The organism is Serratia sp. OS31 (genome assembly GCF_014164835.1).
Lineage (GTDB): Bacteria > Pseudomonadota > Gammaproteobacteria > Enterobacterales > Enterobacteriaceae > Serratia > Serratia liquefaciens_A.
Genome location: NZ_JACJFQ010000021.1, coordinates 57,672 through 109,075, shown reverse-complemented (window position 1 = coordinate 109,075; position 51,404 = coordinate 57,672). Strand labels below are relative to the sequence as shown.

The following is a 51,404-nucleotide window of genomic DNA, read 5'->3' as shown; positions in this document are numbered from 1 at the left end:
TACAACAACGAACGCATCAAGGTAAAACTAAACGGTCTAAGCCCGGTACAGTACCGGACTCAGGCCATGTTAGCCGCCACGCAAAGTGTCCAATAAATGGGGTTCACTTCACTTGGGCGGTTGAACATCAGCACGAAGATTTACTTCAGCGCTTCCTGAATGGCATCGGCCAGCGGACCAACGTGCTTTTCGGCAGCCTTAAGCTGGAAGTCTACGCCGTTGCCGTCATTGGTGTCGGACAAGGTCGCCTTGATCAGCTCCAGCGCCGCTTGCACCGCTACCAACCTTTTATGCTGATCGTCCGTGATGGGTTTGGAACTCATGGTGGCCGGGTAATATTGCTCTAACATCGTTCTCTCCTTGTGATTACGCTAATAAGTAACTTAACAGAATTTAAAGTTTTATCTAATGAAGCGAACCACAGAATCCCCCATTGCCACTGAGGAAAAGTTGCCGGTAAATCAATCTGGCAGAAAATTACGCCCGTCGAAATGATTACCCAAACTCTACCCAACTGGCACCGGCATCGGCAGAACGCACGCAGTTTTCTACCCAACGCACGCCCATCGCTCCGGCATGCACGTCGGGGTACCAAAAGTCGGTCAGAAACGCCTCGTCGCGCCGGTCGGTAGCGTCCATCGCCAGCGCAAAACGCCTGTAAAGATTTGACCAGGCCTCGAACAGCCCTTCGCAATGACCGCCGCCGATGCGATCGTCCGCCAAGGCCATAGGATCAAGGTAGGACATGCCGCGCTCCAGGATTCGCACCGGTTCGCCCTGCACTTCAAAACGCAATTGGTTAGGCTGCTCGTCCCACCACTCCAGGCTGGCCTTTTCACCCACAATGCGCACCTTTTGGCCATGCATAGAGCCGCTGTTGACGGCCGAACACCACATTGAGCCAACCGCGCCGTTGTCGTACTCCATCAACACATAGGCATTGTCTTCCAGCGGCGCACGGGTTTTGACGAAGCTCTGGCGGCTGCACATTAGCCGTTTGATCTTCAACTGCGGCACCATGGTTTCCGCCAGGAACAGCGGATGGGTAGCCAAATCGCCCAGAACATAGCTGGGGCCGACAAATCGCGGATCCACCCGCCAGCGCGTGCTGGGATTGTCTTGTTCCACCGGCGCGGCGTGGAACCCGTGGGAAAACTGCATGTTGATGATGCGGATCTCACCCAGTTGGCCATCGGCAATCATCTGGCGCGCCTGGAGGATCAGTTGATGCCCGGCATAACCGTAGGTGACCCCGATAATTTTTTGCTGCTTTTGGCTCAGCTCCACCAGGGATTGCGCCTCCTGCGCGGTGAAGCACAGGGGTTTTTCGCACACCACGTGCAGACCGGCTGCCAGCGCCGCCTGGCAAAGAGCGAAATGGGTATTGTTTGGCGTAGCGATGGAAACCGCCTCTATGCCGTCCGCCCTGGCGGCCTCTTCACGGAATAACGTGGCGTAATCCGGATAACAGCGCTCCGCAGCCACGCCCAGGCTTTGCCCAAAGCTGCGCCCGCGCGATTCGTCAATGTCAAACGCGCCGGCCAGCAAGGTGAAAGCGCCGTCGCGCAATGCGGCCGAACGGTGGATATAACCGATTTGGCTGGTGCCGCCGCCGCCGACCATGCCCCAGCGAAGCGATCTTTCCAGAGGCTTAATACCGTTAATCATCTTGTTGCTCCTGATTAAAAACCGACGTTTCGTAAATAGGTGAGGCTTTCCGTTACGTCGCGCAGGCTGCCTTCCACCTGACGCGGATCCCGTTCCTGCTCAATGGTGATCCACCCCTGATAGCCTCGTGCAGCCAATAAATCGCGCACGGCTGGGTAATCAATCGCGCCCTTCCCCAGCGGGCACATAACCCCTTGCGCGCAGGCGCTAAAGAAATCCAGCCCGCGATCCAACAGATTGCGGAACACCTGCGGGTTAACGTCTTTGAAATGCAGATAATCAATCCGGGAGAAGTAGCGCTCGAGCCAGGTGACCGGATCCATGCCGGAGTAGTACAGATGTCCGGTATCCAGACACAATCCCGCAGTGTGGTGCGGGATTTGCGCGGCCAACAGTTCTAGTTCATCAGCGAATTCAATACAGCCCCCGGCGTGCGGGTGTACCACCGGCCGTACCCCATATTCCCGCCAGGCAATCTCGCTGACGGTAATGATATGGCCGATCATCCGGTTCCAATCGGCGGGCTCCAGCCGCGGTGCCTGCTTTGATTGCCCGGCAAATCTGGCCCGTTGCGGATTGCCGAAATCGATGATCACCAGATACGGCGGTGAGAAATAGCCTTCGTTAATGGGCTGCGCCTTGGGCGCCTGCGACAAACTGCGGCAAATGTTGTGAGTCAGCGCCAGGATATGCTCAAAGTTCTGTTCGCTGACCAGATCGTCAAATAGGGTGCCGGCCACCAGCGACAGCGAGTGCCGTTGCAACTCCGCGATCAAGGTCACAGCATCGGTGGGCAGATAGCTCCAGGGCCCCAATTCAATGCTGCGATAACCTGCTGCGCTCGCTTCCTGCAGCACTTTGCTATAAGGCGGTAGGTCAGGATTTTTGGGATCATCCACTCCCCAGCTGCAGGGAGCATTGGCAATAGGCAAGATCATTTTTCATTCCGTTTCGTGGTGGGCGTAGCGCCAGTATCAAACAAAAATTTCAAAATCAACAATGATGGAATTTTCATTTTTTGATGAAGATCGCGTTATTTTTGATAGATAAAATGATATTTTTCTATCAAACATAGGCAGGCCGTGACCTCACGGGAGTGCGGTATTTTTAGCAAGGGAATTGGCTCCCAGGCCGGGAGCCGATAATCAGATATTTTCTTTGGTGATCAGATCAAAACGGTTGATGCAGTGGATGAACCCGGAAACGTCGCCGCTGGCGGCGGAAATAAAGGTGTTGACGATCGAGGCAGCGAACTCCTGGATCCTGTGCCTCAACATCAGATCCAAAGTGCCCTCGATCAACGCCATCTCGCCCCCCTCAACCGGGCCATGACAAATCAGCATGATCTCATGCTGCCTGCCGCTCTCACGCAATGCGGCAATGATCCCCTCCACGCCGCCGCAGGGCGCATACAGGGCGACCAGGTTAGGATGCTGCTCCAGCAGGTCGTGAGTCACTTGCCTGGCACTTTCGGCCTGTTCATGGCCGCGGACCGGCTCAAGCACCCGATGCGTACTTAAATGCTCACGCAGATAGGAACGGAAGCTGCTTTCACAGGTTTCCTGACACTGAAAGCGGTTGTCACCGATGATCACCCCCACTTCGCCCTGCCGCCGGCACAGGCGCTCCACTGCCCAGGCGGCCGTACGGCCGGCCTGTTGATTGTCCAACCCGATATAACCGGCGCGGCAGTGTACCGACAGATCGGACAGCAGCGTGAACACCTTCACGCCCTGGCGAGTGGCTTCTTCAACCGCATAGCGGATCATCGGATTATCCAGCGCAAGCACCCCGATAACATCCACGCTCTGGCTTAACTGCGTAATGGCGGCGGCGGTATCGCTGACCGCGCTAATATCATGAAAAATAAACTGCGGCGGACTCTCGCGATCGTGATAAGGCATAGCCTGCTCCAGCAAGCTTTCCGCCAGCTGCGAGTAGAATGAATGCTCCTTTTTCAGCAGGATAAAACCCATTTTGAGGCGCACGGCAGGCTGTCTGGCGGCTTCAAACAGTCGGTGGGATTTCTCCAGCGCAAAACCCAGCTTTTGTGCCGCGGCTATGACTTTACGCTCCGTTTCCGGCCGCACCGGCGCGCGTTGGTTGATCACTCGATCAACCGTCGCGACACCGACGTGCGCCTCTCTGGCGATGGCTGCCAGCGTCGTTTTTTTGCCTGCCATAATCATTCCCATCACTATTTTGATAGAAACTATCATGGCAGGCAGGTTGAAAGAAAGCCGATGCGGAGTTTATGTGATCGGGCGCGTTAATCACCCAGCGCGGAGGGAAGCCTCAACGGTAAACGGAGAATTTCTTCGTCAGCGGCTTAAGTTGTTCGCTATCCCCGTACAGCGCCACCGCAACGAACTCCAGCTTGTCATACTCGGTATTGGCGGTGTCGGCAATTTGTTGCTCTGCGGAATGGGACAGCATGGTGGTGGTAAAGAAGTTGGCTAACACCCCTTCCTCCTTGCATTTGAGCATCAGATTGCTGAGCTGGCTGCTGTTTTTCGCCTGCAGGATCACGATCGGATAATGGCTCATATTGGCGCTTACGCCTTCGATAGCGCTGGGATAATGGTGGAACTCACGCTGTTCGATCAGATCGGTAATGCCGGCGGTTAAATGGCAGGAAGCGTTAAATAAGGTGGCCGGTTCGTGGTTGCGGTTCAGGATGATATAAAATTTTTTCTCGTTGTCGCTGTACATGTTCTCTCCTTGGATGTTGCCATCAGTGTTACCCAGAGTGGCATTGATGTTCAATGATAACGATCATTGCCAAAAGCCTTTACCGAGATGCCGGGCCGCCAAAGGATCCTGTAATAAGGTGGCAACGGTGGAAACAGGCCTCAGCAAGAAAGCTCGAAATATGCGGTTTCAGCGGCAAACAGAGCCATAATTGAACTGCCGCCCGTCGTGCCTGGGAGCATAGTCTGGTCTTTATCGTCGCTGGAGACCGCCATGTCCGCCATCAAACCTGAAACGCTGAACGCAACCCTCGATACCCCGACCACCCGGTGGCCGGCTATCGTCAATGTAGTGCTCGCCGGTATTGCCGTCGCCCTTCACGTGGGTAAAGCGACCATCGCCTTACCGGAATTGCAACGCGAATTCGGCCGTTCGCTGGAGTCGCTGAGCTGGATCATTTCGGCCTTTCCCTTTATCGGCGTGTTCGGTGGCATCGCCGCCGGCCTGCTGGTGCGCCGTTGGGGCGACCGGCGTTTGTTGGCGTTGGGGTTGGTGATCGTCAGCGCCGCCAGCTTCCTGGGTGCGGCACAGCACGACTTCACCGGTTTGATCGTCACCCGCGCGATTGAAGGGATAGGTTTCGTCATCGTCGTGGTCTCAGCGCCAACCGTGCTAACGCGCGTAGTTTCACCGCAAAAACGTAACCTGGTCTTCAGTATTTGGAGCACCTTTATGCCCGCGGGGATTGCCGTTTCGCTGTTTTTCGGTCCGCATTTCAGCGACTGGCAGCAAAGCTGGATCGCCGGCGGTATCCTCACCCTATTGGCAGCGCTGCTGCTACCGTTAACCACCCCACGAGCCGTTGTCACCACGTCTTCCGCTGTTGCCTTGAAACTGCGTCAGGCCTTTGGCAGCATCCTGCGCGCACGGCAGCCCCTGCTGCTGGCCTTGATATTTACCACCTATAACCTGCAGTTCTTTGCCGTGATGGCCTTTCTGCCGATTTTCCTGATGCAGCGCATCGGGCTGACGCTGGCTGCCGCCGGTGGGATCAGCGCAGCGGTGATAGCCGTCAATATCCTCGGCAATCTTACCGCTGGCATACTGCTTTCGCGCGGTGTGCGGGCCCGAACCCTGCTCGCCGTTGTCAGCCTGCTGATGGGGTTTGCCGGTGCCGGTGTTTTCCTGTCGGTTACGCCGAACGCTTTGCTTATCCCGCTGTGCTTAGTGTTTAGCGCCATTGGCGGCATGATGCCCGCCACCATCCTTGCGGCCACTCCGGCGGCGGCACCCGAGCCTACGCTGATCCCCCTGAGCCTGGGGTTGGTGATGCAAGGCATTTATCTCGGGCAGGTGCTCGGCCCCATCGTGTTGAGCAGCCTTGTCGCCTACGCCGGTTGGTCTGCGCCCGCAGGTATGGTACTGGCCGCCGCGGTACTGGGCAGCATGCTGGCACTGGCGCTAGCGTCGAAAACCAGATCCTAGGCAATGCCTGCCTGGCCAAGTTACCCAACCGACGTTTCATCAACTTAATATCCTCATACTATGAGGCACTATTATTAAGTTTTATTAACTGTTCGCCGATAAAATCCGCTACCTGTTAACCGTTTGTGATGATAGGGTTTATTCTTCAAGAAGTGTCAATGCCGGTGAATACCGAGATTCACCGGCAAAATCTATCATCTGAGGGACGGGTATGATGTCTAAAGGTATTTCAAAGGGATTCTTTCTTCTGATCCTTTTTATCGTTACCGCTGCTTTTATGGACGTCTTGGGTCCCTACTACTCATCTGTACTGTGGGCTATCATCTTGGCGGTGATTTTCCACCCTGTGAAACAAAAACTTAAACAGTATCTGGGCGATCGAAACGGCCTGGTTTCATTGATAACGCTCGCGGTGATCTGTTTGATCGTCTTTACGCCGTTGGCGATCATCGCTTCTTCATTGGCGATTGAACTGAATGTCGTTTACACCAAGCTGCAGACCAATAATACGCAGTTCCCGGTTATTGTTGCCGACACCCTGAAATTGCTCCCCGGATGGGCACGGCATTTTCTGGCGGAGCATAATCTGGACAGCGCCGCGGAAATACAGAAACAGCTTTCCGAAGTGGCACTCAAGGGCGGCCAATACCTGGCCGGCAGCGTCTTTTTGATTGGTAAAGGCACCTTCAACTTCGCCGTGGGTTTTGGCGTCATGCTGTATCTGCTGTTCTTCCTGCTCAAAGACGGCCCTTACCTGGTCAATCTGACGCTCGAAGCCCTGCCGTTATCCCAGCACGTTAAACACCATTTGTTTGTGAAATTCGCTGCCGTGTCACGCGCGACGGTGAAAGGCACGGTGGTGGTGGCCGTGGTGCAAGGTGCGCTTGGCGGTCTGGCGTTTTACTTCACCGGGATCGACGGCAGTCTGCTGTGGGGCGCGTTGATGGCATTCCTGTCCATCATCCCGGCAGTGGGTTCCGCCATTATCTGGGTACCGGCAGCCATCTATTTCTTCGCCACCGGCATGCTGTGGAAAGGCCTGTTCCTGGTCGGTTTCTTCGTGGTGATCATCGGGTTGGTCGACAATATTCTTCGCCCGCTGTTGGTCGGCAAAGACACCAAAATGCCGGACTACCTGATCCTGATATCAACCCTGGGTGGCATGGAGATTTACGGTATCAACGGCTTCGTTATCGGCCCATTGATCGCCGCTCTGTTCATCGCCTGCTGGAATATTCTTTCCGGCCGCGACAGTGCGGAAACCACCGATGAGATCGACGAAGATTTTATCGAGGAAGGCAAGAATCACCCTGACGCCACCAAGGCGGAGTGAATAATAAAAAGTCGTTTTTTGATAGGGCATTACGACTTAATGTAAAAAATACCCCGCATACTGCGGGGTATTTTACGATGGCATCATACCGGTGTAATCAGCCGTGTATAATTTGCCTGAACCGTTGGCCCCCATACACCATCACGTTGCCGCACAGAACCGCCAACGATATTCTGGAACCCGACGCACTCACCATGAACGCAGATGGTCGCACTGAGCAAGGTTCGTTCATTTAACCCATGAGACTGCATATAAATATCGGTTGGTAATGGCTTACCCGCTGCATCGATGGGAATTTCCAACATGCTCACGCTATAGTTACCAAACGATTCCCCCTCGTCGAATTTATATAGTTCAACGTAATTTTTCCAAACTTCCACACCATCAACTTTATAATGACTTTGTAATTCGCTCAGAGATGCTCCCGTATCATCTTCCATTGCAATAGTATCGAATCCAAACTCAACTTTTTGATTGTCCATTATTAATCTCTCTCTGACTTTCCATTTTAATTATCAGGCTACAAACCCGAACCATTGCCGGTACCGACGCAGTCAGTTTATGTAATCTATAGGACATAACGTACTGAATGCCGTTGTTTGGCCTATCAGTAAACATTGGCTTATCTTTGAATGTCCGGATTCTCTTGATGCAGGCCAGGCCCGAGAAATGCAGGCTCACAACCAAAACATCTAAATGAGGCTGGTAATATGGCTAAAATTTTTACGAAAACACTCGCGATAATATATAGGCAGGGCTGGATTGGGTCGTTATTGCCATTTAAATAGGAGAATTTTGTGGGGGGATGATAAAGATTGTAGTTTGCATAATAAAAAACGGGAACCATCAGGCTCCCGTCATCATTTAACGCTAAAACACCATTACATGTGTTTAACGATAGCGTCGCCAAACTCTGAACATTTCAGCAGCTTAGCGCCTTCCATCAGGCGTTCGAAGTCATAGGTCACGGTCTTGGCAGCAATGGCACCTTCCATGCCCTTAACAATCAGGTCAGCCGCTTCGAACCAGCCCATGTGGCGCAGCATCATTTCTGCAGACAGGATGATGGAACCTGGGTTCACTTTGTCCTGGCCGGCATACTTAGGTGCAGTACCGTGGGTGGCTTCGAACAGCGCGCAGTCTGAACCGATGTTGGCGCCAGGTGCGATACCGATACCACCAACCTGTGCGGCCAGGGCGTCGGAGATGTAGTCACCGTTCAGGTTCATACAGGCGATCACGTCGTATTCAGCCGGACGCAGCAGGATTTGCTGCAGGAAGGCATCGGCGATCACGTCTTTTACCACGATCTCTTTACCGGTGTTCGGGTTCTTGATTTTCAGCCATGGGCCGCCGTCGATCAGTTCGCCACCGAACTCTTCACGCGCCAGTTCGTAGCCCCAATCCTTGAAGGCACCTTCGGTGAACTTCATGATGTTGCCTTTGTGAACCAGGGTCACAGAGTCGCGGTCGTTGGTGATCGCGTATTCGATCGCCGCACGTACCAGACGTTTAGTCCCTTCTTCAGAACACGGCTTCACGCCGATACCACATTGCTCTGGGAAGCGGATTTTTTTCACGCCCATTTCGTCACGCAGGAACTTGATCACTTTGTCTGCTTCTGCAGAACCGGCTTTCCACTCGATACCTGCGTAGATGTCTTCGGCGTTTTCGCGGAAGATCACCATGTCGGTCAGCTCTGGTTGCTTAACCGGGCTTGGCGTGCCCTGGTAGTAACGCACCGGACGCAGACACACGTACAGGTCCAGTTGCTGGCGCAGGGCCACGTTCAGGGAGCGAATACCGCCACCGACTGGGGTAGTCAGCGGGCCTTTGATGGCAACGCGGTAGTCACGGATCAGATCCAGGGTTTCTTCCGGCAGCCACACGTCTTTCCCGTAAACGTGAGTGGATTTTTCGCCGGTATAGATTTCCATCCAGGAGATTTTACGTTCGCCGTGGTAGGCCTTTTTCACTGCTGCATCAACCACGTGAATCATAGCAGGGGTAACGTCAACGCCAATGCCGTCGCCTTCGATAAACGGAATGATCGGGTTATTCGGAACAACCAGTTTACCCTGGGCATCGACCGTAATCTTTTTACCTTCTGCCGGAACAACTACTTTGCTTTCCATCAACCTCTCCTTCAAGCGCAATTTTTGTTAATGCTTTGTAAGATGCGTGTAGATACTACTGGAATTTTCAGTCCGCGCCAATCCGAAACGGATTCGGTTATAATGCGCCTATCATCCGTAATCTCAACCGTTATGAAAAAATTCTCTGTTAAAAATCACAAAGTTAAACGATTCAGCAACCCTACCCCCGCCAAACCCGCTGTCGCACAGGGGCCGCGTCGCGTGGTGTTATTCAATAAGCCGTTCGATGTGCTGCCGCAATTTACCGATGAAGCCGGCCGCACCACGCTGAAAGAATTCATTCCGTTTCCCGATGTTTACGCCGCCGGGCGTCTGGATCGCGACAGTGAAGGTTTATTGGTGTTAACCAATGACGGCAAGCTGCAGGCACAGCTCACCCAGCCGGGCAAACGCACCGGCAAAGTCTATTACGTGCAGGTTGAAGGCGCTCCGCAGGAAAGCGACCTGGCGCCATTGCGCAGCGGAATCACGCTCAAAGACGGCCCGACGTTACCGGCAGGGATAGAGCTGGTCGCAGAACCGCAATGGCTGTGGCCGCGCAATCCGCCCATTCGCGAACGCAAGTCGATACCCACCGCCTGGCTGAAAGTCACCCTGTATGAAGGCCGAAATCGCCAGGTGCGTCGCATGACTGCACACATCGGCTTTCCTACCCTGCGGCTGATTCGCTACAGTATGGGTAATCTTTCATTGGGCGAATTGCAGCCCGGTGAATGGAAAACCCTGGACTCACTGTAACCAGCCCGAGGAGCAGCAACGATGAAAACATTAACCGCGCTACTGTTCACCGCCCTGCTTTCGGTTCCGGCCGTTCAGGCCGCCAGTTTTGACTGCGCCAAAGCCATCAGTGCCGACGAAAAGGCCATCTGTGCCAGCCGCACGCTGAGCGACAAAGACGTGGAAATGGCAACCAAGTACCAATTTTTACGGGGTCTGTTCGCCATGGGAGTGCGTGGTGAAATGCAGGACCAGCAGCAACGCTGGCTGGAGCAGCGAAAACTGTGCGGCAGCGACGCCAACTGCCTTGCCGGCAGCTATCAAACCCGCATCGCCGAGCTCGATGACATCTATCAGCACATCAACAAGCCGCTGTAAGGGGCCTTTATGTTTAAGCCGCACGTCACCGTTGCCTGCGTGGTTCACGCCGCCGGCAAATTTTTGATCGTCGAAGAGACAATTAATCACAAGGCGCTCTGGAATCAGCCTGCCGGCCACCTCGAAGCCGACGAAACGCTGGTGCAGGCCGCCGAGCGCGAGCTGTGGGAAGAAACCGGCATCCGCGCCACGCCTCAGTCGTTCCTCAAGCTGCACCAGTGGATCGCGCCGGACAAGACGCCGTTTCTGCGCTTCTGCTTTGTCATCGAACTCGAGCAGCAGTTGCCGACCGAACCGCACGACAGCGATATCGACCGCTGCCTGTGGCTGAGCGCCGACGAGATTTTGCAGGCCCCCAACCTGCGATCCGCACTGGTCGCGGAAAGCCTTCGTTGTTACCAACAGCCGGAGCGTTACCCGCTGTCGCTGGTCAGCAGCTATAACTGGCCGTTCTGAGTTGAATAAGTGCCGTGCGCCGGCGCAGGCAACGTGGTAAAATCCTGCGCTTGTTTTTTATCAGCACGGTTCGTGTTCAAGTTCGTGAGATCCCCATGTCAGACAACAGCCAGAAAAAAGTAATCGTCGGTATGTCCGGCGGCGTCGACTCTTCCGTTACTGCCTATCTGTTACAGCAACAGGGCTATCAGGTCGCTGGGCTGTTTATGAAAAACTGGGAAGAAGACGATGATGAGGAGTACTGCTCCGCAGCGACCGATTTGGCCGATGCGCAGGCGGTATGCGACAAACTCGGCATCGAACTGCATACGGTGAACTTCGCGGCAGAGTACTGGGACAACGTCTTTGAACTGTTCCTGGAAGAGTACAAGGCCGGCCGTACGCCGAACCCGGACATCCTGTGCAATAAAGAAATCAAATTCAAAGCCTTCCTGGAATTTGCCGCCGAAGATCTGGGGGCCGATTTTATCGCCACCGGCCACTACGTGCGCCGCCAGGATGTTGACGGCAAAAGCCGCCTGCTGCGCGGTGTCGACGGCAACAAAGACCAGAGCTATTTCCTCTACACCCTGAGCCACGAACAGGTTGCGCAAAGCCTGTTCCCGGTCGGCGAGCTGGAAAAACCGGAGGTGCGCCGCATCGCCGAACAGCTCGATCTGGTCACCGCCAAGAAAAAAGACTCTACCGGCATCTGCTTTATCGGCGAGCGCAAGTTCCGCGACTTCCTTGGCCGCTATCTGCCCGCGCAACCGGGCCCGATTGTCAGCGTTGACGGTCAGACCGTCGGTGAGCATCAGGGCCTGATGTACCACACCCTGGGCCAGCGTAAAGGGCTGGGCATCGGTGGTATGAAGGACAGCAGTGAAGATCCGTGGTACGTGGTGGACAAAGACGTGGCCAACAACGTGCTGGTGGTCGCCCAGGGGCATGAGCATCCGCGCCTGATGTCAGTCGGGCTGATCGCACAGCAGCTGCATTGGGTCGATCGCCTGCCGCTGAGCGGCCCCTTCCGCTGTACGGTGAAGACCCGTTATCGCCAACAGGACATTCCGTGCACCGTTACCCCGCTTGACGAACAACGCATTGAAGTGCGTTTCGACGAGCCGGTCGCCGCCGTGACGCCAGGCCAGTCTGCCGTGTTCTATCTGGATGAAATCTGCCTCGGTGGCGGCATTATCGAACAGCGTTTACAGGAGTAATCGTGGCGAAGAATTATTATGACATTACGCTGGCCATGGCTGGAATCAGCCAGGCAGCGCTTATGGTCCAGCAGTTGGCGCACGAAGGCCAATGCGATCGTGAAGCTTTCCATACTTCGCTCAATAGCCTGTTGCAGATGGACCCCTCTTCCACGCTGGCAGTGTTCGGCGGGGAAGAGCGCAATCTGAAGGTGGGCCTCGAGACGCTGATGAGCGTGCTCAATGCCAACAATAAAGGCTTGGGTGCCGAACTGACCCGCTACACCATCAGCCTGATGGTGCTGGAGCGCAAGCTCAACGCTAACAAACAGGCGATGAATCAGCTTGGCGAACGCCTCGGCCAGTTAGAGCGCCAACTGGCACATTTTGATCTGGAATCGGACACTATTATCAGTGCGCTGGCCGGCATTTATGTCGACGTGGTCAGCCCGCTCGGGCCGCGTATCCAGGTGACCGGCTCGCCGGCCATTCTGCAAAATCCGCAGGTACAGGCCAAGGTTCGCGCCACGCTGCTGGCCGGCATCCGTGCCGCCGTACTGTGGCAACAGGTTGGCGGCAGCCGCCTGCAGTTAATGTTTTCCCGTAATCGTCTGTTTAAACAGGCGCAAAATATCGTTGCTCATTGTTAATCGATCCCAGGAGTTGCTACCGATGGAATTATCCTCACTGACCGCCGTCTCACCCGTTGATGGACGCTACGGTGATAAAGTCAGCGCACTGCGCGCCATTTTCAGCGAATACGGTCTGCTGAAATTCCGCGTGCAGGTTGAAGTACGTTGGCTGCAAAAACTGGCCACCTGTGCAGAAATCAAAGAAGTTCCGGCTTTTGACGCCGACGCAAACGCTTTCCTCGACAAGATCGTCGCGGAATTCAGCGAAGAAGACGCGCAGCGCATCAAGACCATCGAACGCACCACCAACCACGACGTGAAAGCGGTTGAGTATTTCCTGAAAGAAAAAGTGGAGGCGATCCCTGCTCTGCAGGCGGTGTCCGAGTTTATCCACTTTGCCTGTACCTCAGAAGACATCAATAACCTTTCGCATGCGCTGATGCTGCAAACTGCGCGTCAGGATGTGGTGCTGCCGTACTGGCGCAAAATCATCGATTCTATCAAGGGCCTGGCGCTGGAATACCGCGATATTCCGCTGCTGTCCCGCACCCACGGTCAGCCGGCAACCCCGTCAACCGTCGGTAAAGAATTCGCCAACGTGGCCTACCGCATGGAACGTCAGTTCCGTCAGCTGGAGCGCGTGGAGATCATGGGTAAAATCAACGGTGCAGTCGGCAACTATAACGCCCACATCGTCGCTTACCCGGAAGTGGACTGGCATGCGTTCAGCGAAGACTTCGTGACTTCACTGGGCATTACCTGGAACCCGTACACCACCCAAATCGAACCGCACGACTACATTGCCGAGCTGTTTGACTGCGTGGCGCGTTTCAACACCATTCTGATCGACTTCGACCGTGATATCTGGGGTTACATCGCCCTGAATCATTTCAAGCAGAAGACCATCGCCGGTGAGATCGGCTCTTCCACCATGCCGCACAAGGTCAACCCAATCGACTTCGAAAACTCCGAAGGCAACCTGGGCCTGTCTAACGCGGTGTTGGGCCACCTGGCCAGCAAACTGCCGATATCGCGCTGGCAGCGTGACCTGACTGACTCCACCGTGCTGCGTAACCTGGGCGTGGGCCTGGGCTATGCGTTGATCGCCTATCAGGCGACCATGAAAGGCATCAGCAAGCTGGAAGTGAACCAGGCGCACCTGCTGGACGAGCTGGATCACAACTGGGAAGTGCTGGCCGAGCCGATCCAGACCGTGATGCGTCGTTACGGTATCGAAAAGCCTTATGAAAAGCTGAAAGAGCTGACCCGAGGCAAACGCGTGGATGCCGCCGGCATGCAGGCATTTATCGATGGTCTGGCACTGCCGGAAGAAGAGAAAACCCGTCTGAAAGCCATGACCCCGGCAAACTACATTGGCCGCGCGGCGACCATGGTCGATGAGCTGAAATAAGCGTTTTGTTCCGATAGCAAACAGGCGGCCTTTTGGCCGCCTCTTTTATTTTTGTGGCATGAAATCCTGCAGGCGTTTTATCTGCTGCCCTTGCGCATTGAAATTATCGGGACTCAACCACTGCTCGAACCCCGCCTTGATTGCCGGCCAACGGTCAGCGGTAATGGCAAACCAGTCGGTATCCCGGCTGCGGCCTTTGGTGATCACCGCATAGCGGAAAGTCCCCTCATGCAGGAAGCCAAATCTCGCCGCCGCCTGTTTGGAAGGCGCGTTGTGACTGTCGCACTTCCACTCGCACCGGCGATAGCCCAAATCCTCGAACAGGTGCCGCAACATCAGATAAATCGCCTCGGTGGCGCTGGAGCGCTGTTTCATCGCCGGTGACCAACTGACGTGACCAATCTCAGCCACGCCATTAGCTTCGTCGATACGCATATAGGCTACCGTCCCGACCGGTGCCTGGCTGACGTTGTCAAACACCGTCAGATTCACCAGCGTCGCGTTCGCCTGTAAGGTGTTCAGATGCTGCAACATCGCCGCAGGGCTCTCAGGCCGTTCTATCGATAAATAAGTCCAGTCCCGCCCGTCCACCGCCTGCTGGAAAGCGCTGAACAAAGCCGCATAATCCCGCTGCGGTTCAAGTTGCTTCAGACAGCAAAAGCGTCCGTTAAGCGTCTCGCCCGCAGGGCGCTTCGCCGCCTGCCAATCGGATAATGGCTCGCCTGTCGGCTGCCCGAATTGATTGATCACCCTAACCCCCTACAGCCTGCCGTTAACGGTTATAAACGATGAATGAGCTTCTCTGACCGATTTTGTCGTACAGCGACCGCGCCGGGGCGTTATATTCCTGCGTCATCCAATAAACTCTGTCGCTGCCCTTTTCATCCGCCAACTGATAGGCCTGTTCAAAGAGTTTTTCGGACACTTTCTTGCCGCGCCCCGCCGGCGAAACGTAAAGATCTTCAATATAACAATAACCGGCCGAGCTCCAGGTTGAAGGGTGGAAAATGAGATGCATGAACCCAAGCAGGTTGCCGTTTCTGTCTTCCGCCACCAGGCCGTAGACCTGTTGATCCTCGCACAAACGCTCAAAGGTATGATCGGTAACCTGCGCCGAAACATCCGCACGGTAAAAATGGAGATACCCCTGCCACAGTTCCAACCACTGCGGCTTATCGGCGTTTTGTATTTTACGTACTGCTAATTCATGACTTATTGGGAGCATAGTGCCTCACTGGTATTAATAAAATGGTATTCCCGCTGCCTTTCAAGCCACCTTAAAGGCGGGGGCGATCAAGGCGTCATCGGGGCTTTTTCTGAGAAAAAATAACGTAATACCAGCAGGATACCCGCACCATCGCGAACTGAATACAGACCAATTAATAACAGTGAACAGACCAATTTTGATGTGCAACCGCCGTCGGAACTAAGACGACAGCGCGCTGAAAATAGAAGATAACTTTTTGACGAATCTTACAATCTCGTCTGGGGAATAAGCGGCAAAACCCAGTACCAGCGCCCCCTCCGTGGGTTGCCCGGTATAAAAATCGATCAGGCCATAGACCTTCATCCCCTGGGCGGCGGCGGCCTGAATCAGGCGCCGTTCAGTTGCCGCGTCGGCCACCGGACAAACCAGTTGCAACCCGCCCTGCGGCAAACGCGGCTGAGTCCAGGCGCCAAGATGCTGATGAACCGCTGCATGCAAGATCTTCAGCCGGGCCTGATAGGTTTTGCGCATATTCCTTAAATGTTCGGTATGAAAATCTTCATGAATAAATTTGAATAGCGTCATTTGCGGCAGCGCGGAAGTATAACCATCCTGGAATTGCTTGGCGGCGACCATAGGCTTAATCAACTGCGGCGGAACGATAAGAAAACCGATGCGCAACCCCGGGAATAGCGTCTTGCTGAAAGTGCCGATATACAAAGTTCGTTGGTATTGATCCAACCCCTGCAGCGATGCCCTGGTCAGGCCGTCGTAATTGAACTCGGAATCGTAGTCGTCTTCAATAATCCAGGCTTTTTCACGGTGCGCCCAGGCCAACAGCTTTAACCTTCGGTCAATACTGAGCGAATGCCCCAACGGATAATGATGGGATGGCGTGATGTAAACGCCCCGCCCGCCCGCTTCTTCCCGAATCAATGCATCGATATCCAGACCGGATTGATCTACCCCAATCGGTTGGGCGAGTAAACCTGCCGACTGAACCAGTTTTTTGGCGCCCTGGTAGCCCGGCTCTTCCACGAACACCCGGTCGCCAGGATTAAACAACACCTGCGTACACAGCGAGAGCGCCTGCTGTGAACTGGTCACCACAATCACCTGCTCCGCGCTGGCCTTCACGCCCCTTTCGCGCCGTAAATAGTCAATGATCTCCTCCCGCAGTTCCACCAGCCCCTGAGGATCGGCGTACCCCAGCAGGCGCTCGGCCCCCTGTCGCACCGCCTGCCTTTCCAACTGCAACCAACTATCGATGGGAAACAGCCGTAAATCGGGCACGGAAGGCGTCAGCGAGTCGCTTCGACTGGTGTGCGGAGTATGGGCTGCCAGCAGCAAGGAACGGCCATGCACACTCAGTTCCGACTCAGCCAGTTGAGCGCTCCCGGCCGGGTTTTCAGCCAACAGTTCGCGGCCAATCAGGGTATTTTGCTGGTAGCTGACAAAACTGCCGCGCCCCACCGCGCGGGCAATATAGCCTTCGGCCTCCAGTTGGGCATAAGTCAGTTCAACCGTATCGCGCGAAACCGCCAGCCGGGCTGCCAGCACACGGCTGGGCGGCAGTTTTGCCAGATAGTCCAGCTCCCCCGCCGTCACCAGTTGCTTGATGGTCAGATGCAGCGCGGCTTTTCGCGTCATGCCTTGGCGTAAATGCCGATTGAAGGTGGCCTGGATCATATCCGGCCGGCTGTCACTGCTGTGCTTCATGCTGCTCCGGGTCGAAGGTCTGCCGCAGACAAACCCGCGGTATGTATGTTGATAAGTTGATCTAAATCAACTTAATTGTGAACAAAATGTTTTGAAACAGATCATCGATTGTTTCGTTCAGTTCGCCAGCCCTACACTGAAACAACCATACCAGTAGCCTGCTACTTATATGGCTATTTATGATTCATTTACCCTTCCCCGCCTGTTTACCGCTGCTGGAGAGCCGCGGCGTAGGCCGTTATTGCCTGCGCAGGCATTTATTGTGAAGCATGTTCAAGGTGGAATTATGTCACAACAGCACGACGCTACGCCGCCCCGGCGTAACTTTCTAAAAAAGACCCTGGCTTTAATCCCGCTGGCGGCCGCCGGCAGCAGCATTATGGCGCTGGAAGCCAAGGCGGCGCCTGCCCCCGGCGTATCGAGCCACTATGTCCCGGTCTATTTCAACGGTGACGAATGGCGTTTTCTGCTGGCCGCCTGCGACCGGCTGATCCCGACGGACGCTAACGGCCCCGGAGCTGTGGATCAGGGCGTACCAATATTTATCGACCGACAAATGGAAACGCCCTACGGCCACGGCGGACTGTGGTACATGCATCCGCCCTTCGTTCCTTCCCCACCGGAGCTGGGCTATCAGTCCAAGCTGACGCCGCGCGAGACTTACCGCATCGGTATCCGTGAAGTTAATGCGCACTGCCATCGGCAGTTTCAAAAGGTGTTTGCCGAACTCGGACACGCCGAGCAGGAACAGCTGCTGACGGCGCTGGAGCACGGCCAAATCGATTCGGAAGCCCTGCCCGGCAAGGCATTTTTCGACCAGTTGCTGACCAACACCAAAGAAGGCTATCTGGCCGATCCGGTGCATGGCGGCAACCAGACGTTAGCGTCCTGGAAGCTGATTGGTTTCCCCGGCGCACGCGCGGATTACACCGATTGGGTCAATCGCCCCAATCAGCCTTATCCCCTCGGCCCGGTCAGTATTTCAAGCAAAAGGAATGCCTAAATGAGCACAATTAAAAAACCACCGGTAGACGTGGTTATCGTCGGGTTTGGCTGGACCGGCGCCATAATGGGGATGGAATTGACCGAAAGCGGCCTGAGCGTGCTGGCGCTGGAGCGCGGTGAGCAGCGTGAAACCTACCCGGACTTTGCCTATCCGCGCATTGCCGACGAACTGACCTACGGCATTCGCCTGAAACTGGCACAGGAAATGGCGCATGAGACGGTGACGGTGCGCCACACCCCGGCAGAGTTTGCCGTACCCTACCGCCAGCTCGGGTCTTTTCTGCCCGGCAACGGCGTCGGCGGTGCCGGCGTGCACTGGAACGGCATGCACTGGCGAGCCTTGCCATCCGACTTAAAGCTGCACACCACCCTCAATGAAAAGTACGGGGCCAAATGGATCCCGGAAGGCATGACGCTGCAGGATTATCCGCTGAGTTATCAGGAGCTGGAGCCTTACTTCGACAAGTTCGAAAAAGTGTGCGGCACTTCCGGCCGAGCCGGCAACCTGCAGGGGAATATCATCAAGGGAGGCAATCCGTTTGAAGGGCCACGTGCCAGCGAATACCCGACGCCGGCGCTGAAACAGCTCTATTCAGGTTCGCTGTTCGGCAAGGCCGCCGAATCTCTGGGCTATCACCCGTTCGCCATCCCCGCCGCCAACTGCTCCGAGCCCTATACCAATCCTTACGGCGTGCAGCTTGGCCCCTGTAACTTTTGCGGTTACTGCGAGCGCTTCGGCTGCTTTATGTACTCCAAGGCTTCGCCGCAAACCACCATATTGCCGGTACTGACCCAGCGCAAAAACTTTGAGCTGCGCACCCAGTCGCAGGTGATCAAAGTGAATCTGGACAGCACCGGTAAGAAAGCCACCGGCGTCACCTACATCAACGCCCAGGGGCAAGAGGTGGAACAACCGGCCGATCTGGTGATCCTCAGCGCCTTCCAACTGCATAACGTTCGCCTGCTGCTGTTGTCCGGCATCGGCAAACCTTACGATCCGGTGACCGGTGAAGGCGTGGTCGGCAAGAACTACGCCTATCAGATGAACAGCGGTATCTCGTTGTTTTACGACCAGAATACGCACTTCAATCCGTTTATCGGCGCAGGCGCGGCCGGCACGGTGATCGACGATCTGAACGGTGAGAACTTCGATCATGCCGATTTGGGCTTTATCGGCGGTGCCTACATTTCTGCCACCCGCACCGGTGGCCGACCTATCCAGCAAATGATGCTGCCGCCGGGCTCGCCTGCCTGGGGCGGTGGCTGGAAACAGAGCATCAGGGACAACTACCCGCACTCGATGAGCATCGGCTCCGAAGGCTCAGTGATGCCGTACCGGGATTGCTATCTGGATCTGGACCCGACCTACAAGGACGGCTACGGCCTGCCGCTGCTGCGCATGACCTTTGACTGGAAAGACAATGAAATCAAAATGACACAGCACATCACCAGCAAAGTGGTGAATATCGCCAATGCCATGAACCCCAAACAGATAGCGGTATCGGTGAAAAAAACCGGCGATCATTACGATGTGCGCCCCTACCAGTCGACTCACACCACCGGCGGCGCCATTACCGGCGATAACCCGACCACCAGCGTGGTGAATAAATACCTGCAGTGTTGGGATGTCCCTAACGTGTTCGTCACCGGCGCCTGTGCCTTTCCGCAGAACCTGGCCTACAACCCCACCGGCATCGTCGGGGCGCTGGCCTATTATTCGGCCGAGGCGATCCGCACGCAGTATTTAAAAAACCCCGGTCCGCTGGTTCAGGCCTGATAGCATAAGGAGCTTCACATGAAAGGATTTACCCCCTCGCTGCTGGCGCTGTTGATGCTGGGCACCGCGACGGTACAGGCGGCCGACGACCCGCAATTGGCCGCCCGGCTCCTGCACGGGGAATACCTGGCTCGCGTCGGCGACTGCGCCGCCTGCCACACGGCCCCTGGCGGTGCGCCCTTTGCCGGCGGCCTGAAAATGACCACCCCGGTGGGCGCCATCTACTCCACCAACATCACCCCGGACCAACAGACCGGCATTGGCGAATACAGCCTGCAGGAGTTCAGCGACGCTTTGCGTAAAGGTGTCGCCCGCGACGGCACCCGACTCTACCCGGCGATGCCCTATCCCTCTTTTGCCAAAATCAGCGATGAGGATGTGCGCGATTTATACCTGTATTTCACCCATCAGGTTCAGCCCGTAGCTCAACAGAATAAAGACAGCGATATTCCCTGGCCGCTGAATATGCGTTGGCCTCTGGCAATGTGGGATCTGGTGTTCCGAGAGGACGGAACTTATCAGCCGGATGCCACCCAAAGCGCCGAATGGAACCGCGGTGCCTATCTGGTACAGGGGCTGGGCCACTGCGGAACCTGCCATACGCCGCGCGGTATTGGCTTCCAGGAAAAGGCGCTCAACCAAAGTGACAGCGCCTATCTGAGTGGCGGCACGCTGGAAGGCTGGCATGCTGCCAACCTGAGAGCGGATACGGTAAGCGGTTTGGGGAGCTGGAGTGAGCAGGACATCACCCGCTTCCTGAAGACCGGCCACAACAACCGATTTGCCGCTTTCGGCTCGATGGTGGACGTGGTTCAGGACAGCACGCAATACCTGAGTGATACCGACCTGCGTGCCATCGCCGGCTATCTGCAATCGTTAAGGGCGGATAATCAAGAGAAGCCGTTGCGGCAAAACGGCGCAACGGCTTCTCTGCTGGCAAACGGCGATGTCGGCCGCCCCGGCGCCCAAGCCTACCTGGATAACTGCGCCGCCTGCCACCGCAGCGACGGGCAGGGCTATCGCGACACCTTCCCGCAGTTGGCGCACAATCCGGCGCTGTTAAGCGATGACCCGTCCTCGCTAATCAGCATTATTCTCAACGGGTCCCGTACGCCAATCACCGTCGGCGCCCCCACCGGATTGACCATGCCGGACTTTGGCTGGCGGTTGAACGACGAGCAAATTGCCCAGCTTGCGACTTTCGTCCGCAGCAGCTGGGGCAATCGTGCGCCGCCGGTCACCGCCGCCGAGGTGCAGGAAATCCGCAAAAACAGCGCCAGTAAACCGCCCCGTCCTTAACATTCGCGGGCCCGCCAGCCGGGCCCCGAACCCGTTTCGCAGCCGCTTCCGTTTAAGTTTGGTTTAACTTTGCCTCCGCATTGTTTATCCTGCGTTTATTTGATGTTGCCGATAATAACGGCGAACAAAATTTCGATAGCGCTTATGCTCACCAGGCGCCGCGTACCTTGCGGTAAAAGCCGGTTATACCTACCATAACGTCAATATCACGATCGGATGGCCAAGGTTGACGCACGCTATCCCTCACACGCTGCTGAGCGTGTTACCTTTACTGCGTGGGTGACAGGATGTTCACCCGCCGATCCACAGGAGTTCGCCATGCGAGTACTGGTTGTTGAAGATAACGGTTTATTACGTCACCACCTCTCCGTCCAGATGCGTGAAATGGGTCACCAGGTTGATGCGGCGGAAGATGCCAAGGAAGCCGATTATTTCCTTCAGGAACATGCGCCGGATATCGCCATTGTCGATCTCGGCCTGCCGGGTGAAGACGGCCTGAGCCTGATCCGCCGCTGGCGCGCCCACCAAATGAAGCTGCCAATCCTGGTGCTGACCGCACGTGAAAGCTGGCAGGACAAAGTGGCGGTGCTGGAAGCCGGTGCCGACGACTATGTGACCAAGCCGTTCCATCTGGAAGAAGTGATTGCCCGCATGCAGGCACTGATGCGCCGTAACAGCGGCTTGGCCTCTCAGGTGATCGTATTGCCTCCGTTCCAAATCGACCTTTCGCGCCGCGAGCTGAGCGTCAACGAACAGCAGATCAAACTGACCGCGTTCGAATACACCATCATCGAAACCTTAATCCGCAACGCCGGCAAAGTGGTCAGCAAAGACTCGCTGATGTTGCAGCTGTACCCGGATGCCGAACTGCGTGAAAGCCACACTATCGACGTACTGATGGGGCGTTTGCGTAAAAAGTTGCAGGCCGAGTACCCACAGGAAGTGATCACCACGGTTCGTGGTCAGGGCTATCGTTTTGATGCGAAATGAACGCCATGTTCAACAAGGGTAAAAAACCGTTTTCGCTGCGCGCCCGCTTTTTGATGGCCACCGCCGGGGTGATCCTGGCGTTATCCCTGTCTTATGGTCTGGTGGCGGTGGTCGGTTATATTGTCAGCTTCGACAAAACCGCCTTCCGCCTGCTGCGCGGTGAGAGCAATCTGTTCTTCAGCCTGGCCCAATGGAAAGACAACAAGCTTACCATCGCCATTCCGCCCGATATCGATCTCAACTTCCCTACCCTGGTGTTTATTTACGACGATAAGGGCAAGCTGCTGTGGAGCCAGCGCCAGGTACCGGAGCTGGAAAAGCGCATCAATAAAGAGTGGCTGGAAGAGTCTGGCTTCTACGAAATTGATACCGATACCCGAATCAGTAGCGAAGTGCTGGGCAACAACCCCAAGGCACAGGATCAGCTCAAAGACTATGACGATAACGATCAAAATGCCCTGACCCACTCCGTGGCGGTCAACACCTACGCGGCCACCGCGCGGCTGCCGGCTTTGAGCATCGTGGTGGTCGACACCATTCCACAGGAATTACAGCGCTCCGACGTGGTATGGGAATGGTTCAGCTACGTGCTGCTGGCCAACCTGCTGTTGGTGGTCCCGTTGCTGTGGCTGGCGGCCTACTGGAGCCTGAGGCCCATCAAGGCGCTGGTGAGTCAGGTTGGTGAGTTGGAAAATGGCGAACGCGAACAACTCGACGAAAACCCGCCCAGCGAGCTGCGAGGGCTGGTGCGCAACCTGAATATTCTGGTGCGTAACGAGCGTCAGCGTTACACCAAATACCGCACCACGCTTTCCGATCTGACCCACAGTCTGAAAACGCCGCTGGCGGTGCTGCAAACTACGCTACGTTCATTGCGTACCGGCAAGCAGACCACCATCGAGGAAGTCGAACCGATCATGCTCGATCAGATCAGTCGTATTTCTCAGCAAATCGGTTACTACCTGCATCGGGCCAGCATCAATTCGGGGCAAACGGTGCTGACGCGCGAGATCCACTCGGTTCCGGCGCTGCTCGACAGCCTGAACGTGGCGCTGAACAAGGTATATCAACGCAAAGGCGTGGTGATCACGCTGGATATTTCACCGGAAGTGACCTTTATGGGGGAGAAAAACGACTTTATGGAAGTGATGGGCAACGTACTGGAAAATGCCTGTAAATACTGCCTGGAGTTCGTTGAAATCACCTCCCTCCACTCCGATAAATACCTTACTATCGTCATCGATGACGACGGCCCCGGGATCCCGGAAAGCAAGCGTGAATTGATCTTCCAACGCGGCCAGCGGGTAGACACACTGCGCCCTGGTCAGGGATTGGGATTGTCGGTGGCGGCGGAGATTATCGAACAGTATGACGGCTCCATCACCATCAGCGACAGTCCGCTTGGCGGCGCTCGCATGCAGGTCACTTTCGCCCGTCAGCACGATTCCCATCATCACGAGTAAATTCTGTCGCTCTGGCCCCGATCCACGGGGCCAAACTTCCGTTATAATCGCTCTCAGGCTCACTCCTCTATCCTGGAATAGAACATGGATTATCAATTAGATCTGGACTGGAACGACTTTTTGCAACGCTATTGGCAAAAGCGTCCGGTTATTCTGAAGCGCGGCTTCAAAAACTTTATCGATCCGATCTCCCCGGATGAGCTGGCCGGGCTGGCGATGGAGAACGAAGTGGACAGCCGTCTGGTCAGCCACCAGGACGGTCGCTGGCAGGTTGCGCACGGCCCTTTCGAGAGCTTTGATCACCTGAGCGAAAACAACTGGTCGCTGCTGGTACAGGCCGTGGATCACTGGCATGAACCTTCCAGTGCGCTGATGCTACCTTTCCGTAAGCTGCCGGACTGGCGGATGGACGATCTGATGATTTCCTTCTCGGTCCCGGGTGGCGGCGTTGGCCCGCACCTCGATCAGTATGACGTCTTTATCATTCAGGGTACCGGCCGCCGTCGCTGGCGCGTGGGCGAAAAAGTGCCGATGAAACAGCACTGTCCGCACCCGGACCTGCTGCAAGTTGAGCCTTTCGACGCCATCATCGATGAAGAAATGGAACCGGGCGATATTCTGTATATCCCACCGGGCTTCCCGCATGAAGGCTACGCGCTGGAAAATGCGCTGAATTACTCGGTAGGTTTCCGCGCCCCGAACGGCCGCGAGCTGGTCAGTGGCTTTGCCGACTACGTGCTGGCCCGCGAACTGGGCAGCAAACGCTACGGCGATCCCGATATTCAACTGCGTGAGCACCCGGCAGAAGTGCTGCCGCAGGAAGTCGATGCTCTGCGCCAGATGATGGTGGATTTGGTTCAGCAACCTGAACACTTCCAGCAGTGGTTCGGCGAGTTCATCTCCCAGACGCGTCATGAGCTGGATGCTGCGCCGCCGGAGCCGCCTTATCAGGCCGGAGAAATCTACGAACTGCTGCAGCAGGGCGAACCTTTGCAGCGCCTGGGTGGCCTTCGCGTTCTGCGCATTGGCGACCAGTGTTTTGCTAACGGTGAACTGATGGATACCGAACATCAGCAGGCTGCCGATGCGATGTGCCAGAATTTCAGCGTGGATGCCGCCATGTTGGGCGACGCTATCGAAGATCCCTCGTTCCTGGCGCTGCTGACCTCGTTGGTCAACAGCGGTTACTGGTACTTTAAAGACTGAAGCTCAGAATGAACGACCAGAGCCACCCGCTTATCGGCGGGTGGCTTTTTTTATGCCCGTAACGCCCTGGTCTGGTAATCCTCCAGTTCTGCATCCGACATGCCCGCCTGAGTTGCTGCCGCGCAAATCTGCTGCCAGGTGTTGGCGTCTATCGGGATCCCCTGCCGCAACCGCGCTTCACGGTTGGCGTCTTCCCACTCACCCGGCACTTCAATCGGCTGGCCGTCACTTGGCGGTGAAGCCTTCACCCAATCGATAAAGGCCTCGGCCTCGTTTTGCATCTCAGGCGCGTCGAAGGCCTCCGGATTGAGAATGATGGTGGTCATGCAGTTGAAAATGGCGTCGCTGTTGGATTTCACCGTCGCTGCATGGGTGGTGCGGCCACCGGACAACGCACCGCCGAGGATTTCGCATAACGTGGCCAACGCGTAACCCTTATGGGCACCGAAAGGCAGCAACGAGCCAAACGGCTGTTCGTGCATCACCTTGGGTTGCGTGGTGGGCTGACCCTGTTGGTCAATCAGATAACCCGGCGCGACATTCAGGCCTTTGTTGTAGGCGACGCGGGTTTTGCCAAACGCGATGCCGCTGGTGGCAAAATCCAGCAGCAGCGGTTTTTTGTCCTTACGGGGAAAAATGACGCAGAAGGGATTGGTGCCGAAACGGCGGTCGCTGCCGCCGAACGGTGCCACCATGGGATCGCCCACCACGTTGACGAAATGAATAGAGATAAAACCGGCACGCGCACACTGCTCGGCCCAGTGGCCAATGCGGCCAATGTGGTGTGAATTGTGCAGCGCCACCGCAGCCAGCCCCAACTGCCGGGCGCGCTCTATGCCTTTTTCCATCGCCTCACAGGCGACGACCTGGCCAAAACCCTGCCCCCCGTCCACCGTCAGCACCGCACCGGCATCGCGCACCACTTTGGCATGAACGTTAAGCTGTAAATGCCCCTGTGCCAGCGACGACATATAGCTGGGGATCATGCCTACGCCGTGAGAATCGTGCCCGGCCAGATTAGCCTGAACCAGGTGATCCGCCACCCTAGCGGCCTCCTGCTCGGTACTGCCGGCGTGGCGCCAAATAGCCTGCACAAACTGCTCAAGGCACTGGCGATGGATACGGTGCTCGGTACTGCTCATGATAAGGCTCCTTGTGCTGGAAATATAGCCTACACTAGGAGCAAATCATTGTTACGGCAAGCAATTATACTAAATGTTATCGGGGATTATTTGGCGCGTTCGGCGGTCAGCGCGGCAATGCGCATAATGACCGAAACCGCCTGTTCCATCCCTTCCAGCGAAACAAACTCATGCTTGCAGTGGTAGTTATAGCCGCCGGTGAACAGATTCGGGCAAGGCAAGCCGCGAAACGACAGCTGCGCGCCGTCGGTGCCGCCGCGTATCGGCTTCATGATCGGTTCGATATCACAATCACGCATTGCCTGCTGCGCCAACGCAATCACATGCGGGTGCTCTGCCACCTGTTCACGCATGTTGTAATAGTTGTCTTCAATCGTGACTTCGATATAGCAATCACGCGGTAGCCCTTTACCCACCTGCTGAGCGACCTCTATCATCCGGCGTTTACGGGCTTCAAAGCCCTCACGTTCAAAATCACGCAGGATATACTGCATTTCGGCGCGTTCGACGCTGCCCTTAAAGCTGCTGAGGTGGTAGAACCCCTGATAGCCGCAGGTGGTTTCCGGGGTTTCATCCGCCGGTAACGCCTGTTGAATGCGCGTCGCCAACGACAAGGCATTCACCATCACCCCTTTAGCGCTGCCCGGATGCACATTGTTACCGACAATCTTCACCGTCACCGACGCTGCGTTGAAGTTTTCGCACTCCAACTCCCCCACACCGCCACCGTCCACGGTATAGGCCCATTCAGCATCGAACTGTGCCACGTCGAACAACCGCGCCCCTTTCCCCACTTCTTCATCCGGCGTAAAGGCTACGCGGATATCGCCGTGTGGAATGTTGCGCTGTTGCAGCCGCACCATGGCAGTCAGGATTTCGGCGATTCCGGCCTTGTCATCGGCACCGAGCAGCGTTTTGCCGTCGGTGGTGATCAGCGTCTGCCCCAACATCTGGTGCAGGATCGGGAACATCACTGGCGACAGCACTTCATCACCAATGCCCAGGGCAATATCACCGCCGCGGTAATTTTCGACGATCTGCGGGTTCACATGCTTGCCGGTAAAATCCGGTGAAGTATCCAGGTGGGCGATAAATCCTATCGCCGGCACGGGCCAGGTAACGTTCCCCGGCAAGGTGCCCATCACACAGCCATGCTCACTGAGCGACACCCGTTCAAACCCCAGTTCAATCATTTCCTGCTGCAACGCACGCGCCAGCTTCAATTGCCCGTCGGTGCTCGGCACATGTTTGACGTTCGCTTTAGATTGCGTGTCGAATGAGACGTAGTTAAAAAAGCGATCAAGTAGTTTATCCATGGTATCCGCCCTCAGAATTTCGCGTTTCATTATGCGGAACCGATCAAGATCAAATATTGAGACAGGTCATTTTTACCCAGATTTAACGGAAATCATTAATTCTGGTGGTGTTTGATATTTCCCCCCTTCCCTGGGTGTACCGCCCATCCTGCATTTCGAAGCTCCCTTATGTGATCTTCTTCACGCCTGGTACCGGTTGTCAGTCATTGACCACCGGTACCTTTTTCCGGCGGCTGATTGCATCGCCAAATCATTCCACCTATAACTGGTTTAAGGCAGGGGTTGCCGCATCCAAAAACATTTTTATTTCGCCATACCAGGGAGTATTACCAGCAACGTCGTTATCCACTAAAATATAAAAAAGGAACTGCTATGAAAGATATTATTGATAATATCTTAAGCAAGCTGCAGATTTTCTCCAAAGCCATGATGGGGCCAATATTCTTTCTGCCGGTTATTGGTCTGATTCTGGCATTAAGTTCTATTCTCACCAACGCCACGCTGGTGAATGAAAACTCCGGCGTATTTCACATCGGTAAAATGATCGGTGATACCTTTTGGCCGCTGTTTGGTAATCTCGGGCTGATTTTTTGCATCGGTATTACCTACGGCCTGGCGAAGGATAAAAAAAGCGAAGCGGCGCTGGTTGCCGTGATGTGCTTTATTATGTTCCTTGGTGCCAACTCATCCTATCTGCAATTAAGTGGTCACGTAGCGCAGAAAATCAATGGGGAATATTACGGCACGGGGCAAACCGAACTGCTGGGCTTTACCGTGGTGGATATGGGCATTTTCCTCGGCCTGATCCTCGGTGTCACCATCGCCTGGGTGCACAACAGATTGTGTAACGTGGAGCTGAACGGCGTACTTTCCGTCTATGGCGGTTCCAAGCTGGTGCTAATCGCCATGACGCCGGTGATCATGCTGTATGCCGTCGGTTTCAGCTACCTTTGGCCGGCCATTTCACACGGGCTGATCTCCCTGACCGGCTTTATGAAAAGCTCAGGTTCGCTCGGGGTATTCGTCTATGGCTTTTTCGAAAAATTCCTGATCCCCACCGGTCTGCACCATTTTATCTGGTCGCCGTTTCAGTTGACCAGCATCGGCGGTTCAATTGTACAAGACGGCCATACGGTGTCGGGCTCGCAGGCCATTTTCCTCGCTTATATGCGCGACCCGAGCATCTCCCCGCTGATGAACGAAGCGCTGCGCTTTTCGCAACAGGGCATGGTGACCATTTTCGGCCTGTCGGGCGCTGCGTTGGCGTTCTATCACACCGCCAAACCGGAGAAAAAAGTGCTGGCCAAGGCGATATTGATCCCGGCCATCACCACTTCCATTCTGGTAGGCATAACCGAACCGATAGAGTTCACCTTCCTGTTTATCTCACCATTGCTGTGGGTGATACACGCCGTGCTGACCGCGCTTTCGCAAGTTGCGTGTAACCTGTTCGACGTTCGTCCCTGGGGGGCCAGTGGCCTGATCGAATTCCTGGTGTATAACCTGCCGTTACCGGCCGCCCTGACCCGCTGGCCGCTGTATGTGGTGATTGGTCTGGTGCAGTTCGCGGTGTATTACCTGGTGTTCAAAACCCTGGTGCTGAAGCTTAATTTAAAAACGCCGGGCCGTGAGGATGACGACGGGGTCAAGCTCTATTCCAAACAGGATTATCAGAACAGTAAAAATACACCCAATGAGTCAAGCGGGATTATTATTCGCGCCCTGGGTGGCAAAGAGAACATTATTTCCGTCGACAATTGCTTCACCCGATTGCGCGTCGAATTAAAAGACATGCAATTAATTGATGAGGCCACATTAAAAAGCACCGGAGCAAAAGGCGTGGTGAAAAACCGACGTGAAGTCCAGGTGATTTATGGTGTCACCGTCGGGAAAGTGAAAAGTCAGGTCGAAAAATATTTAGCTGCATTATAACTTTATTTATTGGGAGAAAGTTCATGAAATTAACCGTTCTGGGCGGCGGTGGCGTACGCTCACCGTTCCTCGCCAAGTCCATTGCCTATAACGCCCACCGCATCGGCGTCACCGAAGTGGTGTTTATGGATACCGATCGGGAGAAGCTGGCGGTCTACGGCGCCATCGCACAGGGGGTCTTCGAGCGTATCCGCGGTGACATCAGGTTCAGCCTGAGCAGCGACGCTCATCAGGCGCTGAGCGGGGCCGATTATATCATCACCACCCTGCGTATCGGCGGTGAAGAGGGACGCATTCATGACGAACGTATCGCGCTCAATCATCAGGTCCTGGGGCAAGAAACCACCGGCGCCGGCGGTTTTGCCATGGCGATGCGTTCTATTCCGGCAATAGTGGAATATTGCCGGCTCATAGAACAGGTGGCATCACCGGACGCGGTGCTGTTCAACTTCACCAACCCCTCCGGCATGGTGACCGAAGCCATCATCAAATCCGGCTTCAAGCGCAAGGTGTACGGCATTTGCGATGCCCCCAGCGAGTTTATCCGTGAACTGGCGGAACTGCTGGGCTGCCGCGAGTCCGAGCTTAGCGTTGACTGCTTCGGGCTAAACCACCTGTCATGGTTCCGCAATGTGCGGGTCAACGGCCAGGAGGTGACCGGGCAACTGCTGGCCGACCCGCGCCTGTACCGTGATACCTGCATGAAATATTTCTCGCCGGAGCTGGTGGCGCTGTCTGATAACCTGATGCTCAATGAGTATCTGTACTATTACTATTACCGGGAACAGGCAATCGCCGCCATCGTCGACGCCGGAGAAACCCGAGGCGAGCAGATTGCGCTGATAAACCAGCAAATGCTGGCCGACCTTGCCCGGCTGGATATTGCCACGCAGCTGGAGCAGGCTTTCAGCGTCTATTTCGGTCACTATCTGACGCGGGAAAACTCCTATATGCAGCGCGAATCCAGCCAGGGCAAAGTCAAAGAGCGTGAGATGCTGACGCTGCAGCAGTTTATCGAACAGCCTGACAGCGGCGGTTATGCCGGAGTGGCGATAGACATTTTGGAAGCGGTAAATAACGGCCAGCAAAAGCGCGTGGTGGTATCGATGCAAAACAACGGGACGCTCGATTTCCTGCACCCGGAGGACGTGATTGAAATCAGCTGCGAACTCAGCAATGCGGGCATTCACCCGGTAAAAATGAATGATATTCCCGATACCCAGAAAAACCTGATCTCTCAGGTCAAAGAGTACGAACGCCTGGCGGTTGCCGCCATTCTGGAAGGGAACTGTCAGAAGGCCATCAAGGCGCTGATGGTACATCCGCTGGTCAACTCTTACTCACTGGCAAAAACGCTGGTTGAAGAGTACCTGCAGGCTCACCACCAGTATGCCAAGCATTGGCATTAAGCAGGGCTGAAACGGCGCAGGCTCAACGGCTGCGCCGTTCAAACCAGGCTTTGATCAGGTTTTCAAACCCCAGCAGGCAGTGGCCGAAAAACGGGTTGGGATAGTAAATATCGTGGTCGTACTTTTGCCGATCCTCATAAATAAAGGTCATATCGGCCTGCTGCGCCAGCGGGCTGTTTCCGTCGCCGCAAAACGCCGCCAGCCGGATATTATTGCGTTTCACCGCGTCGCTCCAACTCAGCGCCGAGCTGCTGTTGCCCGATTTTGAAATCACAATCACCATATCAAACCGGAAACGCATCTCTCGATCGAGGATCTCGAAATCCGGCCACAGCGACAGGTAGCTGTCGATGCCCAGCGTCATAAATTTGTTGTACATGTACTGCGCCACCAGCTGCGAGAAACCGCTGCCGTGGATCAGGATTTTGCCGCTGTCGAGCCTATCCAGAAACTGCGCCTGCTGTTTTATGCTGGCCGGTGCCGTCGGCTGCGGCTCCTCCTGAAAAGCCGGTGCCATCACCAGGTTGAACTTGATGAAATACACCAATTCCAGATAGCCGCGAAAGCCCAGTTTTTTCGCCAACCGCACCAGGGTCGAGGGTGAACTGTGGCAACGAACGGAAACCGCTCGGATACCTTCGTCAATGCAGGCGTCCGGGTTATCGAAGATAGCGTTGAGGATGGTGAGATCCGTTTTGCTCAGATCCGCCTGGCTGAATACCTGCTTGAAATTCACCGTCGCCCCTGCTCATTTAACCAAAGAAAGGCCGGCGTCAAACGGCCGGCCAGTTACCCGAGTCAGACAGCGCATTGACCTGGGCTTAAGGCCTATCAGCCCTTTCAACTTTCCCTACCAGGAATTTGTGCACAAAACGTGGTACCACCGCGCTGGCCTGGCCGTAGTGTTTTTCATCAAACTGACTTTCCACCTGGCTGGGCTCCAGGTTGAGCTCCATGGTATGCGCCCCACCCAGCCGCGCTTCATGCACAAAGCCCGCCGCCGGATAAACGTGGCCCGAGGTGCCGATAGCGACAAAGAAGTCGGCCTTGGCCAGCGCCTGATAAATTTCATCCATGCCCAGCGGCATTTCGCCGAACCACACCACATGTGGGCGCAACGGGGCCGGGAATTGGCAACAATGGCAGCGGTCGTCCACGCTAAGGTCTTCCGGCCAGTCAAAGACCTGCCCGGAACTGGTGCAGCGTACTTTCAACAGTTCACCGTGCATATGCAACACCCGTGAGCTGCCTGCGCGCTCATGCAGGTTATCGATATTTTGCGTTACCAGCAGGAAGTTATCTCCCAACCAGGCTTCCAGATCCGCCAGGGCACGATGCGCAGCGTTAGGTGCTATGTCCGGCGATTGCAGCTGACGACGGCGTTCATTGTAAAACGCCTGTACCAGCTGTGGATCGCGCTGATAACCTTCCGGCGTAGCGACGTCCTCCACGCTATGCTCTTCCCACAACCCGTCTGCCGCCCGGAAGGTACGAATACCCGACTCAGCCGAGATCCCGGCGCCGGTCAACACTACGACAAACGGCTTTTTCAGCTCGGCCGCCGCCATGGTATCGCGATGAAAAATCCGCGAACGAAAGCGCTGATGCAGCACATGCTTACTCTTGCGAAACTGACACAGCCGATGACGAGTGTGCATTAACTCTCTCCTTACTTTTCCCTGTTAACCAAATTGAGGAACGCCGCTCCGCGTACGCCACCGGCGTCCCCGTAACGGGCTTTTTCAATTCGCGGCAGCTTGGCCACACGCAACACATGCGCCGGCAAACGCTGCGGTAACGCCTGGTAAATAGCGTCAAAATTCGACAACCCACCGCCAATCACCACCAGATGCGGATCGATTATGGTCAGCAGATTGCCCAGGCATATCGCCAGGACGTCCATAAAACGTTCGACATGAGCCACCGCCTGCGGCTCACATGCCTGATAATGCGCAATGATCTGCTGCGCAGGCAAGTGCTGCTGGTAAAAGTGGGCGTACATCCACTCAAAACCGCGGCCAGAAATGTAATTTTCGATGCAACCCTGATGACCGCACCCGCAAGGAACGCGAGGTATATCACGTCCCAGCACCTCCAGCGCATCCACCGGCAGACGGAAATGACCAAATTCACCGGCGATATAGTTACGCCCGGAGAGCACCTTGCCGTCGACGATTAGCCCACCGCCTACCCCGGTGCCGAGGATAATGCCCAGCACCGTCGGGTAGCGACGAAACTCCTCGTCCCAGGCCTCTGACAGCGCAAAGCAGTTGGCGTCGTTATCGATTCGTACGTCACGGCCAATCAACTCGGCCAGGTCATGCGGCAAGCGCTGGCCCATCGCCGCCGGGACGTTGGCGGTGAAAACCGTACCGTCATCGTCATTGGGCAGGCCGGGAATACCGATACCTACCATGCCTTTCTGGCCACAAAACGCATCCGCTTCAAAGGTCAGATCGCGCAGCGTCGTGAGCAGTTGCCGATAATCCTCACGTGGCGTCGGCACCCTTTTTTGCCAGATACGCTGCAGATCCGCATCGAACACGCCCAGCTCAATCTTGGTGCCGCCCATATCGAAACCGTAGTACATAACCCACCCTCAGGCTAAAAAAAGGGGCGGCATCTCTGCCTCCCCTGATTTTCATTATTGTCCGCTCAACACTCGTGCCGGATCGATACGGCTGGCACGCCTGGCCGGATACCAGCTGGCCAACAGGCTGAGCACCAGCGCGGTCACCAGTACAATCACCACGTCCAGCCAGTGCAGCTCGGAAGGCAGGAAGTCAATGAAGTAGATATCGCCCGACAGGAAAGAATGCCCCATCAGCTTTTCCAACCCTTTGATGATGTTGGTCAGTTGCAGTGAGGCGATAACCCCGACCACCACGCCGCTAAGGCTCCCCACCAGCCCGGCCAGCAGGCCGTACCAGATAAATATGGCGCGGATAAAGCCGTCTTTGGCCCCCAAGGTGCGCAGTACGGCGATATCACCACTCTTGTCCTTCACCGCCATCACCAGCGTGGAGACAATGTTAAAACAGGCCACGCCGATCACCAGCACCATCGCCAAATACATAATCGCGCGGATCATCTGGATATCGCGATACATATAGCCGTAGGTGCCGATCCAACTCTTGATATACACATAGGAATTGGTGACTTCACCGGCGTCGCGCACCAGCTTGTTGGCGGCAAACACGTCGTTGACCTTGATGGCGATGCCGGTCACGCTGTCACCCATGTCCAGATACTGTTGGGCATCGGCCAGTGGCACCATCGCCAGACTGTGATCGAGCTGACCGCTAAGCTGCAAAATCCCGGTGACGTGTAAACGAATGCGCTTCGGTTGCAACAGCTTCATCTGCGGGTCGCTGTTGGGGATCATCACCGTCACATAGCTGCCCTGCTTGACGCCCAAAGCGTCGGCGACGCCCTTGCCGAGGATCACCTGTTGCTCACCGCTTTTGAAATTGGCCCAGGCGTCACCCTGCACGTACTTGGGCAGAGCGCTAAGCTGATTTTCCTGTTGCGGATCGACCCCTTTCACTCCGACCGCCCGCAGCTGAGCGCCGTTTTCCATCAGGCCGGTAAAGTTAATATAGGGAGCGGCAGCCAAAATGCCGGGCACTTTCTCCACCCGTTGCAAAATGGACGACCAGTCTTTGAACGGCTGTTTCACCGGCTCGATTTCACCGTGCGGCACCACCGCCAAAATGCGGTTTTTCAGTTCGCGCTCAAAGCCGTTCATGGCGCTCAGGCCGACGATCAGCACCGCCACGCCCAGCGCAATCCCGATGGTGGAAATCACCGAGATCAGCGACACCATGCCACCGCGCTTGCGCCCACGGCTGAAACGCAGGGCCGTCAGAAAGGAAAGTGACGCTCCCGCCATTACTCAGCCCCCAACAGGGTCAACTGGGCCTGCAGATGCCCATCGGCCATTTCCAACTGGCGGCTAAGGCGCTTGGCCAACTGCAAGTCATGAGTGACCACCAGAAACGCGGTGCCCTGGCGTACGTTCAATTCGCCGAGCAGATCGAAAATGCTGTCGGCGGTGCGTTTATCGAGGTTACCGGTAGGTTCGTCCGCCAATACCAGTGACGGGTTATTGACCAGCGCACGGGCAATCGCCACGCGCTGACGCTCACCGCCGGAGAGTTCTGACGGCCGGTGTTTGCTGCGTTTTGCCAGCCCGACCGCCGTCAGCATTTCCAGCGCCTTTTCCTGCGCCTGCGCCGGTTTCATCCCGCCGATCAGCAAAGGCATCGCGGCGTTTTCCAGCGCGGTAAAGTCCGGTAACAAATGATGGAACTGGTAGATAAAGCCCAACTGGCGGTTGCGCAGCTCGGCCTTGGCGGCCGATGACAGGGTATTCAGAGACTGCCCTTTGTAAATCACCTCGCCGGAGGTCGGTGAGTCCAGCCCACCCAGCAGATGCAGCAAGGTACTTTTACCGGAACCCGAGCTGCCGACAATCGCCATCATCTCGCCCGGCTGCATGGCAAAGCTGACATTGCGCAGTACGTCGGTATGCAGGTTGCCTTCCTGATAGGTCTTGCACAGGTTGTCGCACTGCAACAAAAGATGGTTACTCATAACGTAAAGCCTCAGCGGGTTGTACGGCGGCAGCGCGCCATGAAGGGTAAAGCGTGGACAACAGAGACACCGCCATCGCCGCTACGGCGATAATCGTCACCTGCAGCGGATCCACCGCCACCGGCAGCGATGCGCCGTCAATCAATGCGCCGAGGATCGGCATCAGGTTATTCAGATTGCTGGCCAGCAGCACGCCCAGCAGCGTACCGAGCAGCGAGCCGATAATGCCGGCGCTGGCGCCTTGCACCATAAACACCGACATGATCTGTCGACGCGTCAGGCCCTGGGTCTGCAGAATGGCAACTTCGCCCTGCTTCTCCATCACCAGCAGGCCGAGTGAAGTAATGATGTTAAAGGCCGCGACGGCGACGATCAGGCTAAGCAACAGCCCCATCATGTTTTTCTCCATACGCACTGCCTGGAACAGCTCGCCCTTGCGTTCGCGCCAGTCTTTCCACTCGGTGCCCTGCGGCAATTTCTGTTGGCTGAGAGTATCGACCGTCAGCGGCTGCTGCAGGAACAGGCGCCACCCGGTGATATTGCCCGCCGGGTAGCGTAGCAGACGCGAAGCATCCTGCTGATTGACCAGCATTTGGGTGCCGTCCACTTCGCTGTTGGCATGGAAGGTGCCGACCACGGTAAACAGACGTTGAATAGGAATGCGGCCCATCGGCGTGAACTGGCTGGCGCTGGGCACCATCACCCGCAGCGGATCGCCGCGTTTAACGCCAAGTTGCCCGGCCAACTGCTCGCCGATAATGATGTTGTACTGGCCCGGCTGCAACAGCTGCTGCTTGACGTTGACCAGGAACGGCGTCAAAGGATCGGCTTCGTCCGGGTTGACCCCCAACATCACGCCGACCGCCACGCTGCGAGCGCTTTGCAGCACCACGTCACCGGTGGTCAATGGCGCTACGCGGCTAACGCCCTGCAGGCTTTGTACCGCCGATGCCGGGATTTGCTGAGGGTTGATCGAGCCCTGTGGGCTGGTGATCAACGCCTGCGGCATCAGGCCGAGAATGTTGTTTTCCAGATCCTTTTCAAAACCGTTCATCACCGACAACACGGTGACCAACGCCATCACCCCCAGCGTAATGCCGATGGTGGAAAGCCAGGAAACAAACCGTCCGAAGCGGTCTGATGCCCGCCCGCGCATGTAGCGCAGGCCAATGAATAACGCGACAGGTTGATACATGAAATCCGTTTTGTTGCCGTAGCTTAAGCAAAGTGATCAAGGATAATAAAGGCTATACCCCGTTTAGGGAACCACCCTGACGCCTTTTATTCCGTTGATCGCGCTTGCGGCAGCACGTCACCCGGCATCGCGCTTTAACAGGTTGTAAACCGACACCCGGGAAATCCCCAGCGCCTCCGCCGCCATGGTGGCTGCCCCGCGCAGTTGCAGATAGCCCTGCTGCTTTAGCTGCTGGATCACCTGAACACGCTGCTCGGACGTGAGCGCACGCGGCGCAGTGGCATGCGAAGCGGCAAAGTTGTTGATCACTGAAGCAATGTCGGACAGTGAGCGGGCCCCTTCATCCGCCGCCTGCGGCGCGCTCTGCACCACCGCAGTCAGTTGTTGCAGAATGGCGTTGACGCTGTTGAAGATTGAAACGTCCAGGTTAAGGCAGATAGCCGCCACGTAGACACCCTGGCTGTTGCGCAGACCAATAGAGGTGCTCTTGGCCGGACGCCCATCCGGAAACGCATTGGCATAGTTTTGCACCACGTCCGGAAAGTCCGGCGAGGCAATACGCTCCAGCCCCATTTCACTGGCGGCATCGCCGATACTGCGGTTCGACAGGTTATTGGCGATGCTGACGATGGCATGATTCGGTTGCGTCAGATCGTGCAGCACCACTTCACAACTGGGCGCAAACATCGCGCCCAGCGCCTGAACAATTTTTTCCGCTTCGCGCAGCAGCAGCGCATTTTCCTGCCTGAGATCGCTCATAAACTTAACCGTTTGACAATAACTTTACAAAGAGTAAATTAAAATGATCGGGTAATCAATCAACCTTTCACCAGACGAGGTCGCCATGAGTTCAACGCCCCACTGCATTACCGCCGCCGATATCTCTACCGCCGCCGAAATTCTGGCAGGACATGCCCTGCGCACACCGGTCATGACCTCGCAGCAGGCCGACAACATCGCCGGGGCGCAGCTGTTCTTCAAGTGCGAAAACTTCCAGCGTGTAGGCGCCTTCAAGTTTCGTGGCGCGTACAATTCTATTGCTCAATTGAGCCCGGCGCAGCGCCAGGCTGGCGTGATTGCCTTCTCTTCCGGCAACCATGCGCAGGCAATGGCATTGGCGGCACGGGAACTGGGGGTCAAAGTGACCATAGTGATGCCGCACGACGCACCGGCCGCCAAGCTGGCGGCAACGCGTGGCTACGGCGCCAACGTCGTGATTTATCAGCGTCACAGTGAAGACCGTGCTGCCATTACCCAGCGGCTGGCGGCCGAGCAAGGGCTGACGATAGTGCCGCCCTATGATTACCCGCAGGTGATCGCCGGTCAGGGCACTGCTACCAAAGAGTTGATAGAGGAAGTCGGGCCACTGGACGTCTTACTGGTGTGCACTGGTGGCGGTGGTTTGCTGGCGGGCAGCGCGGTAGCGGCACATCACTGGTCGCCCGGTTGCCGCGTTTTCGGCGTTGAACCAGAAGCAGGTAACGACGCGCAGCTGGCGTTTCGTAGCGGCCAGCCGGTACAGATCCCGGTGCCAAAAACCATCGCCGACGGTGCGCAAACGCAGCAGGTGGGCGCGCTGACGTTCCCGATCATTCAACAGTATGTAGAAGATATTTTAACGGTCAGCGACCAGCAGCTGTGCCGACAGATGCGTTTCTTTATGGAACGGATGAAAATGGTGGTCGAGCCCACGGGCTGCCTGGCCGCCGCGGCGGCGATGAATTCGCTGCTTGATCTGCGGGGTAAAAAAGTCGGGGTTATCGTCAGCGGCGGCAACGTCGACGTTGATAAAATCGCCGACTATCTTGCCATGGGGGCGCAGGAATAACGCCGCCGGAACGTTCGTCCCTGAGTTAAAGGGGATCAGCAAGCTGTGCCTGCATTAATCGGGCGAATTTATTTGCCCCCTGTCGTCACTGGAATGGCCTGTCTGCCGGGAGTAAATTTGAACGCCGCCGCTTGAAAGACGACGGGTATCGCGCTTTTACCTATGTCAGTTTATGGCCCAGTGGGCTAGTATTACCGGGTAAAGGCGCGTTGTAATCTGTGCCGGGCGAAATTTAACACATTGATTAAAGATACCTTAATGAGCACCTCCGATAACCCTAACCGTTCTTCATCGTCATCCTCCCGTTATTCCCTGCCTGAACGCGCGGGCGATTTGCGCCAGTTGGGGCAGCTGACCGGCTCGGCCTGCGCCGTGGAGTGCGCCGAGATCGTCGAACGTCATAACGGGCCGGTGATGCTGATCGCCCCGGACATGCAAAATGCCCTGCGGCTGCGCGACGAAATTCAGCAGTTTACCGATCAGATGGTGACCACGCTGTCCGACTGGGAGACCCTGCCTTACGACAGCTTCTCGCCGCATCAGGAAATCATCTCTGCCCGCCTGTCGAGCCTGTACCATCTGCCGACCATGGCCCGTGGCGTAATCATTCTGCCGGTCAATACCTTAATGCAGCGCGTTTGCCCGCACGAGTTCCTGCACGGCCACGCGCTGGTGATGAAAAAAGGCCAGCGCCTGTCACGCGACAAACTTCGCGCCCAACTGGAACAGGCCGGCTACCGCAGCGTCGATCAGGTGATGGAACACGGTGAGTTCGCCACCCGCGGCGCGCTGCTCGACCTGTTCCCCATGGGCAGTGAAGAGCCCTACCGTATCGATTTCTTCGACGATGAAATCGACAGCCTGCGCACCTTTGATGTCGACAACCAGCGGACGCTGAATGAAGTCGAAGCCATCAACCTGCTGCCGGCCCATGAATTCCCGACCGACAAAAACGCCATCGAACTGTTCCGCAGCCAATGGCGTGAGCAGTTCGAGGTGCGCCGCGACGCCGAACATATCTATCAGCAGGTCAGTAAAGGCACCTGGCCGGCCGGTATCGAATACTGGCAACCGCTGTTCTTCAGCCAACCGCTGCCGTCGCTGTTCAGCTACCTGCCGGAGAACACGCTGATCGTCAATACCGGCAATCTCGAGAGCGCAGCCGATCGTTTCTGGCTGGACGTTAACCAACGCTACGAGAGCCGCCGGGTCGATCCTATGCGCCCACTGCTGGCGCCGCCAAGCCTGTGGCTGAGGGTTGACGAGCTGTTTAGCGAGCTGAAAGCCTGGCCGCGCATGGCGCTGAAAACCGAAGAGCTGCCCGCCAAAGCCGGCAACACCAATCTGGATTATCGCCCCCTGCCCGATCTGGCGGTGCAAGCCCAGCAGAAAGCGCCGCTGGACAACCTGCGTCGTTTTACTGAAAGCTTCGACGGCAGCATCATTTTCTCGGTGGAAAGCGAAGGCCGCCGTGAAACGCTGCAGGATTTGCTCGGCCACATCAAGCTCGGCACCGCCTTGATCCAGCATCTCGATCAGGCCGAGCCGGCCGGTCGCTACATGATGGTCGGCGCCTCAGAACGCGGCTTCCTCGACGGCATGCGCAACCGGGCGCTGATCTGCGAAAGCGATCTGCTCGGCGAGCGCGTCAGCCGTCGTCGGCAGGACAACCGGCGCACCATTAATACCGATGTGCTGATCCGTAACCTGGCAGAACTGCACCCTGGCCAGCCGGTGGTGCACCTGGAGCACGGCGTCGGGCGTTACGTTGGCCTGACCACGCTGGAAGCCGGCGGCATCAAGGCCGAATACCTGATCCTGTCCTACGCCGGCGAAGACAAACTCTACGTGCCGGTCTCTTCATTGCATCTGATCAGCCGCTACGCCGGCGGTGCGGACGAAAACGCCCCGCTGCACAAGTTGGGCGGTGACGCCTGGACGCGCGCACGGCAAAAAGCCGCAGAGCGGGTACGAGACGTGGCGGCGGAACTGCTGGATATTTATGCCCAACGCGCGGCCAAAACCGGCTTTGCCTTTAAACATAACCGTGAACAGTATCAGCTGTTCTGCCAAAGTTTCCCGTTTGAAACCACCCCGGATCAGGAGCAGGCAATCAACGCCGTGCTGAGCGACATGTGCCAGCCTCTGGCCATGGATCGTCTGGTCTGTGGCGATGTCGGCTTCGGCAAAACCGAAGTGGCAATGCGCGCCGCCTTCCTGGCGGTAGAAAACGGCAAGCAGGTGGCGGTGTTGGTCCCAACCACCCTGCTGGCGCAGCAGCATTTCGACAACTTCCGTGACCGCTTCGCCACCTGGCCGATCCGCATCGAGATGATGTCGCGTTTCCGCAGCGCCAAAGAGCAGCAACAGGTGATGGACGACGCCGTGGACGGTAAGGTAGACATCATCATAGGGACCCACAAACTGTTGCAGAGCGATCTGCGCTGGAAAGATTTGGGGCTGCTGATCGTCGATGAGGAACACCGCTTCGGCGTTCGCCACAAAGAGCGCATCAAGGCGATGCGCGCCGATGTAGATATCCTGACGCTCACCGCAACGCCAATCCCGCGTACGTTGAATATGGCGATGAGCGGCATGCGTGACCTGTCGATTATCGCCACCCCACCGGCGCGCCGTTTGGCGGTGAAGACCTTCGTGCGCGAGTACGACAGCCTGGTGGTACGCGAGGCGATCTTGCGTGAAGTACTGCGCGGCGGTCAGGTTTATTATCTGTATAACGACGTGGAAAATATCGAGAAGGCGGCCCAGAAGCTGGCTGAACTGGTACCGGAAGCACGCATCGCCATTGGTCACGGCCAGATGCGCGAACGTGATTTGGAGCGGGTGATGAACGATTTCCATCACCAGCGCTTTAACGTACTGGTCTGTACCACCATTATCGAAACCGGTATCGATATTCCCAGCGCCAATACCATTATCATCGAACGTGCCGATCGTTTCGGGCTGGCGCAATTGCACCAGTTACGCGGTCGCGTCGGGCGTTCTCACCATCAGGCCTATGCTTATTTGCTGACGCCGAATCCGAAGTCCATGAGCACCGACGCGCATAAACGTCTGGAGGCCATCGCGTCACTGGAAGACCTGGGCGCCGGCTTTGCCCTGGCCACCCACGATCTGGAAATCCGCGGCGCGGGCGAGCTGCTGGGTGAAGATCAGAGCGGCCAGATGACTACCGTCGGCTTTTCGCTGTACATGGAACTGTTGGAAAGCGCGGTGGATGCACTCAAACACGGGCGCGAACCTTCGCTGGAAGATCTCACCAGCAACCAGACCGAAGTGGAGCTGCGCATGCCTGCCCTGCTGCCGGATGACTATATCCCGGACGTCAACACGCGCCTGTCGTTCTACAAGCGCATCGCCAGCGCAAAAAACGACGCCGAGCTGGAAGAGTTGAAGGTGGAGCTGATCGACCGTTTCGGCCTGCTGCCGGATGCGGCGCGCAACCTGCTGCAAAGTGCGGCGCTGCGCCAACATGCTCAGAAGCTGGGGATCAAACGCATCGAAGGCAATGAGCGCGGCGGTTTTATCGAGTTTGGAGAGAAGAATCGGGTCGATCCAGGCTATTTGATTGGCCTGCTGCAAAGCAACCCGCAAATCTATCGCCTGGATGGGCCAACCAAGCTGAAGTTTATGCTGGACCTGACCGATCGCCAAAAACGCCTGAAGTTTACCGAGGAACTGCTGACCGCGTTCCGCGAACATACGCTGGCAGCCTGACGCTTAGCCCCCTCCGGAATCTGTCTGGGGGGGGTTATTCGTGTCGAAAACCGGCCCCCAAAGGGGAGTACTGCATCAGCCGGCTGCAAACCACCTGGTTTTTTCCCCCGCGCTTGGCTTCATACAACGCTTCATCCGTCACCTCGATCGCCTTGCCCAGCGCCATCCCAGGCAGATACAGCGACGCGCCGACAGAAACGGTGATGCGCGCCTCGACATCCTCATCCAGCAGAAATACCGTCGTCTCCACGCTGCGGCGGATACGTTCCGCGACACCGCCAATCACCGTCGGGTCGTAGCTGGCGGTGATCACGATAAATTCCTCACCGCCATAGCGGCCGACGAAATCCTCACTGCGCACGCTGCTTTGCAACAGTTGCCCGACGCGGGCCAGCAGCAGATCGCCCGCCAAATGGCCGTAGGTGTCGTTAATATGTTTGAAATCGTCCAGATCGAGGATCATCAGCCCGCAGGGGCGACGCTCCGCCTGCTGCAGCATCAGCCTGTAGTCGACGCTGGCGCGATTATTGATATGGGTCAGGCTGTCCGTGTTGGCCTTATCGCGCATCGCGAAATAGGCGTGGATATGGCGCTCTTTAAAATTCAGCGCGTGGTAGCAAATGGCCAGACACAGCGCTGATACCCCCTGATACAGCAGCACATCTATCCATAGCGCCCGCATATCCGCCAGAAAACCCACCACCGCGATGCGGTAGAGCGCAATGATGCAGATGGTCAGATAGAACACCCGATTCGATTTTCTCAACCAAACGCGCGAAAGCAGCAACGGCACTATGATTGAACCGATAAACAGATTGTCGACGGTGATACCGCCAGTTAACGACAGCGACATCAGGTAGCACGCCAATCCACTGACGGCACCGCCATAGAAAGTCACCAATATCATCGGGATCATGGCAAAACTGAAATGCACGTTGTCATTCAGTTCCAACCGATCCTGATTTAGGTAAAGCACGGCCACACCGGCCAGCAAACCAAAAACCAGGCGTTTCCACAGTTCGGATTGATAGGAAAAGGGAGCGTTCTTGCTAAGGGCGAAATAGCTGACCGACAGTGTGGCGTAGACAATGCACGCGTCGCTGTAGAGGGCAGGAATTGACGCAACGTAAGTCATAAATATTCAGTATGCTCCACGGAATCTACAGGGGGTTGGCAACGAATTTTGAGAGTCGGTCCCTGTCTCATTCATTCCGGCACGTACATATTATTACTCAGATTTATAATAGATTAGCAGTTCTATGTTATTTCCAAGGTATCTATCCCATAAATTCTGTTCAGGATAATCTGTTGCGACCAACCAAGGGGGACAACCATGAATATCGATGATGATTTGCACGCGCTGAGCGAACAGGAAGCCGCGTTGACCTTCAGCCATTTCGACCATAACACCGCCTGGGAGTTGGGATCTGCGTTGAGGTCCGCGGCCGAACAGCGCCGTTTGTCTATCGCCATTGAGATCCAGCTCGCGGGGCAGACGCTGTTTTACTACGCCATGCCGGGAGCGACGCCCGATATTGCCGATTGGGTACGACGCAAACGTAATGTGGTTAACCATTTCCACAAGAGTTCTTACGCCATTGGCCTGCGCCTACAGCAACGGCAATCCTCCCTGGAAGAACGATACGGCCTGAGCGTCCGCGACTACTCGGCACACGGCGGTGCCTTCCCGATCAATCTTGGTGGCGTGGGTTGCATCGGCACCATCAGCATTTCCGGCTCACCCCAGTTGGAAGATCACAATCTGTTGGTCGGTACCCTGGCGCACTTTCTCGGACTATCCTTACCGGCGGTTCACTAAGCGGCATAACCTGGCCTATTCTTTCTGCGCAGGCCGCCTGACCCGCGGCCTGACTGTACCTTGTCATTTATCCAATTCCTGAAAGAGTATAAGTCTGATTTTCCGAAGTGCATTGATGTATATCTAGGAATCGCCGCTGCAACAGGCGTATGGTGTCTATCAGCTATTCGAGACGGACCGCATCCGGCCCGCCATTCCGTTCTCTTTTATAGACTTGGTTTACACCTTAGATGAAAACGCATGAAATTAACGGCATTCGGCCGTTCAGCGCGCTGATTGATGCCTGTTGGCGAGATCCTTATTCCCTGCAACGCCTGCTAAAAGACGCCATCGCCGGTGTCACCGTCGGCATTATCGCCATTCCGTTGGCGATGGCGCTGGCGATTGCCAGTGGCGTCCCCCCTCAATATGGGCTGTACACCTCAGCGGTTGCCGGGATTGTCATCGCCATCAGCGGCGGCTCGCGCTACAGCGTCTCCGGCCCTACCGCCGCGTTTGTGGTGATCCTCTATCCGGTTTCGCAGCAGTTCGGCCTTTCGGGCCTGCTGATCGCCACCCTGCTTTCCGGGCTGTTTTTAGTCCTTATGGGATTGGCGCGTTTCGGCCGCTTGATTGAGTACATTCCCCTGTCGGTGACGCTGGGCTTTACCTCCGGTATCGCCATCACCATTGCTACCATGCAGGTGAAAGATTTTTTTGGCCTGCAAATGACGGCGGTGCCGGAACACTATGTGGGCAAGGTTTACGCCCTGCTGCAGGCGCTGCCGACGCTGGACTTCGGCGATACGCTGATTGGCGCCGTCACGCTGCTGATCCTGATATTCTGGCCTAAGCTCGGCCTGCGGGTGCCGGGCCATTTGCCCGCGCTGCTGGCAGGGACGGCGGTGATGGGCATTCTGGCGCTGTTTGACCATCCGGTCGCGACCATTGGTTCACGCTTCAGCTACCTGCTGGCCGATGGCTCTCAGGGGCAAGGCATTCCGCCGATACTGCCGCAGCTGATGCTGCCGTGGGATTTACCGGCCGGTGACGGCAAGCCCATGGCGCTGAGCTGGCAAACGCTGTCCGCCCTGCTGCCGGCCGCCTTCTCCATGGCGATGCTCGGGGCGATAGAATCCCTGCTGTGCGCGGTGGTGCTGGACGGGATGACCGGCAAGAAGCACAACTCCAATACCGAACTTATCGGCCAGGGCGCGGGCAATATCATTGCGCCTTTCTTCGGCGGCATTACGGCCACCGCGGCCATTGCACGCTCTGCCGCCAACGTTCGTGCCGGAGCCACTTCGCCGATCTCCGCCATCATTCATGCCTTGCTGGTGTTGTTGGCGCTGCTGGTGCTGGCGCCGTGGCTGTCCTGGCTGCCGCTGGCAGCCATGGCGTCGCTGCTGCTGATGGTAGCCTGGAATATGAGCGAAGCGCACAAGGTGGTTTATCTGCTGCGGCGAGCGCCGAAAGACGACATTCTGGTGATGCTGCTGTGCATGTCGCTGACGGTGCTGTTCGATATGGTGATCGCCATTACCGTAGGCATTGTCCTGGCCTCGTTGCTGTTTATGCGCCGCATTGCACGCATGACACGCCTGAGCGAACTAAGTGCCGACAACGGCCGATTGGTGCTGCGGGTGAATGGTCCGCTGTTCTTCGCCGCCGCCGAGCGTATTTTTAACGAACTGCTGGTGCGCAGCGAAAGTTATGACGTGATCGTATTGCAGTGGGATGCGGTGCCGGTGCTGGATGCCGGTGGGCTGGATGCCTTGCAACGCTTTATCGAAGCCCTGCCGGCCGGCAAGCAGTTGGCCATCACCGACATGCCTTTCCAGCCGTTGAAAACGCTGGCAAGGGCACGAATACAGCCGATTGAGGGGAAACTGCATTTCTACGCGACGCTGCCTGAAGCCCTGACGGCGCTGGATGCCTGAAAAACAAAAAGCCCGACTAATCGGGCTTTAAACCATAGCGGGCGCAGCACGCTGCGCCCCGACAAATAACAGCTGTGAAAATGTTTAGTTGCTGGTATCCAGCTCCGGGAAGCTCTTCACCAGATCGTCGATGGCTTTCATCTGCACCAGGAACGGCTCCAGCTTGTCCAGCGGCAGCGCGGACGGGCCGTCGCATTTGGCGCTGTTTGGCTCCGGGTGCGCTTCAATGAACAGACCTGCCAGGCCAACCGCCATACCGGCACGCGCCAGTTCGGCAACCTGCGCACGACGGCCGCCAGAGGCTGCGCCAAAGGGATCGCGAGTCTGCAGAGCATGGGTCACGTCAAAGATCACCGGGTGGCCGCCCGTCACGTTTTTCATGACGTTGATGCCCAGCATGTCGACCACCAGGTTATCGTAACCAAAGTTGCTGCCGCGATCGCACAGGATCACCTGATCGTTACCGCCTTCCTTGAACTTGTCGACGATATTGCCCATTTGGCCCGGGCTGACGAACTGTGGCTTTTTGACGTTGATCACCGCACCGGTTTTCGCCATCGCTTCCACCAGATCGGTCTGACGCGCCAGGAATGCCGGCAGTTGGATCACGTCAACCACTTCGGACACCGGCTGGGCCTGTGATGCTTCGTGAACGTCGGTGATGATTTTCACGCCGAAGGTTTTTTTGATTTCTTCGAAGATCTTCATCCCCTCTTCCAGGCCAGGGCCACGGTAGGAATGGATAGAAGAACGGTTGGCTTTATCAAAAGAGGCTTTGAAAACGTAAGGGATGCCCAGTTTTTGCGTCACGGTGACGTAGTGTTCACAGATGCGCATCGCCAGATCGCGCGATTCCAGCACGTTCATACCGCCAAACAGCACAAACGGCAGGTCGTTCGCTACGTCGATGTCACCAATGCTAACCACTTTCTGTTTCATGCTTTCGCCTTTATTGAAGTTACCCGTCGTGCCTCAAGCCTTGGCCTGTCGCTTTCGGGGCATAGTAAATGAATTAATGCAGCGTGACCTGTTTCGGTTCAATCGAGTGGATCTGTACCTTGATCACTTCGCTGACCGGATCCTCAGGACACTGTTCGACAAAATAGTTAAGATCGGAAATCGCGATATGGTTGCATTCCAACTGGGCGTAAATCAGCCCACGGTCACGGATTTCGTAAGGGTCTTCCGGATCGAAGCACAACACCGTTTCGCTGGCGCGCAGCGCCATTTCCATCTGTTTTTCTTCCATCAGGGCGGCTTTCAGCGTATCCAACATCTTACGCACCACCATGACGTTTTCTGACTCATCGAGATCGTCGTCTTCCAACTCGGCGCCCAGACCCAGGTTACCCTTGATCCACACTTCCAGCTGGTGTTCGTTCAGCGTCTCGCCGTTCAAGGGATTGATCAACCACATTTCTTCATCCAGCCAGTCTGCCCGTAGGATCAGTTGAGTTGGGAAAATAACCGGCAGCAGCGGTAAATCCAGATGAGCGGCGATATGCAGGAAAATGGTGCCGAGCGAAACCGGCGTGCCCTGACGACCTTCCAGCACCTTGTCGAGCCAAATAGCGTCGGACAGGCGATATACGCCGCTGGCGCCGCCAAAACCCCAGGTTTTGAAGAACAATTCAATGAGTGCGTCCAGTTGCTGTTCCTGGCTGAGATCCTGCGGCACGGCCGCACGCGCGTCGTCAACCAGCTGTTGCAGCTTACGTTCAACCTCGGCGGCGGGGAAATCACGCCGCACGGACTGCGATACCAGGATCACGCCCTCGCTCAGCAGCGAGGTGTTAAATTCAAAATCAGCAATACTACTCATAAGTATCCCATCAGAAAGGGTATTTTCGTCGTGGCAAGTTTAATTATCAGGTACAAACAGCCCAAGGCCAACACAAACGCCAGTGTGCGCAGGTTCTGGTTTTTAGTCTTCTTGCCCAATGCGACGTAGCCAAGCAGGATATAGATAATAACGCCAAACAGCTTCTCGGTCAGCCACGAGTCCATACCCAGCAACGGATATAACTTGAACATCACGACCAGCGCAATGCCGCTGACGAACAACACCGTATCATTTATATGCGGGGTTATCTTCACCCAACGCTTGTTCATCATAGCCGAATTGCGCCATTTCCAGAAGAAACGCAATACAAACAAGACAATACTGATGGTGACCGTCAACAAATGCAGATGTTTTAACGCCGAGTAGACTGCCATATTGCTTCCTTTTATTGAATCGCTGTGTGCTTCGTTATTGTTGGTTTTCAGTTATTGCTGCGGCCATTGGCCAAAGGTCACGCGATCGTTGCCACCATAATCGCGTCGGGTATCGATCGAAATAAAACCGGCGGCCTGCAGCAGTGCGCGTACGCTTTCTCCCTGCTGCCAGCCGTGTTCAAGCAGGAGCCAACCCTGTGATTGCAGGTGGTGCGGCGCCTGCTGCACGATAGCGGACAAATCGGCCAGCCCCTGCTGTGACGCCACCAGTGCGCTGCTGGGCTCAAAACGTACGTCGCCCTGTGCCAAATGTGGGTCAGCGGCGTCGATATAAGGAGGGTTGCTGGCGATCAGAGCGAAAGTTTCTCCGGCCAGCGGGGCAAACCAACTGCCCTGAAGGAAATGCGCGTTGCCGATCGACAGTTTCTGCGCATTGTGCTGTGCCAGCGCCACCGCTTCCGGCTGTAAATCCACACCGGTCACTTTACAGTCTGGGCGTTCGCTGGCCAATGCCAGGGCGATGGCGCCGGTACCGGTACCGAGATCGAGAAGGGTGCAAGGGGATGGGGGCAAAAGCTCCAGCGCCAACTCCACCAGGCATTCGGTGTCTGGACGCGGGATCAGGGTGGCGGGCGATACCGACAGTGGTAACGACCAAAATTCGCGCTCGCCGATCAGATAAGCCACGGGCTCACCGCGTTCGCGGCGCGCCAGCAGTCTCTCCAACTGCTCCTGCTCTTGCGGCGTCAGCTCGGTTTCGCCAAACGCCATCAGGAAAGTTCTGGCCCGACCGGTCACGAACCCCAGCAGAATTTCCGCATCGCGTCGGGCGCTTTCACTCTGCGTCAGGCGGACAACCGCCGCCTTCAGCCAGGATTGATAGTCCATTACTCCTGCTCAGCGGACAGCGCAGCGAGCTGGTCGGCCTGGTATTCCTGCACAATCGGCTGGATCAGCATGTCGAGTTTGCCTTCCATTACCTCATCCAAACGGTACAACGTCAGGTTGATGCGGTGGTCGGTCACGCGGCCCTGCGGGAAGTTGTAGGTGCGGTTGCGGTCTGAACGATCGCCGCTACCCAACAGGTTGCGACGGGTTGAAGCTTCCGCCTGCTGGCGTTTGGCCATTTCTGCGGCACGGATACGTGCGCCCAACACGGCCATCGCCTTGGCTTTGTTTTTATGCTGCGAACGCTCGTCCTGACACTCCACCACGATGCCGGTCGGCAAGTGAGTAATACGGATCGCTGAGTCAGTGGTGTTAACGTGCTGCCCACCTGCGCCTGAGGAGCGGAAGGTGTCAATTTTCAGATCGCCCGCGTTGATCTCCGGCAGTTCGGCTTCCGGCACCGCCGGCATCACTGCCACAGTACAGGCAGAGGTATGAATACGCCCCTGCGACTCGGTTTCTGGTACGCGCTGCACGCGGTGACCGCCAGATTCAAATTTCAGTTGGCCGAAAACGCCGTCGCCAGAAACCTTGGCAATCACTTCTTTATAGCCGCCGTGTTCACCTTCGTTAGCGCTCATGATCTCGACGCGCCAGCGACGCGTTTCCGCATAACGGCTGTACATACGGAACAGATCGCCGGCGAAAATCGCCGCTTCGTCGCCGCCGGTACCGGCGCGCACTTCCAGGAAGCAATCGCGCTCATCATCCGGATCTTTCGGCAACAGCAGCAGTTGCAATTGCTGCTCCAGTTCTTCCGTAGCGGCCTTGGCGTCTTTCAGCTCTTCCTGCGCCATTTCGCGCATTTCCGGGTCATCCAGCATCATTTCTGCCGTGGCCAGATCGTCTTGCACCTTACGCCATTCCAGGAAACAGCGGCTGACATCGGTCAACTGTGCATATTCGCGCGACAGCGCGCGGAACCGATCCTGCTCGGCAATAACGCCGGCATCGCCGAGCAGCGCCTGCACTTCTTCATGGCGCTCTTGTAACGCTTCCAGTTTGGCAACAATAGAAGGCTTCATGCGTGGTATTAAACCCTGTTAAAAGAGAAAACTAATGCTGATCCAGCCCGAGGCTGTCGCGTAATAATTGCAACCGCTCCACGTCGCCATCGCCGGCGGCCTGCTGGAGGGATTTGGTAGGGGCATGAATAAGACGATTGGTCAGCCGATGGGCCAGCTCGTGGATAACCTGCTCCACGTCGGCGCCCTGCGCAATCGCGGCCAGGGCTTTGGCTTCCATTTCCGCACGGATCTGATCGGCCTGCGAGCGGTAGTCGCGGATAGTTTCCACTGCGCCCTGTGAGCGCAGCCAGGCCATAAAGTTGGTGCTTTCCTGCTGGACGATCGTTTCCGCCTGCACCGCCGCGGCTTTGCGCTGCGCCAGGTTGCTTTGAATGATCGCGTGCAGATCGTCCACGCTGTACAGATAGGCGTTGGCCAGCTTGCCCACTTCCGGTTCGATATCACGCGGTACGGCGATATCCACCAGCAGCATCGGCTGGTTGCGACGCGCTTTCAGCGCGCGCTCCACCATCCCTTTACCGATGATCGGCAGCGGGCTGGCGGTAGAACTGATGATGATATCGGCGTCAGCAAGGCGTTCGTCTATTTCCGGCAGTGTGATCACTTCCGCGCCGACTTCGTCCGCCAGCAGTTGCGCACGTTCGCGGGTACGGTTGGCAATAATCATATGCCGTACCTTGTGCTCGCGCAGATGACGCGCCACCAGTTCAATGGTTTCACCCGCGCCCACCAGCAGCACGTTCAATTCGGCAAGAGACTCGAAGATTTGGCGCGCCAACGTACAGGCGGCAAAGGCCACAGACACCGCGCTGGCGCCGATTTCAGTTTCGGTACGCACGCGTTTGGCGACAGAGAAGGATTTCTGGAACAGGCGTTCAAGCTCACCGGAAAGCGACTGGCCGCGTTGCGATTCGGCAAAGGCTTTTTTCACCTGGCCGAGGATCTGCGGTTCACCCAACACCAGCGAATCCAGCCCGCTGGCTACGCGCATCAGATGGCTGACGGCGTCGTTGCCATGGTGCCAATACAGGCTTTTGCTCACTTCTTCCGGGCGCAGATGGTGGTACTCACACAGCCAGGCAACCAGCTGTTCATGAATATGTTCCTGTTGTTCCACGCTAAGATAAAGTTCGGTGCGGTTACAGGTAGACAACACGACACCGCCCTGCACCAACGGTTGTTGGAGCAAGCTGGTAAGCGCCTGTTCGATAGACTCTGGGGAGAAGGTCACCCTTTCACGCAGAGAAACCGGAGCGGTTTTGTGATTTATACCTAACGCCAGCAGGGTCATTGCTTCGAGTAATACTTCTTTTGGTACGGGTTCTCGTTGAACGGCATTCTACTTGATGCGCGGGCTCAATAAAAGTAACAACCGCATCTTCCGTTCAATCGCTGAAATAGTCAGCATCAATCGATAAATCACTAATAAATACAGCGAGATGACGTATGATTCGACGACATAACATACTGAATTTTAGTGCAGTATGCGATATTCCGCACGGTATTCAGCAATAACGATAACCCCTAAGCCGCCAGGCGACGATCA

Annotated in this window: 47 protein-coding genes; 21 read left to right on the top strand and 26 right to left on the bottom strand. The window is 56.3% G+C overall.

The annotated features are described in order from the left end of the window. The coding region (locus tag H5P17_RS17605; protein ID WP_182824312.1) for an IS3 family transposase at positions 1-96 on the top strand (96 nt) is incomplete at its 5' end. Positions 97-140: 44 nt separating this feature from the next. On the opposite strand, the gene H5P17_RS17600 is transcribed toward H5P17_RS17605, so the two are convergent. The 5 genes from H5P17_RS17600 to H5P17_RS17580 form a co-directional block, all read right to left on the bottom strand. After that, entirely contained in the window at positions 141-350 is a 210-nt protein-coding gene (locus H5P17_RS17600) for a hypothetical protein (protein WP_044550149.1), read from the bottom strand. Positions 351-495: 145 nt separating this feature from the next. Continuing rightward, positions 496-1,668: a Gfo/Idh/MocA family protein gene (locus H5P17_RS17595; protein ID WP_182824310.1), complete on the bottom strand. Its 1,173-nt coding sequence runs from the start codon at positions 1,666-1,668 to the stop codon at positions 496-498. Positions 1,669-1,682: 14 nt separating this feature from the next. Next, entirely contained in the window at positions 1,683-2,606 is a 924-nt protein-coding gene (locus H5P17_RS17590) for a TIM barrel protein (RefSeq protein ID WP_182824308.1), read from the bottom strand. Between the two features lie 207 nt (positions 2,607-2,813). Next, the gene (locus H5P17_RS17585; protein ID WP_044550143.1) at positions 2,814-3,851 is read right to left on the bottom strand and encodes a LacI family DNA-binding transcriptional regulator; all 1,038 of its coding nucleotides are present in this window, start codon (positions 3,849-3,851) and stop codon (positions 2,814-2,816) included. Between the two features lie 112 nt (positions 3,852-3,963). Further along, positions 3,964-4,380 carry a DUF2000 domain-containing protein gene (locus H5P17_RS17580; RefSeq protein ID WP_044550141.1) on the bottom strand — a complete coding sequence of 139 codons (417 nt, stop codon included), beginning with the start codon at positions 4,378-4,380 and terminating at the stop codon, positions 3,964-3,966. A gap of 252 nt (positions 4,381-4,632) precedes the next feature. On the opposite strand from H5P17_RS17580, the gene H5P17_RS17575 reads away from it, so the two are divergent. Both H5P17_RS17575 and H5P17_RS17570 read left to right on the top strand, forming a co-directional pair. Then, the gene (locus H5P17_RS17575; RefSeq protein ID WP_182824307.1) at positions 4,633-5,844 is read left to right on the top strand and encodes a CynX/NimT family MFS transporter; all 1,212 of its coding nucleotides are present in this window, start codon (positions 4,633-4,635) and stop codon (positions 5,842-5,844) included. 211 nt (positions 5,845-6,055) lie between these two features. Then, positions 6,056-7,177 (top strand): AI-2E family transporter, encoded by a 1,122-nt coding sequence (locus H5P17_RS17570; protein WP_020826483.1) that lies wholly within the window; start codon positions 6,056-6,058, stop codon positions 7,175-7,177. An 83-nt stretch (positions 7,178-7,260) separates the two neighbouring features. Here the strand turns inward: H5P17_RS17570 and H5P17_RS17565 are convergent, their stop codons facing one another. Together H5P17_RS17565 and icd are read right to left on the bottom strand one after the other, a co-directional pair. Continuing rightward, a complete protein-coding gene (locus tag H5P17_RS17565) occupies positions 7,261-7,659 on the bottom strand; it encodes a hypothetical protein (RefSeq protein WP_044550131.1) in 399 nt (132 codons plus the stop codon). A gap of 399 nt (positions 7,660-8,058) precedes the next feature. Continuing rightward, entirely contained in the window at positions 8,059-9,312 is a 1,254-nt protein-coding gene (gene icd / locus H5P17_RS17560) for an NADP-dependent isocitrate dehydrogenase (protein ID WP_012006449.1), read from the bottom strand. Between the two features lie 132 nt (positions 9,313-9,444). On the opposite strand from icd, the gene rluE reads away from it, so the two are divergent. The 6 genes from rluE to purB all read left to right on the top strand — a co-directional run bounded on the left by rluE (position 9,445) and on the right by purB (position 14,105). Next, positions 9,445-10,071 (top strand): 23S rRNA pseudouridine(2457) synthase RluE, encoded by a 627-nt coding sequence (gene rluE, locus H5P17_RS17555; RefSeq protein WP_182824305.1) that lies wholly within the window; start codon positions 9,445-9,447, stop codon positions 10,069-10,071. 21 nt (positions 10,072-10,092) lie between these two features. Beyond that, on the top strand, positions 10,093-10,428 hold the full coding sequence (locus H5P17_RS17550) for a lysozyme inhibitor LprI family protein (RefSeq protein ID WP_182824303.1): 336 nt from the start codon (positions 10,093-10,095) through the stop codon (positions 10,426-10,428). Between the two features lie 9 nt (positions 10,429-10,437). Beyond that, a complete protein-coding gene (locus H5P17_RS17545; protein WP_044550010.1) occupies positions 10,438-10,884 on the top strand; it encodes an NUDIX hydrolase in 447 nt (148 codons plus the stop codon). A 95-nt stretch (positions 10,885-10,979) separates the two neighbouring features. Beyond that, positions 10,980-12,083, top strand: coding sequence for a tRNA 2-thiouridine(34) synthase MnmA (gene mnmA, locus H5P17_RS17540; protein WP_182824301.1), 1,104 nt, complete (start codon positions 10,980-10,982; stop codon positions 12,081-12,083). A gap of 2 nt (positions 12,084-12,085) precedes the next feature. Beyond that, entirely contained in the window at positions 12,086-12,712 is a 627-nt protein-coding gene (gene hflD, locus H5P17_RS17535) for a high frequency lysogenization protein HflD (RefSeq protein ID WP_020826477.1), read from the top strand. Positions 12,713-12,734: 22 nt separating this feature from the next. Then, complete coding sequence (gene purB / locus H5P17_RS17530) at positions 12,735-14,105, top strand: adenylosuccinate lyase (RefSeq protein WP_182824298.1); 1,371 nt, start codon at positions 12,735-12,737, stop codon at positions 14,103-14,105. A 45-nt stretch (positions 14,106-14,150) separates the two neighbouring features. Here the strand turns inward: purB and H5P17_RS17525 are convergent, their stop codons facing one another. The 3 genes from H5P17_RS17525 to H5P17_RS17515 form a co-directional block, all read right to left on the bottom strand. Further along, positions 14,151-14,852 carry a GNAT family N-acetyltransferase gene (locus tag H5P17_RS17525; protein ID WP_182824318.1) on the bottom strand — a complete coding sequence of 234 codons (702 nt, stop codon included), beginning with the start codon at positions 14,850-14,852 and terminating at the stop codon, positions 14,151-14,153. Positions 14,853-14,877: 25 nt separating this feature from the next. Next, positions 14,878-15,330, bottom strand: a complete 453-nt coding sequence (locus H5P17_RS17520; RefSeq protein WP_044550005.1) for a GNAT family N-acetyltransferase — start codon at positions 15,328-15,330, stop codon at positions 14,878-14,880. A gap of 201 nt (positions 15,331-15,531) precedes the next feature. After that, on the bottom strand, positions 15,532-17,031 hold the full coding sequence (locus tag H5P17_RS17515) for a PLP-dependent aminotransferase family protein (RefSeq protein WP_182824296.1): 1,500 nt from the start codon (positions 17,029-17,031) through the stop codon (positions 15,532-15,534). A gap of 286 nt (positions 17,032-17,317) precedes the next feature. On the opposite strand from H5P17_RS17515, the gene H5P17_RS17510 reads away from it, so the two are divergent. The 6 genes from H5P17_RS17510 (at position 17,318) to H5P17_RS17485 (ending at position 24,771) form a co-directional block, all read left to right on the top strand. Next, positions 17,318-18,034 (top strand): gluconate 2-dehydrogenase subunit 3 family protein, encoded by a 717-nt coding sequence (locus H5P17_RS17510; protein ID WP_182824294.1) that lies wholly within the window; start codon positions 17,318-17,320, stop codon positions 18,032-18,034. Next, a complete protein-coding gene (locus H5P17_RS17505; protein WP_182824292.1) occupies positions 18,035-19,813 on the top strand; it encodes a GMC family oxidoreductase in 1,779 nt (592 codons plus the stop codon). Positions 19,814-19,831: 18 nt separating this feature from the next. Further along, entirely contained in the window at positions 19,832-21,112 is a 1,281-nt protein-coding gene (locus tag H5P17_RS17500) for a cytochrome c (protein WP_182824290.1), read from the top strand. A gap of 318 nt (positions 21,113-21,430) precedes the next feature. Next, positions 21,431-22,102, top strand: coding sequence for a two-component system response regulator PhoP (gene phoP / locus H5P17_RS17495; RefSeq protein WP_020826469.1), 672 nt, complete (start codon positions 21,431-21,433; stop codon positions 22,100-22,102). A 5-nt stretch (positions 22,103-22,107) separates the two neighbouring features. Further along, positions 22,108-23,565, top strand: a complete 1,458-nt coding sequence (phoQ, locus tag H5P17_RS17490; protein WP_044552877.1) for a two-component system sensor histidine kinase PhoQ — start codon at positions 22,108-22,110, stop codon at positions 23,563-23,565. 84 nt (positions 23,566-23,649) lie between these two features. Continuing rightward, a complete protein-coding gene (locus tag H5P17_RS17485) occupies positions 23,650-24,771 on the top strand; it encodes a cupin domain-containing protein (protein ID WP_044549995.1) in 1,122 nt (373 codons plus the stop codon). A 50-nt stretch (positions 24,772-24,821) separates the two neighbouring features. Here H5P17_RS17485 and H5P17_RS17480 read toward each other — a convergent pair whose 3' ends face one another. After that, entirely contained in the window at positions 24,822-25,913 is a 1,092-nt protein-coding gene (locus tag H5P17_RS17480; protein WP_182824289.1) for a malate/lactate/ureidoglycolate dehydrogenase, read from the bottom strand. An 86-nt stretch (positions 25,914-25,999) separates the two neighbouring features. Continuing rightward, positions 26,000-27,229, bottom strand: coding sequence for a peptidase T (gene pepT / locus H5P17_RS17475; protein WP_044552875.1), 1,230 nt, complete (start codon positions 27,227-27,229; stop codon positions 26,000-26,002). 372 nt (positions 27,230-27,601) lie between these two features. On the opposite strand from pepT, the gene H5P17_RS17470 reads away from it, so the two are divergent. Both H5P17_RS17470 and H5P17_RS17465 read left to right on the top strand, forming a co-directional pair. Beyond that, positions 27,602-29,161 (top strand): PTS transporter subunit EIIC, encoded by a 1,560-nt coding sequence (locus tag H5P17_RS17470; RefSeq protein ID WP_182824287.1) that lies wholly within the window; start codon positions 27,602-27,604, stop codon positions 29,159-29,161. Positions 29,162-29,184: 23 nt separating this feature from the next. After that, a complete protein-coding gene (locus H5P17_RS17465; RefSeq protein WP_182824285.1) occupies positions 29,185-30,570 on the top strand; it encodes a glycoside hydrolase in 1,386 nt (461 codons plus the stop codon). 22 nt (positions 30,571-30,592) lie between these two features. On the opposite strand, the gene H5P17_RS17460 is transcribed toward H5P17_RS17465, so the two are convergent. The 7 genes from H5P17_RS17460 to H5P17_RS17430 form a co-directional block, all read right to left on the bottom strand. After that, positions 30,593-31,306: a MurR/RpiR family transcriptional regulator gene (locus H5P17_RS17460; protein ID WP_182824283.1), complete on the bottom strand. Its 714-nt coding sequence runs from the start codon at positions 31,304-31,306 to the stop codon at positions 30,593-30,595. A gap of 85 nt (positions 31,307-31,391) precedes the next feature. Beyond that, a complete protein-coding gene (gene cobB / locus H5P17_RS17455) occupies positions 31,392-32,228 on the bottom strand; it encodes a Sir2 family NAD+-dependent deacetylase (RefSeq protein ID WP_046373822.1) in 837 nt (278 codons plus the stop codon). 11 nt (positions 32,229-32,239) lie between these two features. Further along, positions 32,240-33,160, bottom strand: a complete 921-nt coding sequence (nagK, locus tag H5P17_RS17450; RefSeq protein WP_182824281.1) for an N-acetylglucosamine kinase — start codon at positions 33,158-33,160, stop codon at positions 32,240-32,242. 54 nt (positions 33,161-33,214) lie between these two features. Continuing rightward, a complete protein-coding gene (gene lolE / locus H5P17_RS17445; protein WP_044549982.1) occupies positions 33,215-34,462 on the bottom strand; it encodes a lipoprotein-releasing ABC transporter permease subunit LolE in 1,248 nt (415 codons plus the stop codon). Further along, positions 34,462-35,166: a lipoprotein-releasing ABC transporter ATP-binding protein LolD gene (gene lolD / locus H5P17_RS17440; RefSeq protein WP_020826458.1), complete on the bottom strand. Its 705-nt coding sequence runs from the start codon at positions 35,164-35,166 to the stop codon at positions 34,462-34,464. The genes lolE and lolD overlap by 1 nt, the downstream gene beginning before the upstream one ends. Next, complete coding sequence (lolC, locus tag H5P17_RS17435) at positions 35,159-36,361, bottom strand: lipoprotein-releasing ABC transporter permease subunit LolC (protein WP_044549980.1); 1,203 nt, start codon at positions 36,359-36,361, stop codon at positions 35,159-35,161. Before lolC ends, lolD begins: the two co-directional genes overlap by 8 nt. 117 nt (positions 36,362-36,478) lie before the next feature. Further along, positions 36,479-37,120, bottom strand: a complete 642-nt coding sequence (locus tag H5P17_RS17430; RefSeq protein WP_044549979.1) for a transcriptional regulator — start codon at positions 37,118-37,120, stop codon at positions 36,479-36,481. 85 nt (positions 37,121-37,205) lie between these two features. Between H5P17_RS17430 and H5P17_RS17425 the strand changes: the two genes are divergently transcribed. Both H5P17_RS17425 and mfd read left to right on the top strand, forming a co-directional pair. Then, on the top strand, positions 37,206-38,189 hold the full coding sequence (locus H5P17_RS17425) for a threo-3-hydroxy-L-aspartate ammonia-lyase (protein WP_182824279.1): 984 nt from the start codon (positions 37,206-37,208) through the stop codon (positions 38,187-38,189). A gap of 258 nt (positions 38,190-38,447) precedes the next feature. After that, the gene (gene mfd, locus H5P17_RS17420) at positions 38,448-41,927 is read left to right on the top strand and encodes a transcription-repair coupling factor (RefSeq protein ID WP_182824277.1); all 3,480 of its coding nucleotides are present in this window, start codon (positions 38,448-38,450) and stop codon (positions 41,925-41,927) included. A 34-nt stretch (positions 41,928-41,961) separates the two neighbouring features. Here mfd and H5P17_RS17415 read toward each other — a convergent pair whose 3' ends face one another. Next, positions 41,962-43,062, bottom strand: a complete 1,101-nt coding sequence (locus H5P17_RS17415) for a GGDEF domain-containing protein (protein ID WP_044549974.1) — start codon at positions 43,060-43,062, stop codon at positions 41,962-41,964. Between the two features lie 198 nt (positions 43,063-43,260). On the opposite strand from H5P17_RS17415, the gene H5P17_RS17410 reads away from it, so the two are divergent. Together H5P17_RS17410 and dauA are read left to right on the top strand one after the other, a co-directional pair. Then, complete coding sequence (locus H5P17_RS17410) at positions 43,261-43,746, top strand: heme-degrading domain-containing protein (protein WP_044549973.1); 486 nt, start codon at positions 43,261-43,263, stop codon at positions 43,744-43,746. Between the two features lie 230 nt (positions 43,747-43,976). Then, entirely contained in the window at positions 43,977-45,665 is a 1,689-nt protein-coding gene (dauA, locus tag H5P17_RS17405; RefSeq protein ID WP_182824275.1) for a C4-dicarboxylic acid transporter DauA, read from the top strand. A gap of 84 nt (positions 45,666-45,749) precedes the next feature. Here dauA and kdsA read toward each other — a convergent pair whose 3' ends face one another. From kdsA to hemA, 6 genes are all read right to left on the bottom strand, one after another. Continuing rightward, complete coding sequence (gene kdsA / locus H5P17_RS17400) at positions 45,750-46,604, bottom strand: 3-deoxy-8-phosphooctulonate synthase (RefSeq protein ID WP_020826450.1); 855 nt, start codon at positions 46,602-46,604, stop codon at positions 45,750-45,752. A 73-nt stretch (positions 46,605-46,677) separates the two neighbouring features. Beyond that, entirely contained in the window at positions 46,678-47,487 is an 810-nt protein-coding gene (sirB1, locus tag H5P17_RS17395) for an invasion regulator SirB1 (protein ID WP_044549970.1), read from the bottom strand. Then, on the bottom strand, positions 47,484-47,882 hold the full coding sequence (locus H5P17_RS17390; RefSeq protein ID WP_046373829.1) for a SirB2 family protein: 399 nt from the start codon (positions 47,880-47,882) through the stop codon (positions 47,484-47,486). Before H5P17_RS17390 ends, sirB1 begins: the two co-directional genes overlap by 4 nt. Positions 47,883-47,933: 51 nt before the next feature. Then, a complete protein-coding gene (gene prmC / locus H5P17_RS17385) occupies positions 47,934-48,770 on the bottom strand; it encodes a peptide chain release factor N(5)-glutamine methyltransferase (protein WP_182824273.1) in 837 nt (278 codons plus the stop codon). After that, positions 48,770-49,855: a peptide chain release factor 1 gene (prfA, locus tag H5P17_RS17380; RefSeq protein ID WP_044549967.1), complete on the bottom strand. Its 1,086-nt coding sequence runs from the start codon at positions 49,853-49,855 to the stop codon at positions 48,770-48,772. Before prfA ends, prmC begins: the two co-directional genes overlap by 1 nt. A 31-nt stretch (positions 49,856-49,886) precedes the next feature. Then, positions 49,887-51,149 (bottom strand): glutamyl-tRNA reductase, encoded by a 1,263-nt coding sequence (gene hemA / locus H5P17_RS17375; protein WP_044549966.1) that lies wholly within the window; start codon positions 51,147-51,149, stop codon positions 49,887-49,889. Positions 51,150-51,404 lie beyond the last annotated feature (255 nt).

Excerpts from the sequence above, each read along its gene's own strand:
- H5P17_RS17585 (WP_044550143.1), bottom strand. The coding sequence starts at position 3,851 with ATGGCAGGCAAAAAAACGACGCTGGCAGCCATCGCCAGAGAGGCGCAC.
- dauA (WP_182824275.1), top strand. The coding sequence starts at position 43,977 with ATGAAAACGCATGAAATTAACGGCATTCGGCCGTTCAGCGCGCTGATT.
- mnmA (WP_182824301.1), top strand. The coding sequence starts at position 10,980 with ATGTCAGACAACAGCCAGAAAAAAGTAATCGTCGGTATGTCCGGCGGC.
- phoP (WP_020826469.1), top strand. The coding sequence starts at position 21,431 with ATGCGAGTACTGGTTGTTGAAGATAACGGTTTATTACGTCACCACCTC.
- H5P17_RS17430 (WP_044549979.1), bottom strand. The coding sequence starts at position 37,120 with ATGAGCGATCTCAGGCAGGAAAATGCGCTGCTGCTGCGCGAAGCGGAA.
- H5P17_RS17390 (WP_046373829.1), bottom strand. The coding sequence starts at position 47,882 with ATGGCAGTCTACTCGGCGTTAAAACATCTGCATTTGTTGACGGTCACC.
- H5P17_RS17600 (WP_044550149.1), bottom strand. The coding sequence starts at position 350 with ATGTTAGAGCAATATTACCCGGCCACCATGAGTTCCAAACCCATCACG.
- nagK (WP_182824281.1), bottom strand. The coding sequence starts at position 33,160 with ATGTACTACGGTTTCGATATGGGCGGCACCAAGATTGAGCTGGGCGTG.
- H5P17_RS17565 (WP_044550131.1), bottom strand. The coding sequence starts at position 7,659 with ATGGACAATCAAAAAGTTGAGTTTGGATTCGATACTATTGCAATGGAA.
- H5P17_RS17595 (WP_182824310.1), bottom strand. The coding sequence starts at position 1,668 with ATGATTAACGGTATTAAGCCTCTGGAAAGATCGCTTCGCTGGGGCATG.
- pepT (WP_044552875.1), bottom strand. The coding sequence starts at position 27,229 with ATGGATAAACTACTTGATCGCTTTTTTAACTACGTCTCATTCGACACG.
- lolC (WP_044549980.1), bottom strand. The coding sequence starts at position 36,361 with ATGTATCAACCTGTCGCGTTATTCATTGGCCTGCGCTACATGCGCGGG.
- H5P17_RS17410 (WP_044549973.1), top strand. The coding sequence starts at position 43,261 with ATGAATATCGATGATGATTTGCACGCGCTGAGCGAACAGGAAGCCGCG.
- rluE (WP_182824305.1), top strand. The coding sequence starts at position 9,445 with ATGAAAAAATTCTCTGTTAAAAATCACAAAGTTAAACGATTCAGCAAC.
- mfd (WP_182824277.1), top strand. The coding sequence starts at position 38,448 with ATGAGCACCTCCGATAACCCTAACCGTTCTTCATCGTCATCCTCCCGT.
- phoQ (WP_044552877.1), top strand. The coding sequence starts at position 22,108 with ATGTTCAACAAGGGTAAAAAACCGTTTTCGCTGCGCGCCCGCTTTTTG.
- lolE (WP_044549982.1), bottom strand. The coding sequence starts at position 34,462 with ATGGCGGGAGCGTCACTTTCCTTTCTGACGGCCCTGCGTTTCAGCCGT.
- H5P17_RS17425 (WP_182824279.1), top strand. The coding sequence starts at position 37,206 with ATGAGTTCAACGCCCCACTGCATTACCGCCGCCGATATCTCTACCGCC.
- H5P17_RS17550 (WP_182824303.1), top strand. The coding sequence starts at position 10,093 with ATGAAAACATTAACCGCGCTACTGTTCACCGCCCTGCTTTCGGTTCCG.
- prfA (WP_044549967.1), bottom strand. The coding sequence starts at position 49,855 with ATGAAGCCTTCTATTGTTGCCAAACTGGAAGCGTTACAAGAGCGCCAT.
- sirB1 (WP_044549970.1), bottom strand. The coding sequence starts at position 47,487 with ATGAGTAGTATTGCTGATTTTGAATTTAACACCTCGCTGCTGAGCGAG.
- prmC (WP_182824273.1), bottom strand. The coding sequence starts at position 48,770 with ATGGACTATCAATCCTGGCTGAAGGCGGCGGTTGTCCGCCTGACGCAG.
- H5P17_RS17580 (WP_044550141.1), bottom strand. The coding sequence starts at position 4,380 with ATGTACAGCGACAACGAGAAAAAATTTTATATCATCCTGAACCGCAAC.
- H5P17_RS17590 (WP_182824308.1), bottom strand. The coding sequence starts at position 2,606 with ATGATCTTGCCTATTGCCAATGCTCCCTGCAGCTGGGGAGTGGATGAT.
- H5P17_RS17415 (WP_044549974.1), bottom strand. The coding sequence starts at position 43,062 with ATGACTTACGTTGCGTCAATTCCTGCCCTCTACAGCGACGCGTGCATT.
- H5P17_RS17570 (WP_020826483.1), top strand. The coding sequence starts at position 6,056 with ATGATGTCTAAAGGTATTTCAAAGGGATTCTTTCTTCTGATCCTTTTT.
- cobB (WP_046373822.1), bottom strand. The coding sequence starts at position 32,228 with ATGCACACTCGTCATCGGCTGTGTCAGTTTCGCAAGAGTAAGCATGTG.
- H5P17_RS17515 (WP_182824296.1), bottom strand. The coding sequence starts at position 17,031 with ATGAAGCACAGCAGTGACAGCCGGCCGGATATGATCCAGGCCACCTTC.
- H5P17_RS17465 (WP_182824285.1), top strand. The coding sequence starts at position 29,185 with ATGAAATTAACCGTTCTGGGCGGCGGTGGCGTACGCTCACCGTTCCTC.
- H5P17_RS17485 (WP_044549995.1), top strand. The coding sequence starts at position 23,650 with ATGGATTATCAATTAGATCTGGACTGGAACGACTTTTTGCAACGCTAT.
- icd (WP_012006449.1), bottom strand. The coding sequence starts at position 9,312 with ATGGAAAGCAAAGTAGTTGTTCCGGCAGAAGGTAAAAAGATTACGGTC.
- H5P17_RS17480 (WP_182824289.1), bottom strand. The coding sequence starts at position 25,913 with ATGAGCAGTACCGAGCACCGTATCCATCGCCAGTGCCTTGAGCAGTTT.
- H5P17_RS17500 (WP_182824290.1), top strand. The coding sequence starts at position 19,832 with ATGAAAGGATTTACCCCCTCGCTGCTGGCGCTGTTGATGCTGGGCACC.
- purB (WP_182824298.1), top strand. The coding sequence starts at position 12,735 with ATGGAATTATCCTCACTGACCGCCGTCTCACCCGTTGATGGACGCTAC.
- H5P17_RS17470 (WP_182824287.1), top strand. The coding sequence starts at position 27,602 with ATGAAAGATATTATTGATAATATCTTAAGCAAGCTGCAGATTTTCTCC.
- hemA (WP_044549966.1), bottom strand. The coding sequence starts at position 51,149 with ATGACCCTGCTGGCGTTAGGTATAAATCACAAAACCGCTCCGGTTTCT.
- H5P17_RS17510 (WP_182824294.1), top strand. The coding sequence starts at position 17,318 with ATGTCACAACAGCACGACGCTACGCCGCCCCGGCGTAACTTTCTAAAA.
- H5P17_RS17575 (WP_182824307.1), top strand. The coding sequence starts at position 4,633 with ATGTCCGCCATCAAACCTGAAACGCTGAACGCAACCCTCGATACCCCG.
- H5P17_RS17520 (WP_044550005.1), bottom strand. The coding sequence starts at position 15,330 with ATGCTCCCAATAAGTCATGAATTAGCAGTACGTAAAATACAAAACGCC.
- lolD (WP_020826458.1), bottom strand. The coding sequence starts at position 35,166 with ATGAGTAACCATCTTTTGTTGCAGTGCGACAACCTGTGCAAGACCTAT.
- H5P17_RS17505 (WP_182824292.1), top strand. The coding sequence starts at position 18,035 with ATGAGCACAATTAAAAAACCACCGGTAGACGTGGTTATCGTCGGGTTT.
- H5P17_RS17545 (WP_044550010.1), top strand. The coding sequence starts at position 10,438 with ATGTTTAAGCCGCACGTCACCGTTGCCTGCGTGGTTCACGCCGCCGGC.
- kdsA (WP_020826450.1), bottom strand. The coding sequence starts at position 46,604 with ATGAAACAGAAAGTGGTTAGCATTGGTGACATCGACGTAGCGAACGAC.